This window comes from Streptomyces sp. MH60 (assembly GCF_002939385.1).
Taxonomy (GTDB): domain Bacteria; phylum Actinomycetota; class Actinomycetes; order Streptomycetales; family Streptomycetaceae; genus Streptomyces.
Map to the genome: position 1 here is coordinate 1 of NZ_MULI01000019.1, position 57671 is coordinate 57671.

Consider the following 57671-nt stretch of genomic DNA (forward strand, 5'->3'; position numbering starts at 1 on the left):
CACCGCCAGATGCCGTTCCGCGTCCGCCGTCCAGCCGAGGTCCAGCGCGATCCGGCCCGCGAGCAGCGAAGCCTCCGGCGCGGCGGGCGCACCGAAGGCCGCCAGCCGCTCCGCCACCGCCGCCGCGTCCGCGACCAGCCGGCCCGACCCGCGCCCCGTGGCGACCCGCGCCTCGATCAGCACCAGCCGGGCATGCGTCTCGTACCAGGTACGCCGCTGCCCGGCGAACAGCCGCACCGCGACGGCCGCGCGCGCGAGCGCGGTCTGCGGCTCGTCCGCCAGCCGGGCCGCCCGCGCGGCCACCAGCAGCAACTCCGCCTTGCGGGTGGACTGCCCGCCGATCCCGTCCAGCGCCGCGATCGCCCCGTCCGCCTCCGCCAGCGCCTCGGTGGCCAGCCCCGCCGCCATCAGCACCTCGCAGCGCCGGATGGTCAGCATGAACGTCGGCGTGCCCAGCTTGGCGTACCGCTCCTCCGCCTCGTCCAGCAACCGCAGCGCCGCGGGCACGTCACCGGCGCGGAACGCCGCGAGCCCCCGGCTCTCCACCGCGTCGGCCTTGTCGTGCTCCTGGCCCGTGGTGTCCCACAGCGCCTCCGCAGCCGTGAAGTCGGCGTTGGCCCGCTCCACCGAGCCCTGCGCCAGGTGCACGGTCGCCCGCAGCGTCAGCGCCCGCGCCGTCCAGATCACGTCGTCGGCCTGCCGCAGCACCGGGATCGCCCGCCGTACGTCCTCCAGCGCCTCGCCGTGCCGGCCGAGCACCCACCACACGTACGCCCGTCGGTACAGCACCCGCGCGCGCGTGTGACCGCTCCCGCGCGCCACCCCCCGCTCGAACGCGGCCAGCCCCGCCCGGGTGCGTCCGGCGTGCACCAGCGCGACCCCGAGCGTGGCCAGGACGTCCGCCTCCCGCTCGGCCGACTCCGCGCGGGCGGCGAGGTCGCGGGCGCGCCGCAGATGGGCCAGCGCCCGCCGGGTGTCGCCGAAGTCCCGCTGCCAGATGCCGATCACCTGATGGGCGACCGATGCGTGCAGCGGCGAGGGATCGGCGCCCAGCACCTCCTGAGCCCGCGTCAGCGCTTCGCCCGGGGCGGCGAACACCATCGGCAGCAGTTCCAGAACCGGGTCGTTTCGCGCTGTCACCCCACGGATGGTAGTGCTCCGGAACCACGCCACACAGGTTCGAGTCTGTATCAATCGGCGGCCCGGGGACTCTGATTGACGACCGCCGTCACCACTGTGGTCACGTCCGCAGTCACCGCCCCGCCCCGACCGTCGTCACCGCCGCCGCCGCCTCAGTGGAGGGCATGCCATGGCACCACAGCGATTCCGCGAGCAGTTCGACCAGATCCAGCGCTCGATGCCGGACGTCCCGCTGGCGATGGGACCGGACGACTCCGCCGAGTTCCTCTACGAGAAGGGCGTCGTCCTCGCCCGCGACGGCGAGGAGGCACGCCTCGTCGAGGACACCGTGCGCGACCACTTCACCGCCATGGCCGGGCTGACACCGGACCACGTGCGCCGGGCGAGCCCCGAGACCAACCGCACCGGCATCACCCGCATCCAGGTCGCCGACCCCGGCCAGGGCGACGGCGGCGGCGACCCCACCGTCGCCCACGCCCTGCGCTCCCTCAGGACGGTGGAGGGCCGCGCGGGCCGCCGGCTGATCAGCCGCAACCACGTCGTCTCCATCGCCGTCAACGCCTGCCCCGGCGACGAGCCCGTGCCCGTCCCGCTGAGCGAGCCGCCCAACCCGGCCGCCGACACCACACCGTACGACGCCGCGACCGCCGTCGGCGTCCTCGTCATCGACACCGGCCTCATGCACGACTACCGGTCCTACCCGCTGCTGGCCCACACCGAGGGCGACGCCCAGATCAGGGAGTGCGACGACGACGGCGTCCTGTGCCAGTACGTCGGGCACGGCACGTTCATCGCCGGGCTGGTCGCCGCCGTCGCGCCCAACACCGAGGTGACCGTCCGCAACACCCTCAACGACGCGGGCGCGATCCTGGAGTCCGAGCTGGGCCAGAAGCTCTTCGAAGCCGTCGACCGCAGCGGCTGGCCCGAGGTCCTCAGCCTCTCCGCCGGCACCTCCAACGGCCGCACCGACGGCCTGCTCGGCGTGCACGCCTTCATGGAAGAACTCCGCGACCAGCGCACCCTGCTGGTCGCCGCCGCAGGCAACAACGCCAGCGCCACGCCCTTCTGGCCCGCCGCCTACGCCACCCTGCCCGGCTGGGAGGACTCGGTGCTGTCGATCGGGGCGCTGCGCTCCGACGGCGAGTTCGGCGCCTGCTTCAGCAATCACGGCGGCTGGGTGCGGGCCTACGCCCCCGGCGAGCGCCTCACCAGCGCCCTCACCGGCTTCGGGACACCCGTGCCGTACGTCTACCAGCACTCCACCTACGACGCCTGCCGGTTCGGTTTCGGCTACGCCTGCACCTGCCAGTACCCCCGGCACAACGGCGTGCTGAGCGAGCCGGGCGAGGCGCCCGCCAAGCCGGACCAGGTGATGTTCGAGGGGCACGCCCAGTGGAGCGGCACCTCCTTCGCCACCCCCGTGGTCGCGGGGCTGGTCGCCTCTCACATGACGGCGCACCAGGAGACCGACCCACGCGCGGCGAGCCGGCGACTGCTCGCGGCCAACACCGAGTACGCGGAGGTGCGCGGGGCGCATGTGCCCGCGCTGCTGCCGCCCACCTGGCGCCCGGTCTCCGTCGACCCGTCGGCGGGCGGGTCGTGAACGGCCTGCTGCCGGTCGGAACCCTCCGCTCCACGGCGTACGATGGCAGGTCGTACACGAGGGGTGGGACCGTGGACCGTGCAGATGTCGGGGCGCTCGTCCAGTCGGCGGCCGACGGGGACGCGGCGGCCTGGAAGTCACTGGTGGACGGACTCGGCCCGCTGGTCTGGTCCGTGGCCAGGTCGCACGGGCTGTCCGACGCCGACGCGCACGAGGTGTACCAGACCGCCTGGTTCCGCTTCGCCCAGCATCTGGGCCGGATCCGGGAACCGGAGAAGTCCGGCTCCTGGCTGGCGAGCACGGCACGGCACGAGTGCCTGAAGCTGCTCAAGGCCTCCAGGCGGTGGACGCCGACCGACGACCCGCAGCTGCTCGACCGGCCGAGCGAGGACCGCACGCCGGAGGAGTCGGTGCTCGACTCCGAGGAGGCCGCCGCGCAGACCGAGCGCGTACGGCTGCTGTGGCAGGAGTTCGAGGAACTGGGCGAGCGGTGCCGCCAGTTGCTGCGGGTGCTGATCTCCTCGCCACCGCCCAGTTATCAGGAGGTGTCCGCCGCGCTCGGTATCGCGGTGGGCAGCATCGGGCCGATGCGCCAGCGCTGTCTGCGCCGGCTGCGGGCCCGGCTGGAGGCACGGGGGACGAAATGAGCGATCTGAACGACGGGCGCGACGGGCGCGACGAGTACGACGGGCGCGACGAGTACGACGAGGGCGACGGGGAGCTGTACGACGGTCTCCTGGAGGAGGAGCTGCGCCAGGCCGCCGCGATCCTGGACCCGGTCCCGGCCGAGCTGCGGCGGGTCGCCGTCGACGCCTTCGCCCTGCGCGACCTGGACGTCCGCGTCGCCGAGCTGACCTTCGACTCGCTGGTGGACGGCATTCCCGTCAGGGGGGAGACGGACCCGCCGCGGATGCTGACCTTCCAGTCGGACGGTGTGACCGTCGACGTCGAGGTGACCGCCCAGGGCCTGATCGGCCAGCTGCTGCCGCCGGGCCCGGCCGGGATCGAGGTGCTGAGCGGCCCGCGGGCGCATGCCCGGCTGACGGCCGACGACATGGGCCGGTTCACCGGCGAGGCCCCGCCCGCCGGCCCGTTCGCGCTGCGGCTGCGGACCGGCCGGGAGGTGGTCGTCACGGAGTGGCTGCGGGCCTGACGCGTGCCGGACGCCAGGCGCGGGGTGCGCGGGGCTACCAGGTGCAGGGCAGTGTGCGCGGCCCCCTGATCATGGTCTTGCGGCGCCAGGCCACCTGGTCGGCCGGGACCGCGAGCCGCAGCCCCGGCAGCCGGCCGAGGAGCGTGTCGACCAGCAGCTCGGTCTGCATCCGGGCGAGCACGGCGCCCGTGCAGAAGTGGTGCCCGTTGCCGTACGCCAGGTGCGGGTTGGGGTCGCGGTCCAGGTCGATGCGGTCCGGGTCGGGGAAGACGTCCGGATCGCGGTTGGCGGCCAGGTACGAGACGTACACGGGGTCACCGGCGGCGATGCGCGTCCCGCGCACCTCGACGTCCTCCAGGGCGATGCGGGCCAGGCCCACCGAGGTGCGGTGCGAGATCCAGCGCAGCAGCTCGTCCAGCGCCGTGCCGCGCGCCTCGGGCCGCTCGCGCATCCGCGCCATCAGCTCGGGGCGGGTGAGCAGCAGGTACAGCATCTGGCCGACGTTGTGCGTGACGGCCTCGCCGCCGATCTGCAACGGCCCCGCGAGCCCGACGGCCTCCGTCTCGCCGACCTCGCCGCGGCCCACGGCGGCGCCGAGCATCGAGTACACGTCGGTGCCGTCGCTACCGGCCCGCGCGCGGACGGTCTCGGTGATCCACCCGTACAGGCCCTGTTTCGCCCGCTCGGCGGCCTCGGCGCCGCCGGAGGTGGAGATGATCTGCCGGGTCCAGGAGTGCACGCGCTCCCGGTCCGCGGCCGGCACGCCCATCACCTCGCTGACGACGGCGATCGGGAACGGCTCCAGGACCCGCTCGACCAGGTCGGCCGGCGGTCCCTCGGAGAGGACCCCGTCCACCAGACCGTCGAGGATCTCCTGCGCCCGGGGCCGCAGCCGCTTCGTCGCACCCACGGTGAACGCGCCCGCGACCGCGCGCCGCAGCCGGTTGTGGTCGGGCTGGTCGGCGAAGGCCAGCGAGCCGGGGCGCGGCTTGAAGTGCGGGGCGAGACGCGTGATCTGACGCTTGGTCACCTCGGCCCGTCCGAAGCGCGGATCGTTCGTGATCGCCTTCACGTCGTCGTACCGCGTCGCCAGCCAGGCCCAGCCCTCGCCGTGCGGAAGCCGGACGCGGGTCAGCGGCCCCTCGCGCATCAGCTCGGCGAGGACCGGGTCGAACTCCGGGCCGTCCAGGTCGAGGGCGGGCCAGTCCCGCACCGGGGGCGGCGACTGGCCGGTGAGCGTGGTGGTCTCCTGCGTCATCCCCCCACCCTCGCCGCGCACCCGCCAGGCTGTCGCGCGGGGGTGCTCCAGCCGGTGGTCGGCGGTCCGGCGGGTCGGTGGTCAGGCGGTCAGGCGGTCAGGCGGTCACGGAGGCCACGAGCGCCGCCAGCGACTCGGCGAGCCGGGACAGCCCCGGCCCGGCCGGGCCGCCCGGTTCCGTCATGTAGGTGTCCCGGCGGATCTCCACCATCAGCGCGCCGACCTCGGCCCGCGTCCCGTAGAAGTCCAGCGGCACGTACGTGCCGCCGAAGGGGCTGTCCAGCCCGGTCTCCCCGCACGGGGCGAACGCCGCCCGGGCCGCGGCGAGCAGCCCGGGCGGCGTGTGGAAGGCGTCGGTACCCAGGCAGACGGGCGGGCGCGGACCCGCACCGTGCAGTTCGTAGGGGAGCGGCTCGGTCGGGTAGGAGTGCACGTCGATGACCACGGCCCGGCCGGTGGCCGCGAGCCGGTCGGCGACGGCGTCGGTCATCGCCCGCGCGTACGGCCGGAAATACCGCTCGATCAGCGGCGCGGGGTCCGTGCCCCCGGGGCGCAGCACCTCGCGGTGCGACGTCCGCGTGTACACGGCTCCCATCCCCACTGCGGTCATCTCCTCGCGCTCGTCCGGGAACCGCTCCGGGTCCACGACCAGCCGCGACGCCCGGTTCACGAACCGCCAGGGCGTGAGACCGGCCAGCTCGGCGGCCCGCCCGGCGATCTCCGCGGTGTGGGAGTCGGTCATGTGGTCCAGCTCCCGCTCCAGCTCCGCGTCGGACAAGGCGATGCCGGGACGCACGTCGGCCGGGATCTCGCGGGAGGAGTGCGGCACGTGCAGCAGCACGGGGGAGTGCGGAGCACCCGGCAGCAGTTCGAAGGCGGGCGGGGTGTCGGTCACGGGGCGGCTCCGAGGGCGTTGTCAGTGGGGTGCGGGAGGATCGCGGGGACGGTACCGGGCAGCGAGGACAGAGGGGGCGGCGTGCCGATCACCAACCGGGAAGTGGCCGCACATCGGTTTCTGGAGGGGCTCTACGAGGACGACTACTTCCCGCACCAAGTGGTGGACCGGGGCCGCGCGATCCTGCTCCGGCTGTGCGCCCGCGTGGAGGCGGACCGGCCGGGCGACCTGACGGCGCTCTACGCGCTGACCCACGCGGCCACCGAGGAGTTCAACGAGCTGGAGGCGGCCTTCGAGGAGGCGGGCAGCGAGATCGAGACCACGGCCCGGGAGGAGATCGGCGAGGCCTTCTGGTTCGTGGCCCGGGCCTACGGCTTCGCGGACGCGGACCCGGAGGAGCTGATCGCCCCACGGGAGTGGTGAAGCGGCGGCGCCCCGCCTCCGAGGGGACGGAGACGGGGCGCCGGGGGGTCCTGCGGTCCTGGGAGGATCAGGCGAGGGACGCCAGCGCCTCGTTCCAGGTGGCCGACGGGCGCATGATCTTGGCGGCCTTGGCCGGGTCGGGCTGGTAGTAGCCGCCGATCTCGGCCGGCTTGCCCTGGACGGCGTTCAGCTCCTCGACGATCTTCTGCTCGCTCGCGGCGAGCGTCTCGGCGAGCGGGGCGAAGGCCTTGGCCAGGTCCGCGTCGTCGGTCTGCTTCGCCAGCTCCTGGGCCCAGTACAGGGACAGGTAGAAGTGGCTGCCGCGGTTGTCGATGCCGCCGACGCGGCGGGTCGGGGACTTGTCCTCGTTGAGGAACGTCGCCGTGGCGCGGTCGAGGGTGTCGGCGAGGACCTTGGCCTTGCCGTTGCCCGTGGCCTCGGCGTACTGCTCCAGGGACGGCACCAGGGCGAAGAACTCACCGAGGGAGTCCCAGCGCAGGTAGTCCTCCTTGACCAGCTGCTGCACGTGCTTCGGGGCCGAGCCGCCGGCACCGGTCTCGAAGAGGCCGCCGCCCGCCATCAGCGGGACGACCGACAGCATCTTGGCACTGGTGCCCAGCTCCAGGATCGGGAACAGGTCGGTCAGGTAGTCGCGCAGGACGTTGCCGGTGACCGAGATGGTGTTCTCGCCGCGGCGGATGCGCTCCACCGACAGCTTGGTCGCCTCCACCGGGTCGAGGATCCGGATGTCCAGGCCCTCGGTGTCGTGCTCCGCCAGGTACCGCTTGACCTTGGCGATCAGGTTGGCGTCGTGGGCGCGGCCCTCGTCCAGCCAGAAGACGGCCGGGTCGCCGGTGGCGCGGGCGCGGGTGACGGCCAGCTTCACCCAGTCGCGGATCGGCGCGTCCTTGGTCTGGCAGGCGCGGAAGATGTCACCGGCGGAGACCGTCTGCTCCAGCACAGCGTTGCCGGCGGCGTCGACCAGGCGGACCGTGCCGGTGGTGGGGATCTCGAAGGTCTTGTCGTGGCTGCCGTACTCCTCGGCCTTCTGCGCCATGAGGCCGACGTTCGGGACCGAACCCATGGTGGAGGGGTCGTAGGCGCCGTTGGCGCGGCAGTCCTCGATGACGGCCTGGTACACACCGGCGTAGGAGGAGTCCGGGATCACGGCGAGGGCGTCGTGCTCCTGGCCGTCCGCGCCCCACATGTGACCGGAGGTACGGATCATGGCCGGCATGGAAGCGTCGATGATGACGTCCGAGGGCACGTGCAGGTTGGTGATGCCCTTGTCGGAGTCGACCATGGCCAGCTCCGGGCCCTCGGCCAGCTCGGCGTCGAAGGACGCCTTGATCTCGGCACCCTCGGGCAGGGACTCCAGGCCCTTGTAGATGCCGCCCAGGCCGTCGTTCGGGGTGAGACCGGCCTTGGCGAGCGTCTCGCCGTACTGGGCGAAGGTCTTCGGGAAGAAGGCGCGGAGCACGTGGCCGAAGATGATCGGGTCGGAGACCTTCATCATCGTGGCCTTCAGGTGCACCGAGTACAGGATGCCCTCGGCCTTGGCGCGGGCGACCTGCGCGGTGAGGAACTCGCGCAGCGCGGCGACGCGCATCACGGAGGCGTCGACGACCTCGTCCTTCTTCACCGGCACCGACTCGCGCAGCACCGTGGTGGTGCCGTCGTCGCCGACCAGCTCGATCCGCAGGGTGCCGTCCTCGGCGATCACCGTGGACTTCTCGGTGGAACGGAAGTCGTTCTCGCCCATGGTCGCCACGTTGGTCTTGGACTCGGCGGTCCAGGCGCCCATGCGGTGCGGGTGGGTCTTGGCGTAGTTCTTCACCGAGGCCGGGGCACGGCGGTCGGAGTTGCCCTCGCGCAGGACCGGGTTGACCGCGGAGCCCTTGACCTTGTCGTAGCGGGCGCGGACGTCGCGCTCCTCGTCGGTCTTCGGGTCGTCCGGGTAGGCCGGCAGCGCGTAGCCCTGGCCCTGGAGCTCGGCGATGGCGGCCTTGAGCTGCGGGATGGACGCCGAGATGTTCGGCAGCTTGATGATGTTGGCGGCGGGCGTCTTGGCCAGCTCGCCCAGCTCCGCGAGGGCGTCCGGGATGCGCTGGTCCTCGGTCAGGTACTCCGGGAACAGGGCGATGATGCGGCCGGCCAGCGAGATGTCGCGGGTCTCGACCGCGACACCCGCCTGCGAGGCGTACGCCCGGACCACCGGCAGGAACGAATACGTCGCCAGGGCCGGGGCCTCGTCAGTGTGTGTATAGATGATGGTCGAGTCAGTCACCGGGTGCTCCGCTCCACGTCTGCAACATTGCTCGACATCAAGATATCTCGTGATCGACCCCGGCTCGACAGGGGTCGCGGGGAGATTCCGGCCACGCCGCGCTCAGCCGAACGGGACGACGTCCTCGCCCGCCCGCTGCTGCGGGAGGACCACGGCCCCCTGCTGCAGCGCGACCGTCCGGGCGGGCGACGGGATCCGGATGCCCTCCGCGCGGTAGCGCCGGTGCAGCCGCTTGATGAACTCGTGCTTGATCCGGTACTGGTCGCTGAACTCGCCCACGCCCAGGATCACGGTGAAGCCGATCCGCGAGTCGCCGAAGGTGTGGAAGCGGATCGCCGGCTCGTGGTCCGGCACCGCGCCGCTGACCTCGGTCATCACCTCGGCGATCACCTCGTCCGTCACCCGCTCCACGTGGTCCAGGTCACTGTCGTAGGAGACACCGACCTGGACCAGCACGGTCAGCTGCTGCTCGGGCCGCATGAAGTTGGTCATGTTCGACTTCGCGAGCTGTCCGTTGGGGATCACCACCAGGTTGTTGGACAGCTCGCGCACGGTGGTCTGGCGCCAGTTGATGTCCTCGACGTACCCCTCCTCGCCGCTGCTGAGCTGGATGTAGTCACCCGGCTGCACGGTCTTGGAGGCGAGGATGTGAATGCCCGCGAAGAGGTTGGCCAGCGTGTCCTGGAGGGCCAGCGCCACCGCCAGACCGCCCACGCCCAGGGCGGTCAGCATCGGCGCGATGGAGACGCCCAGCGTCTGCAGCATCACCAGGAAGCCGATGGCCAGCACCAGGATCCGGGTGATGTTGACGAAGATCGTGGCCGACCCGGCGACCCCGGAGCGCGAGTTCGTCACCGTCCGCACCAGACCCGCGATCACCCGGGCCGCCGTCACCGTCGCCACGAAGATCAGCAGCACCGTCAGCACCTGGTTGACACCGTGCTGCACCGTCCGCGTCAGCGGCAGCGCCGCCGCCGCACCGGCCACCCCGGCCGCGACCGCCGCCCACGGCGCCACCGTGCGCAGCGCGGCCACGATCACGTCGTCGCCGCCCCAGCGGGTGCGCCCGGCATGGCCCGCCAGCCAGCGCAGCAGCAGCCGCAGCAGGAACGCTCCCAGCAGGCCCGCGCCCAGCGCGATGCCGGCGGGCAGCAGGTGGTCCATGGTCAGGTCCTCGGTCACCGGCAGTCTCCAAACCCACGGGATGTCGGGGATGCGCGATCCGGCGCGACCGCAAGGCAGTTCGACCGGCGCGAGGGCTCATCCTGCCGCATCCCGAGGTGTGGTCCGTACCGTGGCGAGGGGCGGAACGGGGCGTTTCAGACGATGCCCTCGGCGAGTTCCGCCTGCTCGCGGTCGTCGCCGTACGCCGCGGTCGTCGGAGTGCCGTACGAACGGCGGGCGACGAACCACCACACCGTGGCCAATACCAGGACGACGACCAGGGCGACGACGGCGTAGTTCATCGTGTCGACCGTCACCGGGGACGACTGGGGCAGGCAGAACAGCACGGTGACCAACGCCACCCACACCACCGCGACCCACCCGACCGGCCTGCTCCACCGGCCCAGGTTCCAGGGCCCCGGGGTGAACCGGTCGCCGGCCCGCAGCCGCAGCAGCACCGGGATGGCGTACGCCGGGGTGATGCCGATGACGTTGATGGCGGTCACCGCGCCGTACGCCGTCGCCGAGTACAGGGACGGCAGCGCCAGCAGAGCGGCCACCGCCACCGACAGCCACACCGCGGCGACCGGGGTCTGGGTGCGGGCGGAGACCTTGCGCCACAGCGACGAGCCGGGCAGGGCGCCGTCCCGGCTGAACGCGAACACCATCCGGCTGGCGGCGGCCACCTCTGCGTTGCCGCAGAACAACTGCGCCACGATCACCACCAGGAGCAGCGCGCTCGCGCCGTCCGTGCCCAGCCCGTCGAGGAGGATCTGCGCGGGCGGCACCCCGGTCGCGGTGTCGCGCGTCGCGTCGTAGTCCTGGATGGCGAAGGTCAGCCCGGCCAGCAGCACGAAGCCCGCCAGCCACGACACCCAGATGGACCGCACGATGCCGCGCGCCGCCGACACCGAGGCGTTGGAGGTCTCCTCGGACAGATGGGCGGAGGCGTCGTAGCCGGAGAAGGTGTACTGCGCGAGCAGCAGCCCGATCGCGGCCACGTACAGCGGGTTCTCCCAGCCGGTGTCGTTGACGAACTCGGTGAAGACGAAGGACGGCGACTGGTGGTGGTCGGGGACGATCACCAGCGCGCCGACGATCAGCGCCACACCGGCCAGGTGCCACCACACGCTGACCGAGTTGAGCACGCTGACCAGCCGCACGCCGAAGAGGTTGAGGGTGGCGTGCAGCAGCAGGATCACGAGGAAGATCAGCATCGTCTTCTCCGGCGTCGGCTCGAAGCCCCACTGGAGGTTCAGGAACGCTCCCGTGAACAGCGCCGCCCCGTAGTCGATCCCGGCGATCGCGCCGAGCAGCCCCAGCAGGTTCAGCCAGCCGGTGTACCAGCCCCAGCGGCGGCCGCCGAGCCGGTCGGCCATGTAGTACAGCGCGCCGGACGTCGGATACGCGCTGGTGACCTCGGCCAGCGCCATCCCGACGCACAGCACGAACAGGCCGACGCCCGCCCAGCCCCACAGCATCACGGCGGGGCCGCCGGTGCCCAGGCCGAAGCCGTACAGGGTCATGCAGCCGGAGAGGATCGAGATCACCGAGAAACTGATCGCGAAGTTGCCGAAGCCGCCCATGCGGCGGGCCAGCACCGGCCGGTAGCCGAGTTCACGCAGACGCTGTTCCTCGCTGACGGACGGTTCAGAGGGGCGGGACATGAAAGACCTCCGGGACGGAAGGGTGGGGGGTCAGGGGCGCCGTCGGCCGTGGCCGCGGGCGCGGGCGGCCGAACGGCTGCGCGTGCGGGCCTGGAGGAACACCTCCACCGCCCGCCCGGCCGAACCGTCGCCCGGGGCCCGGCAGGCCCAGGGCAGCGGCGTCCAGTAGGGGCCGAGCGCGTCGAACACCTGGTTCGCCTCCCGGAACCGCAGGGCGCCCCACAGCGCGTGGGCCAGGTGGTTCAGGTCCGGCAGGGACCGCTCGTCGCGCGGGGAGAGCGCGAACCAGGAGTCGAACGCCTGCCGTGCCTCACGGGTGGCGTCCTCCGCCACCCAGTGCAGATCCAGCGCCGCCTCCCGCGCACCCGAGCGGCGGTAGCGCTCCACCCGCACGTACAGCGGCAGCACGTGCAGCGCCGAGCCGGGCGGCGCCGAACCCGCCGCCCAGTGCGCGAACCCGGCCGCCCGGGCGAGGCGTTCGGAGTCACCCCGCGGATACAGGAACTGCAGCATCCGGTGGTGGGCCTCCCGGTTGTACGGGTCGCGCTTGCCGGCCTCGGCGAGCAGGCCCCACGGGCCCGGCGGCAGCATCGGCTCCGGCGGCGCCATCCGGTGCTCCTCCCAGCGCTGCCCCTCGTCCAGCCGGGCCAGCGCCAGCAGACACACCCACGGCACCGGGTCGTGGGGCGCGGCCCGCGTCGCCGCGTCGCAGGCGTGCCAGGCCTGCTGCCACAGTTCGCGGGTGCGGGAATGGCCCTCGCGATGCGCCCGCAGCGTGCGCTCCACGACCACCCGGGCATGCATCACCGCGGCCGCCAGGCTGTGCGGCTCCTCCGCGAGCCAGGCCCGCACCACGTCCGTACCGGCCGCCGAGGCCGCGAGCACCTGGGTGCGCCGCGTCCACTGCGCCCAGGAGCCGGTCTGCTCCAGCAGGATGCGCATCGACATCCAGCGCCCGGCCCGCACCTCCTGGAGGGCGGAGCGCAGCGCGGTGTCGTGCCCGGCGGGGTCGTAGGCGGGCTGTGCACCGTCCCTGGCCATCACACGCCCGCGGCAGGGAGCGGAACGGACCGTACGGCGGCATGGCGTGACAAACAGCCCTCCCCGGGGGCGGTGGTGCGGTGGTCGAGCGGTCGGCGCACACTATAGAGGCGGAGATTCCGCCTCTGTTCGCTTTCACGGCACCGGCGCAAAACCACGGCCACCAGGGCGAACTGACTGGACGTCAGCCACCCTTGACGCCGTGTGTCCACGAGGGCAGGCTGGCGCGCAGTGATCGCCGAGACCGTCGGCGCCGGAGCGGGGAGCCGGGAGGTGCAGGTGCCGGACTCGGTACTCGCCGTCGACCAGGGCACGTCCGGCACCAAGGCGCTGGTGATCTGCCCCGAGCGCGGTGTGGTCGGCACCGGTTTCGCGGAGGTCCGGCCCCGCCACCTGCCCGGCGGCCTGGTGGAGGTGGACCCGGAGGAGCTGTACGGCTCGGTGGTCGACGCCGGGCGCCGGGCGCTCGCCGACGCGGGCGAGCCGGTCACCGCGCTGGGCCTGGCCAACCAGGGCGAGACGGTGCTCGCCTGGGACCCGGACACCGGCCGTCCGCTCACCGACGCGCTGGTCTGGCAGGACCGCCGCGCGGAACCCCTCTGCGCCGAACTGGTCGACCACGCGGACGAATTGCGCCACCTGACCGGCCTGCCCCTGGACCCGTACTTCGCGGCGCCGAAAATGGCCTGGATACGACGGCACCTCACCCGCGCGGGCCATGTCACCACCTCCGACACCTGGCTCGTCCACCGCCTCACCGGCGCCCACGTCACGGACGCCGCGACCGCCTCGCGCACCGGGCTCCTCGACCTGGAACGCGCCGAGTGGTCGCCACGCGCCGTGGAGCTGTACGGGCTGACCGGCGAACGGCTGCCGGACATCGTGGACAACGCCGCCCGCGTCGGCACGACCAGGGCCTTCGGCCCCGAACTCCCGCTCACCGGCCTCGCCGTCGACCAGCAGGCCGCGCTGCTCGCCCAGCGCGTCACCGAGCCCGGCACCGCCAAGTGCACCTACGGCACCGGCGCGTTCCTCCTCGCCCACACCGGCGGCACACCGCGGCGGGGCGCCTCGGGCCTGGCCGCCTGCGTCGCCTGGCGGCTCGGCGGACGCACCGACCACTGCCTGGACGGCCAGGTGTACACGGCCGCCTCCGCCGTACGCTGGCTCACCGACCTCGGCGTCATCACCGGCGCCGCCGACCTCGACCCCGTGGGCGCCGCCGTGCCGGACGCCGGCGGCGTCACCTTCGTCCCGGCGCTGGCCGGGCTCGCCGCTCCCTGGTGGCGCGGCGACCTGCGCGGCTCGCTCACCGGTCTCGGCCTGGACACCACCCCCGGGCATCTGGTGCGCGCCCTGTGCGAGGGCCTCGCCGCCCAGGTCGCCGAACTCGCCGACGCCGCGGCGGCCGACCTCGGTGCGCCGCTGACCGTACTGCGCGTCGACGGCGGCCTCACCCGCTCCGCGCTCCTCATGCAGACCCAGGCCGACCTGCTGCAGCGCCCGGTCGAGGTGTCCGCCCTGCCGGACGCCACCGCGCTCGGCGTCGGCGCCCTGGCCCGGCTCGGCGCGAACCCGTCCCGCACCCTCGCCGAGGCGCTCCCCGACGTGGGGCCCACCACGCTGTACGAGCCCCGCATCACCGCCGACGAGGCCACCGAGCGCCGCACCCGCTTCCGCACGGCGGTCGCCGCACTGCTCGCCGGGGGAGCGACGTGACGGACGGCCACGACACCGTTTGCCGGGGACCCGGCGGTCGCCAGGCCGCTTTCCGGAGGCCCGGCATGACCGGCGGCCACCACGCTGCTCGCCGGGGGCCCGGCGTGGCGCACGGCCGGCACCCCGGCGACGGCCGCCCCGGTACGGCCCTGCACACGCCTGCCCCACCGGGTTCGGACCCGCCGGACGCCGTGTCCTGGCGCGGAAACGCGGAGCGGCCGTCCCGACTCGCCCCGCGGCGACCTGTCGTGTCGTCCCCGGCCCCCGTACCGCGCGGTCCAGGAGACCGGCCCGGACGGCGGACTGGCGAGGCGGCCCCGGGCGCCGGGGGTGTGGTCGGGCGGGGTGCCACCGGGTGGCCGGGTGCCGGTCGGCCGGTGGGTCGGCCGCCCGGGGCGGAGACGCTCCGTGTCCCGGACGGGGCGCCGCCCGAAGGGAGCCCCGGATGACCGTCACCGTGTCCGGGGCCCTGCCCGGCGAGCCGTACGACGTGGCGATCGTCGGGGCCGGGGTCGTCGGATGTGCGATCGCGAGGCGGCTCGCGCACCACCCGGAGCTGCGCGTCGCCCTCGTCGAGGCGCAGGACGACGTGGGGCAGGGCACCTCCAAGGCGAACACCGCCATCCTGCACACCGGGTTCGACGCCGTGCCCGGCTCGCTGGAGGCCCGGCTCGTGCGGGAGGGCGCCCGCGAACTCGCCGCGTACGCCGCCGAGTCGGGCATCCCCCTCGAAAACGTCGGCGCCCTGCTCGTCGCCTGGGACGCGGAGCAGCTCGCGGCGCTGCCCCGCCTCGCCGAGAAGGCCGGGCGCAACGAGTACCACGACGCCCGCATCCTCGCCCCCGCCGACCTCTACGCCCGCGAACCCCACCTCGGCCCCGGCGCGCTCGGCGCCCTGCACGTACCCGGCGAGAGCATCATCTGCCCGTGGACGACCACCCTCGCGTACGCCACCCAGGCGGTCCGCGCCGGAGTCGACCTGCACCTCGAATCACCCGTCACGCACGCCGGTCGCACGGACGGCGTGCACCGACTCGACACCCCGCGCGGCCCGCTGCACGCCCGACGGCTCGTCAACGCCGCCGGACTGCACGCCGACACCCTCGACCGGAGCCTCGGCCACGACGACTTCACGGTCACCCCGCGCCGGGGCCAGCTCCTCGTCCACGACACGTTCGCCCGCGCCCTGGTCCGCCACATCCTCCTGCCCGTCCCCACCGCCCTCGGCAAGGGCGTCCTCGTCGCCCCCACCGTCTACGGCAACGTGCTGCTCGGCCCCACCGCCGAGGACCTGGACGACAAGCGCGACACCGGCTCCACCGCCGAGGGACTGCGCCGCCTGCGCGAACAGGGCCGCCGCATCCTCCCCGCCCTGCTGGAGGAGGAGGTCACCGCCGTCTACGCGGGCCTGCGCGCCGCCACCGAGCACGACGACTACCGGATCGCCGCCCACCCCCACCAGGGCTACGTCACCGTCGGCGGCATCCGCTCCACCGGCCTCACCGCCTCCCTCGCCATCGCCGAGCACGTCACCGGCCTGCTCGCCGGCACCGGCCTCGACCTCGGCCCCCGGCGCCCGCTCGAACCGGTCCGCATGCCCCACCTCGGCGAGGCCGCCCCACGCCCCCACCAGCGGCCCGACCTCGTCGCCGCCGACCCGGAGTACGGCACCCTGGTCTGCCACTGCGAACGCGTCTCCCGCGGTGAGATCCGCGACGCCCTCGCCGGACCGGTCCCGCCCCGCTCCCTGGACGGACTGCGCCGCCGCACCCGGGCCCGGGCGGGCCGCTGCCAGGGCTTCTACTGCGGGGCGGCGGTCAGGGCGTTGTTCGAGGAGGCGCAGGAGTGACAAGTCGACACGTCGATGTCCTGGTGGTGGGCGCCGGCCCCGCCGGACTCGCCGCCGCGTCCCTGCTCGCGACGGCCGGCGCCCGCGTCGAGGTACTGGAGCGCGAGCAGGCACCCGGGGGAGTGCCGAGGCACTGCGCCCACCGGGGCTTCGGGAACCGGCCGCGCACGCTGACCGGCCCGGCCTACGCCCGCCTCCTCGCCGACGCGGCCGTCCACGCCGGAGCCGTCCTGCGCACCGGCGTCACCGCCCTCGACTGGGCGGGCCCGCGCGCCCTCACCACCGTCGGACCCCGGGGCGTACGGACACTCGCCGCCCGCGCGGTCGTCCTGGCCACCGGCGCCCGCGAACGCCCCCGCGCCGCCCGCCTCGTCCCCGGCACCCGGCCGGCCGGCGTCTACACCACCGGCGAACTCCAGCAGGCGGTCCACCTGTACGGGCAGCACATCGGCACCCGCGCGGTGATCGTCGGCGCGGAGGACGTCTCCCACGCCGCCGCCGGCACCGTACGGGCGGCCGGAGCCGAGGTCGTCGCGCTGGTCACGGAGCTGCCCAGGGCCCCCGCCGCCCCCGCGCGGACGCTGACGGCACGCCTGCGGCACCGCACCCCCGTCCTCACCGGCACCACCGTCACCGAACTCCTCGGCCGCGGACGCCTGTCGGGCGTGCGCGTACGGCACCGCGACGGCCGCACGGCCATCCTGCCCTGCGACACCGTCGTGTTCACCGGCGACTTCGTCGCCGACCACGAACTCGCCCGGCGCGGCGGGCTGGCCCTGGACGAGGGAACCCGCGGTCCCGCCGTGGACGGCGCCCTGCGCACCTCACGGCCCGGCGTCTTCGCGGTCGGCAGCGTGCTGCACGCCGTCGAGAGCGCGGCCACGGCCGCCCGCGAGGGCGCGCACGCGGCGAACGCCGTACGCGACTGGCTGACGGACGGCGCGGGCCCGGACCCGTCGGACCGGACGGAGCCGGCCTGGCCCGGCGGCGTCCCCCTGGTCGCCGAACCGCCCCTGCTGCGCATCGCCCCGAACCGCGTCACTCCGGCCGACCGCTTCCCCTACCTCCTGCGCACGGCGGTCCCGCTGCCCCGCCCCGTCCTGTACGTCACCCAGGACGGCCGCCCCCTGCACCGCGAGCGGTTCCGGCTCACCCCGGCCGTCCCGCACCGCCCGCTGACCCTGACGGCACGCTGGACGCACCGGGTCGATCCCGACGGCGGACCGGTGCGCGTCACCGTCGCCTGACCTTCCGGCCGCATGCCCTCAGATCACCCGCATCCGCACCAGCGCGGCCAACGTCAGCGCCCCCGGCAGCAGCGGCAGCCACACCGTCAGCAGCCTGAACGCCAGCACCACCGCCGTGGCCACCGCCGCCGGCCCGCCCGCCGCCACCAGCGCCACGACCAGCGCCGCCTCGACCGAGCCGATGCCGCCCGGCGTCGGCACCAGCGCCACCGCCACCGTCGCCGCCAGGTACGCCACCGCCATGTGCCCGACGGGCAGCGCCAGTCCCAGCGAGCGGCCCACCAGGACCAGCGCCGAGGCCTGCAACGCGGGGAAGGCCAGCGCGCCGCCCCACAGCGCCAGCGCGCGAGCCGGCCGGGCGTGCACCGAGCGGGCCTCGCCCAGTGCCGTCCGCAGGAAGGAGACCAGCGCACCACGCAGCCGCGGCAACAGCGCCAGCGTTCCCGCCGCCACCACCGGGACCGCGCCGGCGGCCACCAGCAGCGGCCCCACGGCGCCTTCGGGCAGCAGCGTGCCGAGCCGCAGCGCGCCGGGGAACGCGATCAGCAGGGCGCCCAGCAGCGCGAGGCGGCCGACGCTCTCCGCCAGCAGGTACAGCGCGAGCGCCGCCGAGGAACGGGCGAGCGGCAGCCCGCACACCGTCATGAACCGCAGGTTCACCGCGCTCGCGCCCAGACCCGTCGGCAGCAGGTGGTTGGCCGCGCCGGCCGCGAACTGCGTGGCCACCAACCGCCGTCGGGGCAGCCGCTCGACCACCGCGCCCTGCCGGGTGCAGGCGGCGGCGACCCAGGTCAGACAGGTCGCGCCGGCCGCGGCCAGCAGCCAGGGCCAGCGGGCCGTGGCGAGATGGCCGAAGCCCTCCGCGAGCACGGACCGGTGCCGGACCGCGACCACGCCCACCAGGAGCAGCGGAAGCACGCACAGGACCCGGCGGACCGGGACGCGGTGCAGGAGTGGCTTCTCGGGGACTCGAACCGCTGTCGTCACAGCACAAGACATTCCCCCACACGCGCCAACTACGGGTGGCCGACGCGCGGACACCGGCTTACGGACCGCGGGCCGCGCCGCCTTGACCTCAAGGTTGGTCGAGGTTCTACGGTCATCGGCATGAGTATGGAGACCACGGCGTGGACGCAGCTGTACAGCGTCATGAACGCCAAAGACGAGCGCCGCCCCTTCGCCCGCGCCACACTGCGCCGGATCGGCGCGTACGCCCGCCCGCACCGCCGCCGCATCGTCCGGTTCCTGCTGCTCGGGGTGGCGACCGCACTGCTCGCCGTCGCCACCCCCGTCCTCGCCGGAAAGGTCGTCGACGCGATCGTGTCGGACGGCGACGAGGGCACGGTGGTGCGCCTCGCCCTGCTCATCGCGCTCATCGCCCTCGCCGAGGCGGTACTCGGCATCGCCTCCCGCAGACTCTCGGCGACGCTCGGGGAGGGACTCATCCTCGATCTGCGGACGGCCGTGTTCGATCATGTGCAGCGCATGCCGGTCGCGTTCTTCACACGTACTCGTACGGGAGCGCTCGTCTCCCGACTCAACAACGACGTCATCGGCGCCCAACGCGCCTTCAGCAACACCCTGTCCGGCGTGGTCAGCAACGTGGTCACCCTGCTGCTCACCCTCGCCGTCATGCTGACCCTGTCCTGGCAGATCACCCTGCTCGCCCTCGTGCTGCTCCCGGTGTTCGTGCTCCCCGCCCGGCGGATGGGCCGCCGCATGGCCCGGATGCAGCGCGAGGCCGCCGCCCTCAACGCCGCCATGGGCACCCGCATGACCGAGCGCTTCTCGGCACCCGGCGCCACCCTGATCAAACTGTTCGGCCGCCCGGAGGAGGAGTCCGCCGAGTTCGCCGAACGGGCCCGCCGCGTCGCCGACATCGGCGTGCGCACCGCCACCGCCCAGGCCGCCTTCATCACCGCGCTCACCCTCGTCTCGGCGCTCGCCCTCGCCCTCGTCTACGGCCTCGGCGGCTTCTTCGCCCTGCGCGGCACCCTGGACCCGGGCGCCGTCGTGGCGCTGGCCCTGCTGCTGACCCGCCTGTACGCGCCGCTCACCGCGCTCGCCGGGGCCCGTGTGGAGGTCATGAGCGCCCTCGTCAGCTTCGAGCGGGTCTTCGAGGTGCTGGACCTGGCCCCGCTCATCGACGAGAAGCCCGACGCCCGCCCGGTCCCCGACGGCCCCGTAGCCGTCGAGTTCGACGACGTCCGCTTCGGCTACCCGTCCGCCGACAAGGTCTCCCTCGCCTCCCTCGAAGAGGTCGCCACCCTGGACACCCGCGGCGGCGAAGAGGTCCTGCACGGCCTCTCCTTCCGCGCGGAACCGGGCCAGACCATCGCACTGGTCGGATCGTCCGGCGCCGGCAAGTCCACCATCGCCCAACTGCTGCCCCGCCTGTACGACACCGACGCCGGCACCGTCCGCGTCGGCGGCGTCGACGTCCGCGACCTGAGCGCGCGGTCGCTGCGCGACACCGTCGGCATGGTCACCCAGGACGGCCACCTCTTCCACGAGACCGTCCGGGCCAACCTGCTCCTCGCCCGGCCCGGCGCCACCGACGACGAGCTGTGGACGGCGCTGCGCCGCGCCCGCCTGGCCGACCTCGTACGGTCGCTGCCGGACGGGCTCGACACCGTGGTCGGTGAGCGCGGCTACCGGCTCTCCGGCGGCGAACGCCAGCGCATGACCATCGCCCGGCTGCTCCTCGCCCGCCAGCGCGTCGTCATCCTCGACGAGGCCACCGCCCACCTCGACAACACCTCCGAGGCGGCCGTCCAGGAAGCCCTCACCGAAGCCCTCCAGGGCAGGACGGCCGTGGTGATCGCGCACCGGCTGTCCACCGTCCGGGCGGCCGACCGCATCCTGGTGGTGGAGGCCGGCCGCATCGTGGAGAGCGGCACCCACGAGGAACTCCTCGCGGCCGACGGCCGCTACGCCCAACTGCACCGCACCCAGTTCGAGCGCCCGGCCCTGGACAAGGCCGCGTAGGGCGGACGGCGCGGCCGCTACGGCGGGCCGGGCGTCCCGGCCCGCAGGGGCAGGTCCTGCTCGGCCCAGACGACCTTCCCGCCGGGCGTGCGGCACGAGCCCCAGCGCCGGCACAGCATGTTGATCAGCTGGAGACCGCGCCCGCTCTCGTCGCTCACGTCCGCGTGCTGGATCTGCGGCAGGTCGGGGCCGGAGTCGGAGACCTCCACGGACAGCCGCTCGTGGCGCAGCAACCGCAGCTCGCCGGGGGCGTTCCCGTACCGCAGGGCATTGCCCACCAGCTCGCTGACCACCAGCTCCGTGGTGTCGACCAGCTCCTGAAGCCCCCACCGCCCCAACTGCTCACGCACCGCCGTACGGGCCTGCCCGGCCGCCTTGCCGTCCGGCGGCAGCGTCCGCACGTACACGTCGCACTCCGGATCGAGCGGCCGGGCGAGGGCCGCCAGCACGATCGCGTCGTCCGACCGGTCGTCGCCGATCCGCTCGGCGACCGTCCGGCACGCGGCGGCGTCCTCGGGCAGGCCGTCGCGGAGCGCCTCGCGCAGCCGCTCCAGCTGGGTGCCCAGGTCGGCCGTGCGGGACCGGACCAGCCCGTCCGTGTACAGCGTCAGCCGGCTCCGCTCGGGCACCGGCCGCTCGACCGGGTCGTACGGGATCACGCCCGTCCCCAGCGGAGCCCCCGCGGGCACCTCCAGGAACGAGACGGTGCCGTCGGGCCCGGTCAGCAGCGGTGGCGGGTGCCCGGCGCTGGCGATGCGGAAGGTGCCGCCGTACGGGTCGTAGACCGCGCACAGACAGGTGGCGACCTGGTCCTCCTCCAGATCGCGGGCGGCCAGGTCGAGCCGGGCCAGCAACCGCTCGGGCGCGATGTCCAGCGCCATCAGGGTCCGGGCCACCGTGCGCAGCCGCCCCATGGTCGCGGCGGCGGCCAGGCCGCGCCCCATCACGTCGCCCACCATCAGCGCCGTACGGCCGCTGGGCAGCGCGACCACGTCGAACCAGTCGCCGCCCACGGCGGCCGGATCGGCGGCCGGGTCGTAGCACGAGGACACGTCCAGGCCCGGGGTGCTCGGGCTGGACCGGGGGAGCAGCGCCCGCTGCAGGGTGACCACCTGGTCGCGCTCGCGCCCGTAGAGCCGGGCGTTGTCGATGTACACGGCGGCCTTGGAGGCCAGCTCCATGGCCAGCGCCACGTCGGTCCGGTTGAACGGCGCCCGGTGGCCGGCCCGGACGAAGTCGGCCAGCCCCAGCAGCACCCCGCGGGCGATCAGCGGCACCGCCAGGTAGGAGTGGACGCCCGCCCGGCGCATGATGTCCGACGACTCCCGCGAGGGGGCGATCACGGCGAAGTCCGCGCGCGTCATCCGGGACACCAGCACCGGTCGGCGGGTGGTGAGACACCGCTGCCCCAGCCGGTCGGCGGTGTGCACCGACAGCTCGCCCACGGGATCGGGCGCGAGGTTCAGCCCCTCGACCTCCGACACCGCCATGGCCCTGAGCCGCGACGCCTCCCCTCCCGTGCCCCGGTCGCCGTCCTGGAACCGCAGCACCGAGTCCAGCAGGTCCACCGCGGCGCCGTCGGCCAGCTCCGGCACGGTGAAGCCGGCCAGCTCCTCCGCCGTCCGCCGCACGTCGAGCGTGGTGCCGATGCTCAGGTCCGCCGCGTTCAACCAGGCCAGCCGCCGTCGTGAGCCCAGCGCCTCCGACACCGACCGCAACGCGCCCCGCGCCGCCCGGTGCCCGCTCACCAGGGGATTCGGAGGGCGGCGCAGCCCGCCCAGCCACGCTCGTTCCCGCACGCGTCGCCTCCTCCCACGGCCTCCTGACCCGATTCTGCCCTGCCGCGGGACGACCGGCGATGGCGGACCCCCCGCCGGCATCCGCGCCGGCGGGGGTGGCCGGGAGTTCCTCAGGCGCGCAGCCACACCGCCGTGTCGCCCGGCAGCCGGCCGGCCTCGTCCAGGGGCCCGCTGACGAGCAGCACGGCGCTGTGCGCGGGCAGCGCCACCGGCGCGGCGGACAGGTTGACGACGCACACCGGGCCGCCCGTCCGCCGGAACGCGAGGACGCCGTCCGGCGCGGGCAGCCACTCCAGACCGCCGTCGCCGAACCCCGGCGTGGACCGCCGCAGGCCCAGCGCCTCGCGGTAGAGCGAGAGCATCGAGCCCGGGTCCGCGCCCTGGCGGTCCGCCGCGTACGCCGACCAGCCCTCCGGCTGCGGCAGCCAGGGCTCGGTCTCCGAGCCGAACCCGCAGTACGGCGCGTCCGCGGCCCACGGCAGCGGCACGCGGCAGCCGTCCCGGCCCGGGTCGACGCCCCCGGAGCGGAAGTGCATCGGGTCCTGGATCCGGTCGCGCGGGATGTCGGCCTCGGGCAGCCCGAGTTCCTCCCCCTGGTACACGTAGACGGACCCGGGCAGGGCCAGCGTCAGCAGCGCGGCGGCCCGGGCGCGCCGGGTGCCCAGGGCCAGGTCGGTCGGGGTGCCGAAGGCCTTCTTCGCGAAGTCGAAGCCGGTGTCCTCACGGCCGTACCGGGTGACCGTGCGGGTCACGTCGTGGTTGCAGAGCACCCAGGTGGCCGGGGCGCCCACCGGCGCGTGCTCGGCCAGCGTGTCGTCGATGGTGCGGCGCAGCCGGTCCGCCTCCCAGGGGCAGGACAGGAAGTTGAAGTTGAAGGCGGTGTGCAGTTCGTCGGGCCGCAGATAGCGCGCGAAGCGCTCGGCGTCCGGCAGCCACACCTCACCGACGAAGACACCCCCGTACTCGTCGGCGACCTTGCGCCAGGAGCGGTAGATGTCGTGCAGCTCGTCCTGGTCGATGTACGGGTGCGGGTCGACGCCCTCCTCGAAGTCCGCGAGCGCGGGATCCTTCGCCAGCAGTGCGGCGGAGTCGATGCGTACGCCCGCCACGCCCCGCTCGAACCAGAACCGCAGCACGTCCTCGTGCTCCCGGCGCACCTCGGGATGGGCCCAGTTGAGGTCGGGCTGCTCCGGGGTGAACAGGTGCAGGTACCACTCGCCGTCCGGGACCCGGGTCCAGGTGCGGCCGGAGAACTGGGAGGGCCAGTCGTTGGGCGGCAGCTCGCCGTGCGCGCCGCGGCCGGGGCGGAAGTGGAACCGCTCCCGCTCCGCGCTGCCCGGGCCCGCCTCCAGTGCCGCCCGGAACCAGGCGTGCTGGTCGGAGACGTGGTTGGGGACGATGTCGACGATGGTGCGGATGCCCAGCTCCCGCGCCTCGGCGATCAGCTTCTCGGCCTCGCCGAGGGTGCCGAAGGCGGGGTCGATGGTGCGGTAGTCGGCGACGTCGTAACCGCCGTCGACGAGCGGTGACACGTACCAGGGGGTGAACCAGACGGCGTCCACACCGAGTTCGGCGAGGTAGGGCAGTCTCGCCCTCACGCCCGCGAGGTCACCGGTGCCGTCGCCGTCGCCGTCGGCGAAACTGCGGGGGTACACCTGGTAGATGACGGCGTCGCGCCACCAGTTGTCGGTGCGGTGCGAGTTGGGGGCTGCCACGTGACGGTCCTTTCGGGCAGGGTGGATCTTCGCCGCCGGCCCGGACAGAGCGGGGCGTCGGACAGGCCGGCGGCGAAGGTTGACGGGACGAGGCGGGAGGGACGGGAGGAAGAGGCAGGGCGGGCGGCAGGCGCCCGGCCCTGGAGCCCTCAGCCCTTGAGCCCTCCGGCGGTGAGTCCGCTCATGATGTTGCGCTGGAAGACCAGGAAGATGAGGAGCGTCGGCAACGAGGCCATGGTGAGCGCGGCGATCAGCACGTTCACGGGCACCCCGTTGGACAGGGAGTAGATCCCGACGTTCAGGGTCTGCTTGGCCGGGTCGGGCAGCGTCAGCATGGGCCAGAGGAAGTCCTTCCAGACGCCCACGATCGCGAAGATGGAGACCACGCCGAGGATCGGCCGCGAGATCGGCAGCACGATCGACCACAGCGTGCGCATCGGCGAGGCACCGTCCATGGAGGCGGCGTCGAGCAGTTCCCGGGGGATCGAGTCGAAGAACCGCTTCAGCAGGAAGATGTTGAAGGCGTTGGTCACCGAGGGCAGCCAGATGGCCCACGGCGTGTTCAGCAGGTTGCGCTCGAAGATCGGCACGTCGAGCACCGTCAGGTACTGCGGCACGACCAGCACGGTCGCCGGGATCATCAGCGTCGCCAGCATCAGGCCGAGGATGGCCTTGCCGAGGACCGGCCGGAGCTTGGACAGCGAGTAGGCCGCCGCCACGTCGAACACCAGCTGGAAGGCGAGCGCGCCGAACGCGTAGAACAGCGTGTTCCCCAGCAGACTCGCCAGGTCCATGACGTTCCAGGCCTGCGCGTAGTTGTCGGGCTCGAAGGACTCGGGCACCAAGGTGGGCGGGGTCTGTACGACCTCCTGGGTGTCCTTGAAGCCGCTGGAGACCATCCAGTACATCGGGCCGAGGAAGACCACGGTGAAGAGCGCGACGACGAGGCCGAACACCACCCAGTAGAGCGCCTTCCCGCGGGGGCGGGCGAGCTGGGCCGGTGAGATGAGTGTGCGTGTGGACATCGGTGGATTCCCCCGGCTCTACTCGTCCTCGGCGCGGCTGAGCTTCACGTACGCCGCCGAGAACCCGGCCAGCAGTACGAGGAGCAGCAGGCCGAGGGCCGCCGCGGCGCCGTAGTTGTTGAAGTTGAAGGCGTACTGGTAGATGAGGTACACGACCGTGGTCGTCGAACCCTCGGGGCCGGCGCCGCCGGTGAGCAGGAAGGGCTCCACGAAGACCTGCATGGTGGCGATCACCTGCATCAGCAGCATCAGCGAGAGGATGAGCCGCGTCTGCGGGATCGTGACGTGCCAGATCTTGCGCAGCAGCCCGGCCCCGTCCAGTTCGGCCGCCTCGTACAGCTCGCCGGGGATGCCCTGGAGCGCGGCCAGGTAGATGAGCGCCGCGCCGCCCATGTTCATCCAGGTCGACGCGATCACCACGGAGAGCATGGAGAGGTCGGGGTCCTGCAGCCACTGCTGCTCGGGCAGTCCGAAGAGCCCGAACACCTCGTTGAGCAGGCCGTAACCGGGGTCGTACAGGTACTTGAACAGCAGCACGGAGGCGACCGGGGGCAGCATCACCGGCAGGTAGACGAGCAGCCGGAGGTAGCCCTTCCCGTGCCGCAGTTCGTTGATGACGAGGGCGACGACGAACGGCACGGCGAAGCCGAGCACCAGGGCCAGCACGGTGAACAGCAGGGTGTTGCGCCAGGCCTGCCAGAAGGCCGGGTCGTTGAAGACCGTCTCCAGGTTCTCCAGGCCGACCCAGGAGACCTCGCCCTGTTCCGTCTTCTGGAAGGCGAGGAAGAACTCCCGGACCATCGGGTACCAGGAGAAGAACGCGAAGCAGAGAACCGCTCCGATCAGGAAGCCGTGCGCGGTGAGGTTGCGCTTCAGGCTCCTGCCGAACGACCCGCCGCGCTGGGGCGGGCCGTCCACCGGCGGCTGGGCGTGGCGGGCGCTCGCCGCCTTGCTCGGGGTCAGGCTGGGGGCCGACATCGTCGCTCCTTGGGACTGATCTCGTGGGCCCCGGGGGGCGGTGCGGCCCGCCCCCCGAGGGAGCCGGTCACTGCGTGGCCAGAACCTGGTCGACCTGCTGCTCCGCGCTGGAGAGCAGCTTGTCGACGTCGGCGTCCTCGTTGGTGAGGAGGCCGGACATCACGTTGTCCAGGACCTTGTAGACCTCCTGGGCCTTCGGCGGCTCGGCCAGGCCCGGGACCGGGTTGTCCATGAACGACTTGAAGTTCTCGACCGGCATGGTGGCGTGCTCCACGCGGGCGGCGTCGTCCTTCTTCTTCGACTCGTTCAGCCAGAAGTTGGGCTGCGGCAGGCCCACCGGCAGCTTGTCGGTCTTCTTGCGGGCCCAGTCGAACTGCCCCTTGCCGACCGTCAGGTTCTCGAAGTTCAGCCAGGCGACGGCCGCCTTGATCTTGTCGGAGGAGATCCCCTTCTTGATCATGTAGCTGTTGCCGCCGGCCAGGGTGTTCTTCTCGCCCGGGATCGGGCCCATGCCGAAGTTCTCGTAGTCGGCGCCGAGTTGCTGGACCATGTACGTGATGTCGTCCGGCGCGGCGAGGAACATGCCCAGCTTGTCCGTGGCGATCTGCTTCTGCAGGTCGCCCCACTTGAGCAGCTGGGTCTTGCCCATGCTCTCGTCCTCCCAGCGCATGGCGTGGAGGTTCTCGGCGACCTCCTTGCCCACCTCGTTGTTGAACGCCGCCTTCTTGCCGCTCTCGTCCACGACCGCGGCGCCGCGGCTGTACATCTGGGCGGTGAAGTGCCAGCCGCCGGTGTTGCCCGCGCTGTACTCGCCGAAGCCGGCGATGCCGTCGCCCAGGCCGGAGATCTTCTTGGCCGCGGTGCGGACCTCGTCCCAGGTGCGCGGCGGGGTGTCCGGGTCGAGACCGGCCTGCTCGAAGAGCTTGCGGTTGACCAGCAGGCCCATCGTGTAGTTGCTCGTGGGCAGGCCGTAGAGCTTGTTCTCGTGCTTGAGCGACCCGAGGACGTTCGGGTCGATGTCCTTCAGCGCCGGGACGGTCTTGTCGTTGACGTAGGCCGTGATGTCCTCGGCGCCGTCGTTGTCGAGCACCTGGGGCAGGTCGGTGAAGTAGGTGTAGAAGACGTCGGGCTGGGACTTGGCCTTGAGCATCGCCGTGAAGCGCGGCGGCTCCAGGCACTGGCCGGGGGTGGAGCGGCCCTCGATGGTGACGTTGGGGTAGGTCTTGTTGAACTCCTCGACGTCCTCCTGCCACTCCTTCAGCTCGGCCGCCTTCGCCTTCGGCGGCATGCAGTCGATGGTGAGCGTCACCTTGGTCTTCGGGTCCAGTGGAGCGGCCGGGTCGGAGGACCCGCTGCCGCCTTCGGAACCGCCGCCGTCGTCACTGCTGCTCGTGCCGCAGGCGGCGAGAGCGGTCAGGGTGAGAGCGGAGACGAGCGTGATGGCGCCGGCACGGCGAGTACGGCGGAACCGAGCACTTCTCATGGGTGGTCCCCTTCGGGCATGAACGTGGAAGGCGCCCCACCGCCGATGCGTTGTGGGGCGCCGCACACTCAACCACCGTGAACAAGTGAACGCAATATCTCGCGCTGATTTCGTAAATGTTTGACAGTGTCTCGCAGGTCGGGGAACCCGCTACCGGCCGGAGACCTGTGCGGTGGAGCCGCGGACGACGAGTTCCGGTTCGAAGAGCAGTTCCCTGTGGGGGACTTCGGTGCCTTGGATCTGGGCGCAGAGGAGGTCGACGGCGGCGCGTCCCATGGCTTCGATGGGTTGGCGGACGGTGGTGAGGGGTGGTTCGGTGCAGGTCATGAAGGCGGAGTCGTCGTAGCCGACGACGGAGACGTCGTGGGGGACGTGGTGTCCGTGGCGGCGGGCGGCGCGGACGGCGCCGAGGGCGAGGGGGTCGCTGGCGCAGATGATGCCGGTGACGCCGCGTTCCAGGAGGCGGGTGGCGGCTGCCTGGCCGCCCTCCAGGGAGAACATGGCCCGTTCCACGTGGGCGTCGGGCAGGACGCCGTTCGCCGCCTCGGCGGCCTGCCGTGCGGCGGCCAGTTTGCGGCGGGAGGGGATGTGGTCGGAGGGGCCGAGCACCAGGCCGATGCGCTCGTGGCCGAGCGATGTCAGGTGCCGCCAGGACTGGCCCACGGCGACGGCGTCGTCGCAGGCGACGCAGGGGAAGCCCAGATCGGGGATGGAGGCGTTGACGAGCACCACGGGGATGTTGCGCTCGGCGAGCAGCCGGTAGTGGTCGTGCGGGGCGTCCGCCTGGGCGAACAGCCCGCCGCCGGCGAAGACGACCCCGGAGACCTGCTGTTGCAGCAGTAGTTCGACGTAGTCGGCCTCCGAGACGCCGCCCTTGGTCTGTGTGCACAGCACCGGAGTCAGCCCCTGTTGGGCGAGCGCGCCGCCGATGACCTCGGCGAACGCGGGGAAGATCGGGTTCTGCAGCTCGGGCAGGACCAGGCCGACCAGCCGGGCGCGCTCACCGCGCAGCTGGGTGGGCCGCTCGTAGCCCAGGACGTCCAGGGCGCTCAGCACGGACTGCCGGGTCGTCTCCGACACCCCCGGCTTGCCGTTGAGGACCCGGCTGACCGTGGCCTCGCTGACCCCAACCTTCTTCGCCACCTGAGCAAGTCGTCGTGTCACGAACGCAAGACTAGCGCAAGTCTCGCAAGAGACTTGCGCCAGTCAGTGGCCTGTCCGACATCAATCGTTGTCGGACCCCGTTGCGGACCGGGCTCTACGGATTACGGATGATCTTGAAGGTGGACGTCGTGTTGCGGATGTCCACGGCGTTGTCGCTGAGCTTCAGTCCGTTGAAGGTGACCTCACCGACCGCCGGTCCCTGCCCGCCCTCGGGCATCTCGTTGGCCCACAGGCCGAAACCGGACTTGGCGTCGAACGCGTCACCGCTCTTGTGCGCGCCCGTGACGGAGACGTCGGTGAAGACGGTGTCCTTGATCGGGTACTGCGGCTGGCCGCTCGCGTAGTTCGTCTGGAACATGATGCCGCTGTAGGTCGGATCGACGATGTCGACGTTGTCGACCCTGATGCCCTGGAACACCTTGGACGCCGAGAACACCCAGATGCCGGGGAAGGTCTGCCCGTTCCAGAAGTGCCCGCCGGCCCGGACGATCGACACGTTCTCGAAGGTCGTCGGATCGGTGCCGAAGCCGTTCATCGGGTAGCCGAAGTCCAGCGAGCTGATCGTGATGCCCGAGTAGACCAGCGTGTCCGCGATGTGGATGTTCCGGAAGGTGTTGTTGTATCCGCCGTAGACGGCCAGACCCGCGGCACGCCAGGTCAGCGTCGTCGTGAGGTTCTCGTACAGGTTGTTCTTCATGTCCGCGCCGCCCGCGTCGATCGCCGAGAAGAGCGCGAAGCTGTCGTCACCGGTCGCCCGGGCGTCGTTGTTGGACACCAGGTTGTCGGTGGAGCCGTTGGTCATGTTGATGCCGTCGGCGAACATGTTCCGGATCCGGGAGTTCTTGATCGTCATCCGGTCGGTGTTGGCGCCCCAGTACAGGCACACCATGTGCTCGTTCCAGATGTTGTCGATCACGATGTCCGAGGTGTTGGAGAAGTCGAACACCTTGCCCGGTCCGTCGATGCGGCTCGTGTAGTTCCCGAAGTAGGCGAAGTTCGCGAACGTCGAACCCTTCGCGGTCGCCTCGGCACGGAAGCCGATGTCGGTGTTGTCCTGCGTGGCGGGCGCGTGGAACTTCGTGAACCAGGGACCGGCGCCGATCACCTGCACCGCCTTGCCGTACACCTGGAACTTGCTCGACGTCTGGTAGTCGCCGGGCGGCAGGTACACACCCACCAGCTTGCCCGAGGTGTCCATGCGGACCTTGTCCAGCGCGTTCTGCACGTCCTGGTGCGTGAACCCGGCCGGCACGGCGTACGCCGCCGGGTCGGGGTTGGGCAGCGCGGAGACCTGCTCCAGGTTGACGAAGTCGATCGCGTAGTCAGACGTGTTGGCCGCGTCCTTCTGCAGCCGGATCCTGCTGCCCGCCGGGACGGTCTCGCCCAGCATGAGGTGCGCCTCGTCGTAGATGTGCCGCGGGGCGCCCGCACCGGGGGAGTTGCCCGGCGAGGCCTCGGCACCGTACAGCCAGGCGTACTTCGACGTCAGCGGCAGCGCCTTCGTCATGACACCGTCGACGTAGACGTCGAGCGTGGCGTCGATGCCGCCGCCGCCCGGCGCGTCCGGGATCGAGAAGCGGGTCACCAGGGTGTTGGTGTCCGCCTTCGTGGTGAACTCGACGTACTCGCCGGTCTTGTCGAGGTGGACGGCCTTGCGGCCGGACGCCTCACCCGCGATGTCGCCGATGGTGCGGTTGGGGCCGACCACGGCGGCACCGCCGCCGACCGTACCGTCCTCCGCCTCGTACATGTCGTACGGCATGTTCGCGCCGCGCCCGACGAACAGCGGCTGCGTGGAGGTGTTGTTCTCCCGCTTGACCGGCAGTTCGTTCGCGTCGTCGGCGACGGTGACCTTCAGGGAGTAGGAGCCGTTGGCCGCCTTCCAGGTGCCGAGGCTCACGGCCGGGGCCGTGGATCCGGCCGCGATGACACCGGAGTGCGCGCCGGTCAGGGTCTTGACGGTGACACCCTTGGCGTCGAGCAGGGCGACGGTCACCGCGTGGCTGCCGCCCGCGGAGTCCCGGGTGCCCTGGTTCTTCAGGGCGACCTTGAAGGTCACGTCGTCACCGGCGGCCGGACTGGACGGTGAGGTGGTGACGGCGGCGGCGACCAGGTCGGAGCTCTGCACCGGCTTGACGACCAGCGGATCGGGCCGCGTGTAGGTGTTGTTGGTCTCGTTCTGCTCGATGATCTCGTTCGCCTCGTCGGCGACCGCGCTCAGTTCGTACGAACCGGCCTCACGTGCCCCGACGGACGCGCTGACCGTGCTCTGCGCACCCGCCTTGAGGGCGGGCACGTCGGCGGCGGCGACCTTGGTGCCGCCCAGCCGGAGAGCGACCTTGCCGGCCGGAGCGTCCGCGGCGCCGCCGTTGCGGACGGTGGCGGACACCGTGATCTCGTCGGACTCGACGGGGGAGTCGGGCGACGTGGTCAGCTTCGTGACCTCCAGGTCCGGGTTGGGCGCCGGGGTGCCGATGACCTGGAACTCGGCGAGCTGCCCGGCGGTCGCACCGGTGTTGGAGGTGAACTTCAGCTGGACGTCCGCGGCCCGTTCGCCGACGGGGATCGTCACGCTGTTGCCGCCGCTCGCCGGGTCGAACACGTAGTCCTTCGCGGCCACCAGCGAGGTGAGGCCGGACGCGTCCTGGGCGCGGCCGAGCACCTGGATGTTCTGGGTGCGCCTCGACCAGCTGGTGTCGGGGTTGAGCTTGAGGACGACGCGGTCGACGTCCGCGTTCGCGCCCAGCTTCAGGGTCAGGGTGTTCGGGTAGCTGCCCGCCGCCCCCTCCCAGTAGGTGGAGGTGCTGTTGTCGTTGGCGTTCTCGGCGGCATACGTGTGGATGACGGACGAGGCGCTGATCGGCTTGCCTACGGCCAGGTTCGAGCCGTCGCCGCCGCTGCCGGTGCGGGTCACGGAGTTGCTGTCGCCCGACTGGTTGCCGGCCGCGTCCTTCGCCCGCACGAAGTAGGTCACGTTCGCCGACGCCGGCTGGGTGTCGGTGTAGGTGGTGACGTCACCGGCGACGCTCTCGCGCAGCTGGTTGTTGGCGTAGACGTCGTAGCCGGCGACGCCCTTGTCGTCGGTGGAGGCGGTCCAGGTCAGCTTGATCTGCCCGGCGGCCGGTTCGGTGAGGACGAGGTTCGCGGGCGCGGTGGGCGCCTGGGTGTCGCCGGTGTCGGCGCGGCGGGTGACCGGGTTGCTGTTGCCCGACTGGTTTCCGGCCGCGTCCTTGGCGCGCACGTAGTAGGTGACCGTCGTGCCGGCCGGCCTGGTATCGGTGTAGGTGGTGACGTCACCGGCGACCGAGGTCAGCAGATCGCCGTTGGCGTAGATGTCGTATCCCGTGACGGCCGTGTCGTCCGAGGACCTGTTCCAGGTCAGCCTGATCTGCCCGGTGGCCGGTTCGGTGAACGCGAGGTTCGCCGGGGCCGTGGGTGCCTGGGTGTCACCCGTCTCGGGACCGTAGACCTCCAGCTCGGCGACCTGGGCGGCGGGCTGGCCGGTGTTGGCCGTCACCCGGACCCGCAGGTAGCGTGCGGTGGCCGCGTCGAAGGTGATCGTGGCCGACTGGCCGCCCGCCGCGTCGAAGGTGTACGCCTTGTCGGCGGTCAGGTCGGTGAAGTCCGAGCCGTTGTCACTGGCCTGGATCTTCAGGGTCTGGCTGCGGGTCGGCCAGCCGTCCGGCAGCCGCAGGACGACGCGGTCGACCCGGCGCGAGGAGCCGAGGTCCGCCTGGAGCCACTGCGGCAGCTGGTTGTTGGCGCTCTCCCAGTAGGTGGCCTTGTTGCCGTCGTTGCCGTTGCCGGGGGTGTAGGCACCCGTGGAACTGCTCGCCGTCAGCCGCCGGCCGGCGGCGAGGTTCACGGACGACTCGCCGGCCGCGTGCACCTCCAGCTCGGAGAGCTGAGCCGCCTGCCATCCGGTGTTCGCCGTGATGTCCACCCGCACGAACCGTGTCTGGGCGGCGGGGAAGGACACGGTGACCGTGTTGCCCGAACCGGGAGCGAAGGCGTAGGTGGCGGACGTCTTCAGCGTGCTGAAGCCGGTGCCGTCGGCGCTGCCCTGGACGGAGAGCGTCTGATCGCGGCGCTCCCAGCCGGCGGGCAGCTTCAGGACCACCTCGTCGATCCGCTCGGTGGCACCGAGGTCGGTCTGCACCCACTGCGGCAGACTGCTGCCGCCGCTCTGCCAGTAGGTGCCCTGGTTGCCGTCGGTGATGTTGGCGGCGCCGTACTCGCCGTGCGAGCTGCTCGCCGCCGTGGCGTCCCCCACGGCGATGTTGGGTCCACCGGCTGCCGTGGCCGACAGCAGCGGTCCTCCCAACGCCAGGAGACTGGTCGCGACCACGGTGCACAGGGCACGTGATCTCCAGTGCCGGTTTCTCATCTGTCCCCACATCAGGTAGACACTCAATGTTCGCTGACATTTACGCTGAGCGCTCGCAGAGTTGCAGAGAAATGTTGAGGCGTCCACAGGGTGAGCAGCGGAAAGTCGGCGCGCGGCAGCGCCCGACGAGGTCGGTGAGAACCGGGCAGTCGTCGGGGCATGCCCCGGATCAGCGACTTTCACGGGCTACGTCGGGCAGCCGCAAGTCACTGTCATTTCCCGCAAGGAACTTGCGGTGCGGAGGGGATGAGTGCCGCTAGCCGGCGGCCGGCTGCGCGGTGGAGCCGCGGACGACGAGTTCCGGTTCGAAGAGCAGTTCGCCGTGGGGGACTTCGGTGCCTTGGATCTGGGCGCAGAGGAGGTCGACGGCGGCGCGTCCCATGGCTTCGATGGGTTGGCGGACGGTGGTGAGGGGTGGTTCGGTGCAGGTCATGAAGGCGGAGTCGTCGTAGCCGACGACGGAGACGTCGTGGGGGACGTGGTGTCCATGGCGGCGGGCGGCGCGGACGGCGCCGAGGGCGAGGGGGTCGCTGGCGCAGATGATGCCGGTGATGCCGCGTTCCAGGAGGCGGGTGGCGGCTGCCTGGCCGCCCTCCAGGGAGAACATGGCCCGCTCGACGAACTCCTCGGGCAGTTCCGAGCCGGCGGCCCGGGCCGCCTCTCGGGCGGCGGCCAGCTTCCGGCGCGAGGGGATGTGGTCGGAGGGGCCGAGCACCAGGCCGATGCGCTCGTGGCCGAGCGATGCCAGGTGCCGCCAGGACTGCTCGACGGCGACGGCGTCGTCGCAGGCGATGCACGGGAAATCGAGGTTCTCGATCGACGCGTTGATCAGCACCACGGGGATGTTGCGCTCGGCGAGCAGCCGGTAGTGGTCGTGCGGGGCGTTCGCCTGCGCGAACAGACCGCCCGCGAACACCACACCGGAGACCTGCTGTTGCAGCAGCAGTTCGACGTAGTCGGCCTCCGAGACGCCGCCCTTGGTCTGCGTGCACAGCACCGGAGTCAGCCCCTGCTGGGCGAGCGCGCCGCCGATGACCTCGGCGAACGCGGGGAAGATCGGGTTCTGCAGCTCGGGCAGGACCAGGCCGACCAGCCGGGCGCGCTCACCGCGCAGCTGGGTGGGCCGCTCGTAGCCCAGGACGTCCAGGGCGCTCAGCACGGACTGCCGGGTCGTCTCCGACACCCCCGGCTTGCCGTTGAGGACCCGGCTGACCGTGGCCTCGCTGACCCCAACCTTCTTCGCCACCTGAGCAAGTCGTCGCGTCACGCCCGAAAGGCTAACGCAAACACCGCAAGCGGTTTGCTTCAGTCCCAGATGACCCGGGCGGCGACCGGAAGGTGATCGCTGCCGGTGGCGGGCAGGGTCCGGACGGCGCCGACGGTCCCGGCGCGGGCCATCACCTGATCGATCCGGGCCAGCGGGAATCCTGCCGGGAAGCTGAAGGCGAGGCCCCGCTCGGCCACGTTCAGCGCGTCGGTCAAGGGACGCAGCGCCCGGTCCTCGACCGTGCCGTTCAGGTCGCCCAGCAGGACCACCCTGCGCAGCTCCTCCCCGGCGAGGGCGTCGCCCAGCAGACCGGCGCTCTCGTCCCGCCGGGACGACGCGAGGCCGCTCGCCCCCGCCCGGACCGACGGCAGGTGCGCGACGTAGACGGCCACGTCACCGCGCGGGGTGTGCGCCACCGTCCGCAGCCCCCGCTCCCACGTCTCCTCGATGCCCCGCGGCTTGATGTCGAGGGAACGGGAGCCGGTGAGCGGATACCTCGACCAGAGTCCGACGGTGCCCCGGACCGCCCGGTGGGGATAGTCGGCGGCCAGGGTCTTCGCGTACACCTCCAGGGCGGGCGGCACCAGTTCCTCCAGTGCGACCAGGTCGGGCTCGGCACGGGCCAGGGCGCGCGCCGTGCCGGCGGGATCGGTGTTCTCGTCGCTGACGTTGTGCTGCACCACGACCAGGTCGTCGGGGCCGGGCTCCGGCGCGGGCAGGAGCAGCCCGCCGAAGAGGTACGTCCAGGCGGCCACCGGCAGGAGCAGGGCCGACAGGGCGAGCGCCGAACGGCGCACCAGCGCCAGGACGAGCAGTACCACGACCACCACGCCGAGCCACGGCAGGAAGGACTCCAGCAGACTCCCCAGCCTCCCGGCGCGGTTGGGTACGGCCCCGTGGAAGGAGAGCAGCAGCGCGGTGACCACCGCCACCCCGGCAAGCACCCGTCCCCGCCCGCGCGTCCAGGCGGCCCAGTCGGTCATCGCGCCCCGTCTCCTCGTCCTCGTGCGAAGGCCCTCACTCCGGAAGGCGAACGGAAAGTTGCAGAAAGCTCTTACGGCCACGCGGACTTACCCGTGCGCAGCGGTGCCGTCAAGGGTTCGAAGCGGCATGTCCAAGGGGTTGACCGTAGTTGAACGCCGCCCTTACGGTCACGACCGCAACCTCTTGCAGTCTTCTTGCTGCAACGCATTGCAAGCGTGTGCCGACTCCCCAGGCACCCCCGGCACCGCGCTTCGGGACACCCGCATCCTCACACGGGAGGCTCCATGCACGGGAACACCAGCACAGCGCGAAGAGTCACCGCCACGGCCCTCGCCCTCACCGCGGGCGTGGCGGGCAGCCTCCTCGCCACCGCGGCACCGGCCCAGGCGGCCCCGCCCGGGGACAAGGACGTCACCGCGGTGATGTTCGAGTGGAAGTTCGCCTCCGTCGCCCGGGCGTGCACCGACACCCTCGGACCGGCCGGCTACGGCTTCGTCCAGGTCTCGCCGCCCCAGGAGCACATCCAGGGCGGACAGTGGTGGACCTCGTACCAGCCGGTGAGCTACCGGATCGCGGGCCGGCTCGGTGACCGCGCCCAGTTCAAGAGCATGGTCGACACCTGCCACGCGGCCGGGGTGAAGGTCGTCGCCGACTCGGTCGTCAACCACATGTCGGCCGGCAGCGGCACGGGCACCGGCGGCTCGTCGTACACCAAGTACGGCTATCCCGGCGTCTACTCCTCGAACGACCTCGACAACTGCACCTCGCAGATCAGCAACTACGGCGACCGCTTCAACGTCCAGGAGTGCGAGCTGGTCGGCCTCGCCGACCTGGACACCGGCGAGGACTACGTACGGGGCAGGATCGCCGGTTACCTCAACGACCTGCTGTCCCTCGGCGTCGACGGCTTCCGCATCGACGCGGCCAAGCACATGGCCGCCGCCGACCTCGCCAACATCAAGTCCCGGCTGACCAACCCCGACGTGTACTGGAAGCACGAGGCGATCTACGGCGCCGGCGAGGCGGTCTCCCCGACCGAGTACCTCGGCAGCGGCGACGTACAGGAGTTCCGCTACGCCCGCGACCTCAAGCGGGTCTTCAACGGCGAGAACCTCGCGTACCTCAAGGACTTCGGCGAGTCCTGGGGTTACCTGCCCTCGGACAAGGCAGCCGTCTTCGTCACCAACCACGACACCGAGCGCAACGGCGAGACGCTCACCTACAAGGACGGCGCCGCCTACACGCTGGCGCACGTGTTCATGCTGGCCTGGCCGTACGGCAGCCCCGACGTCCACTCCGGCTACGAGTTCACCGACCACGACGCGGGACCGCCGAACGGCGGGCAGGTGAACGCCTGCTACAGCGACGGCTGGAAGTGCCAGCACGCCTGGCGCGAGATCTCCTCGATGGTCGGCCTCCGCAACGCCGCCCGCGGCCAGGCCGTGACCGACTGGTGGGACAACGGCGGCGACCGGATCGCCTTCGGCCGCGGCTCCAAGGCGTACGTCGCCATCAACCACGAGGGCTCCTCGCTGACCCGTACGTTCCAGACGTCGCTGCCCGCCGGTGCCTACTGCGATGTCCAGTCGGGCAAGGGCGTCACGGTCGACGGGGCAGGCCGGTTCACCGCCACCCTGGCCGCCGACACGGCCGTGGCCCTGCACACGGGCGCCCGCACCTGTGACGGCGGAAGCCAACCCGGCGACCCCGACCCGGTCACCTCCGGCGCCTCCTTCGCGGTCGACGCCACCACCAGCTGGGGCCAGCACATCTACGTGACCGGCAACCGGCCCGAACTCGGCAACTGGAACCCGGACAGCGCCCTCGAACTCGACCCGGCCGCCTACCCGTTGTGGAAGCGGGACGTGGAACTCCCGGCGGGCACGAGCTTCGCGTACAAGTACCTCCGCAAGGACGCGGCGGGCAACGTGACCTGGGAGAGCGGCGCCAACCGCACCGCGACGGTGAACACCACGAAGACCAGCCTGAACGACACCTGGCGCAACTGAGTACCGCTCGATGAACAGGGGCGTGTGAGCAAGCTGACACGTGTGGGGAGACCGTGGTGGGCCGTTCGGGGGAAGGTAGTGTGTTCAAGGCTCGAACGGCCCACCGCGTGACCCGCGGTGGCGGACCGCGGCGGCAGCCGTCCGTCTGAGCCGCCCGCACGCGACCTCTGAAAGTGGAGCTCATGAACGTGTCGACCGGCGGCAGACGGTTACTGAGCCGGGGCGCCACCACAGCCCTCGTCTGCGCGATCCTCCTGTCGCCCGGCCCCGGTCACGCGGCGCCGCGCGAACCCGACCCGCACGCCGGCAAGTCGATCGAGGGCATCCGCGCCGAACTGGACGGCCTCTACCGCGAGGCGGAGGTGGCCACCGAGGCGTACAACGCCGCCAACGAGAAGGCGGCCAAACAGGAGAAGCGGCTGACGACCCTCCGCAAGGACCTGACCCGTGCCGAGCAGCGGGTGAAGGATCTGCGCGAGCTCGCCGGCGCGGCCGCCCGCACCCAGTACCGCGGGGGCGACCTCGCCGCCACCGGCATCCAGCTGCTGCTCGGCGACCACCCGGACCAGGCCCTCGACGAGGCGTCCCAGGCCCGCCAGGCCATGCGCGGCCTGGTCAACGTCTCCGAGAACCAGAAGACCGCCCGCGAGGAGCTGAGCGAGCAGACCGAGGCCGCCACGAAGGAACTGCGGGAGCTGAAGAGCAGCCGCGCGGACAAGGCCGCGGCGAAGCAGAAGATCGAGAAGAAGATCGCCACGGCCGAGCGGATCGAGGCGGGCCTCGAAGAGGAGCAGACCCGCAGGCTGGCCGCGCTGGAACGGGAGCGTGCCCGGCAGGCCGAGGCCCGCTGGACCGGCCCCGGCGGTTCCCCCGCGGGCTCCGGGAAGGGGAAGAGGAAGGGCAACGGATCGGCGCCGGGCGGCGGGACGCAGGCGAGCGGAGCGGCCGCGAAGGCCGTCGGCTTCGCGATGGCGCAGATCGGCAAACCGTACGTGTGGGGCGCCGTGGGACCGTCGTCGTACGACTGCTCCGGACTCACCTCCGCGGCCTGGGCGGCGGCCGGGCACCCGATACCCCGCACCTCGCAGGCGCAGTGGCGCGGCCTGACCCGCGTCAGCCTGTCCTCGGCCCGTCCCGGAGACCTGATCATCTACTACAACGACGCCACCCACGTGGGCATGTACATCGGAGGCGGACAGATCGTCCACGCACCACGGCCCGGCCGCAACATCACGACCGCGCCGGCCGCCTCCATGCCCGTCCTCGGCGTCGTACGCCCCGGAGCCTGAGCGGATGACCCACTCGCTGACCCCCCGTGACAAGGGGAACCTGCCCGCACTCGGCGCCCCGCCGCTGATCCGTCTGGACGCCTACGTGGCCGAGGACGGGTCGACGGTGGTCAACGGCCACCTGCTGGACATGGGCGGCACACGGCCGCCCAACGAGGCCATCCTCGACGCCGTCGCCATGTTCGCCCGCACCCTCGGGGCGCCGGTCGCGGCCACCGTCATCGACCGCACCGCGCAGCAGGTGGCGCGGCTGCGGGTGCACCCCGACGGCTCCAGCCGGACCATCGGCGAGGAGGAGGACCTGCCGCCCGGGCGCGAGCGCACCGCCGCCGAGGAGGAGGCGTTCCCGCCGCTCGCCCGCGTCGAGCGGATCATTCAGCACGCGCAGCGCGAGGAACTGCACGCCGCGTTCGTCCTCGCCAGCGCGCTGCGGGAGCACCTCACACTGCGCCGGGGCGCCGAGGACGAACTGTCCCTGGAGGCACGGGCGATCGAGGCGTACCTGGCGTATCTGCGCGGCGACTACATGCTCTCCACCGTCCTCGCGCTGACCGTCGCCCGCATCCGCTGCCGCACCGACCTGAACCGGGCCGCCCCCGACGTGGCCCGCGCCACCGCGGCCTGGCAGCGGCTGTGGGACGAGGGCCAGGTGGCCACCCGCGGACAGGAACTGCTGCGCATGTGGGAGCGGTTGTCCGCGGCGGGCCTGCTGCAAGAGCCGTCCCACCATGCCATGGCCCAGGCCGTGCGGAGCCGGCTCGACCAAGGCGGCCGTTCCGTACCGCAGGGGTCCGCGCCCGCGGCGGCGGCCCTGAGCGCGGGCCCCGGCTCGGCCCCGGCGCCCGTCGCCCCCGAGGACAAGCCCCTCAAGCCCACCCGGCGCGGCCTGCGCCGTTTCACCCGGCGGGCCGGCCGGTCCCCGGGGCAACCCTCCTGAGGGGCCCGGCGCAGCCCCCTTCAAGCGGCCCTTCGGCGTGCCTTCGACCAGGTGCTCGGCGGGGGCGCGACATCCCTCGGCGAGGACGGCGTCCTGGAGATCGCGGACCGCGGCGGAGGCCGGACCGAGCGTGGTCCGGCGCCACGACGGTGCCTGACTCACCCCCTCGACCGGGCATAGCACTCCATGGAGGAGGCGCCCGGTGGCAGGCGTCTCGTACGGCTGAAGGGATGTGCTGTGAACGAAGCGGATTGCGCGAGCTCACCGGACGAGGCCGAGGCCGACCGGCGGGCGAGGACGTCGCCGGTCTCCCGCCGCGGGCTCCTGGCGGCCGCCGGCGCCGCGATGGCGCTGCCGTCGCTGACCGGGCCGGGTGCCCGCGCGGCCGACCGACGGACCGACGGCGCCAACACCCTGCGACTGAGCGCGGGCACCACGTTCGGGGCGCGGGTCTCGCCCGACGGCCGGTGGATCGCCCTCGACCTGCTGGGCGTCCTGTGGGTGATGCCGGCGTCGGGCGGGCACGCGCGGCGGCTGACCAGCGACCTGTTCGACATCGCTCAGCCCGACTGGTCCCCGGACAGCGGCCGGTTGGTCTTCCAGTCCTACCGTGACGGCGTCTTCCACCTCTGGACCGTACGGCCCGACGGCAGTGGACTGCGGCGGTTGACCGAGGGCCGCTTCGACCACCGGGAGCCCCGCTGGTCGCCGGACGGGCGCACGATCGTCTTCTCGGGCGACGCGTCGGGCAGTTACGCGATCCAGACCTACGACGTCGACGGCGGACGGGTCCGCGTACTCGCCGACGGCCCCGGTGAGGAGTACGAGCCGGCCTGGTCGCCGGACGGCGACCGGGTGGCCTTCGTGGTGGACAACACCCGGATCGAGGTCGTGGACCGCACCACCGGCCGACGAAGCACTCACGTCACCGTGCCCGCCGGCCAGGTGATCCACCAACCGGAATGGACTCCGGACGGCACCGGCCTGATCCACCACCTCACCCACGACGGGCGCTGCCGGCTGATGACCGGCGACACACCCCTGGTGGACGACCAGGAGACCTTCCCGTTCCGGGTGTCCTGGCTCGACCGCGAACGCTTCGTCTACACCGCGGACGGCCGGATCCACGTACGGTCGCTCCACGGTTCGGCCACCCGGACCATCGGCTTCTCCGCCGCGGTCACCACCCGCAGGCCGAGGTACACCAGGCGCCGCTGCGACTTCGAGAGCACCGGTCCGCGACCCGTGCGCGGGATCGGAAGCCCGGTGCTGGCCCCCGACGGAGAGCACATCGCCTTCCGCGCGCTCAACGACATCTACGTCATGAGGATCGGGCGTGCGCCGCGGCCGTTGACCCGCGACCACTGGTGGAAGTGCGACCCCGCCTGGTCGCCCGACGGGAAGCGGCTGGCGTACTCGACGGACCGGGGCGGGACGCTCGACCTCTGGATCAGGGACCTCGGCACGGGCCGGGACCGGCAACTGACCGACCTCGGCACCAGGGCCGCGGTGTCGGCGGCGTGGTCGCCCAGCGGCAAGGAGATCGCCTTCCTGGACCAGGACGGCGCCCTGTGGACCGCCGACGTGGCGAGCGGCGACGTGCGCCGCGTCTTCACCGCGACGTTCGAGCCCGGCAGACCCACCTGGTCACCCGACGGCGAAACCATCGCCCTGGCGGCCGTGAAACCGTACTCGGCCAGATTCCGGGAGGGGCTGAGCCAGATCCTGCTCGTCGACCGGACCACCGGGCAGGGCCGATACGTCGAGGCCGTGGCAGGCCGCTCGATCCAGACCCGGGGGGACGACGGACCCGTCTGGTCCCCCGACGGCAGGCGCATGGCGTTCGCGGTCGCCAGCGTCCTGTACACCGTGGACGTCGCCACGGACGGGACGCCGGTCGGTGAACCCCGGCAGATCACCCGCGAAGTGACCGACGCGCCGTCATGGAGCGGCGACTCGAAGCACCTCCTGTACCTCAACAACGGCAGGCTCCGCCTCGTACCGGCGGACGGCGGGCGTCCGCGCACCGTCGCCGTGCCGCTGACCTGGACCGCCGTCCGGCCGCCGGCGCGCACCGTGGTCCACGCGGGCCGGATGTGGGACGGCGTGCGCCGGGAGATCCGGCGCGATGTCGACATCGTCGTCGAAGGGCACCGGATCAGGTCCGTGGAGCCCCACGCCGAGGGCCGGACGGGCAAGCACATCGACGCGCGCGACCGGCTGGTGATGCCCGGACTCATCGACATGCACCACCACCGGGAGATGCAGGGCTTCGCCTACGGCGACCGGCAGGGACGGCTCTGGCTCTCCCTGGGCGTGACCACCACGAGGTCCCCGGGGAGCCCCGCCTACCACATGGTCGAGGAGCGCGAGGCCACCCGCTCCGGCGCCCGGATCGCACCCAGGTACTTCGCCACGGGCGAGGCGGTCGACGGGCCGCGCATCTACTACAACTTCATGCGCCCCACGTTCACCGACGCCCAGCTGAAGCTGGAACTGGAGCGCGCGAAGAGCCTGGAGTACGACCTCATGAAGTGCTACGTCCGCCTCCCGGCCGGGTGGCACAAGCGCGTGATCGCCTTCGCGCACGGCGTCGGAATCCCCGCCACCTCGCACTACCACTACCCGGCCATGGCGTTCGGCGGTGACGCGATGGAGCACACGGGGGCGACGAACCGGTTCGGCTACTCGCGCACCGTGACACCGCTCGGGACGGGCTACTCCGACGTCACCGATCTCTTCGTGGCCTCGGACATGGCCCGCACACCCACCCTCTTCGGTTCGACCACCCTGTACCGGGAGGACAGGTCCCTGGTCGAGGACCACCGGGTGCGGACACTCAATCCGCCGTGGCGGATGGCCGCCCTCCGGGAGAGCGCCGACGCGGCGAGCCGGACCGACCAGACCGCGCGGCGCGCGAACCTCCGGGCGCAGGTCCGCCAGGCCCTCGGCATCTACCGCAGAGGAGGCCGGATCGTCGCGGGCACCGACGCCCCGATCGACCACGCGGCAGTCAGCCTGCACATGAACCTGCGGGCCATGGTCGCCTACGGGTTCACCCCGTACGAGGCACTGACGACCGCGACGAGCCTGGCGGGCGAGACCCTGCACGAGGACCTCGGCCGGATCGCACCCGGCATGTACGCCGACCTCGCCGTCGTCGACGGTGATCCACTCACCGACATCAAGGACGCCGCGAACGTCGGGCAGGTGCTCGTCTCGGGCATCGCCCACACCGTCGACTCCCTGCTGCGGCCCTTCACCGAACCCCCGGCGTCCGGAACCCGGAACCCGGACGGGAGCAGCACCGTGCTGCCTCCCGTACCCGCCCACCCGGCCAACGACGGGTTCTGGTGGCACGGGCCCGAGTACGTCGAAGAGGCCCGGCACGCCTGCTGCAGCGGGTGAAGCACGCCGAGCGCGTCGGGTCGTGCCCCGCGCGGCCCGACGCGCTCGGTCCGGACCGAGGACCGGCCTTCGCGGCCGGGCGGTGGTCCCGGGCCCAGACGGTGACGCGCGACCCGGCCGCGCGGACCGCGACGATCCGGTCGAACTGCAGCATGCGGGCCGCGATCTTTTGGGCAGGAAGCTCGACACCTGCCCAGTGTGTCCGACGGAACTCCGACGAAACTCCGACGAAACGGGGTCCCGTACCAGGGCCGGATCCGTCAGGGAACGGGCGTCCTCAGCCGTCTCGCCCGAGCGGAGCGACGTTCCTCACAATCCTCGACCGGCGTGTCCCGGTGTACAGTCGAGACCGCCCTTGACCTGCACAAAGCAGGCAGGGAGCCGTCTTTCGGGAGTCCGACATGCTACGCACCATGTTCAAGTCCAAGATCTAGCATTTGGGTGTTTTCGCAGGTCAGAGCCCTGATCGCCGCCTCCAGGTCAGCAAAAGGTCAGCATCGGGCCGGACGGTGTCCGGCTTGCTGACCTGCGCCTACGGCAGGGGCTTGCTGCGCCGCCCGGCGCCCTGCTCGGCAGGCTTGATACGTGGCTCGACAGCTCGCTCGTGGGATGGGGTCCTTCTTCAAGGAGTGCGGTTGTTCCAGGCCGACCCGCTGCCCGCACCCGTACACGATTCGGTTTCGGGACGCTCTCGGCAAGCAGCGTGAAGAGGCTGGTTTCGGCACGCAGGACGACTCGGTCGAGCCGCCTTACGCAGATCTATGCGGAGAAAAAGAAGACGGCGCCGTCCGTTGCCGAAGCCCGCCGGGAACTCGGTCAGCAGACGGTCGCGGAGTACGCGAAGCAGTGGCGGCCGCGGCAGCGGAGGATGACGGAGTACTCCATGGGCTGGCACGTCGACAGCTCCATCAACGTGCACATCGTCCCCCGTCTCGGATCAAGGAAGCTGAACTCTGTCACGCCGATCGTGGTCGAGCGTTTCCTGTTGGAGGCCGATGGGGTGGGCCGCGGAAACCAGGTGAACATCTTCCGCACTCTGAAGGCGATCTTGCGGGACGCCTATGGCAAGGGGGCCATGGCGGACGATCCTGTGAAGGGGGTCCAGGAGCCGGAGTACGTCCGCCAGAAGGTGGTCATCCCGCCCCTCGCCTATGTGAAGTAGGCACTGACTGCCGTTGACGAGCTCCTTGCGCTTGAGATCGTCATGATGGTGGGCTGCGGCTTGCGAAACGGGGAAGCCAGGGCAGTGAACATTAACAACGTTGTGGCGGATGACGTCTACCGAGTGCATGAGCAGATCCACTCCAACACGGACAAGCTGGCGAAGCTCAAGCACCGTAGGGCGGGGTGAGTTCCGGGAGGTCCCTCTACCGCGCTCGGTGCGGGAAGCGATGGAGCGGTACCTGGAGAAGCACGGCACCACGAAGGATGGGTACCTGCTGCGCGGCCCGAGCGGCTACTACACGGAGCCGATGGAACGCAGGCGCGTCCGGAAGCTCTTCAAGGAGCTCCCCGCAGCGGACGGTGTGGGGATGTTAGCTTCCGGCACTACTTCGCCTCGAACGCCCTCGGGAACAGGATACCGATCACCGACGTGGCGGAATGGATGGGGCACAAGTCCATTGAGGAGACGTGCCGTACCTACCGGCATCTGATGCCTGGGAGCATCACCAAGGCGGCCCGCATTCTGGACGCCAGTTTGTGGGAAGCAGCCTGATTCGACATTGATGCGAAGAAATTTGTCTCCTTCTTCATCGCCTCCAGCGGGAGCCGATCGCGCAACGGTGCTGCCGCAGGCGGGCGGACAGGAAGCGCAGGGCAGAGCTGGACAAGTCGATGCGAGGAGGTCTCCCCTGCTCGAGTGAAGCCGAGAGCTTGGGGAAGGGTGGACAAGCACGCGAAGCCTCTGGTGGAGACGGTTCTCTTGGTCGAAAACCCATCTACGAGTGGCTTCAGCATGTTGTCAGCCCAACCGGCTCGCTACTGCTGCAAGTTGGAAAGAGCTCACTCCGAACATACACCCCGAAGAACGACCGCCGCTCCGTACATGTTGTCAGCCTGCTCGTCGACTGGGGCGTTGCGATCCTCGGCCGCCCGAAAGAGGAGCCACCGCAGGCTTTGACGATTTCCTTATCTGTCACGGTCTCGACGTTACGATCCTCGGTTGCCCCGGAGCACAACCGTACCCAGCTGCCGGAACTTCGTAGAGTACTCGTTGTTGCGATGCTCGGCTGCCCCGCAGGGCAGCCGCCACCGCGTACTTGACGCCTTCGACCAGCCGGGTGTTGATGTTGCGATCCTCGGTCGCCCAGCAGGGCGACCGCCATCGGGCTTGTGGCCGGTGTGGAAGTCCTGCTCGATGTTGCGGCCCTCGGCCGCCCCGAAGGGCGACTGCCAGTGCGCCACCTGGATGGTAACCCGAATGGCATCGTGTGGTTGTGATTCTCGGTCATCCCCGAGGGCGACGCTAGCCGGTCTCAACACGCTGACTACCCGCGAGTCTGGGTGGTTGCGATCCTCGGCCGCCCCAGAGGCGACCGCCAACTGACCACGGAGACGGGTCTGGTTAAGCGGGTGGAGGAGTTGCGACCCTGGCGGTCCTACCGGAAGGCGACCTCCAGGGTCGGTGGGACCGGGACAACGATCAACGCGCAGAGGTTTCGATCCTTGATCGCCTCGAAGGGTGACCATGACATGACGCCGGGCGAGCAGGGCGGCGGCACCAACGAGTTGCGATCCTCGGCCGCTCCGAAGGGCGGCCGCCATCAGAACCTCGGATTCTAGGGTCCGAGTGCCGGTGACGTTGCGATTCTCGGCCTCCCCGAAGGGCGACCGCCAGATCTGGAATTCGACCCGCGTGCCGAGCGGGTCCTCGGGGTTGCGATCCTCGGCCGCCCCGAAGGGTGACTGCCGGGTGACAAACGAGGCGGCGGAACGGGTCGACAGTGACGTTGTGATCCTCGGTCACCCGCATCGGCACCCGCCAGCACAAAAAGCGCTCCTCCCAGTTCTTCAGCTTTGGTGCCGTTGCGACCCTTGGCCGCTCCGGAAAGCGACCAGCAGGTGATGCGGATTGGAGCTGTGTAGCCCCACGGCATGTTGCGATTCTCGACCGCCCCGAAGGGCGACCGCCATTAGTCAGCACGTCATGACTATCTGTGCGTTCATGATGTTGCAATCCCCGGCTGCTCTGGAGGGAAACCGCCGGAGGGCGAGAACGGCAAGGTCATGTCAGAAGCCGTGTTGTTGTGACCCTTGGCCGGCCCGGAGGGCTACCGCCAGGACAATGTTGCCGTTGCCCTTCCAAACGTCGTCCCAGTTGCGATCCTCTGCTGCCCCAGGGCAGCCGCCGCGTCAAGCCGGCCGTGTTGAGCACAGCCCCCTTCATCTTGTTGCGGTCCTCGATCATCCTAGAGGGCGGCTGCCATAGGTACAGGGCTCGACCGACAGTCGTGACTCGAAGAGATCGCAATTTCGGCCGCCCCGGAGGGCGAGCGCAGTGGCAGGAAGTAGATGCGGGTGGCGCCCTTGCGGTTGTTGCGATCCGCGGTCGCTCCAGAGAGCAACCGCCAGCAGGGCCATCGTGCAGAGCATCTGGTAACCGGCTTACTTGTGATGCTCGATCTTTTCGAAGGACGACCGCCAGGTCAACGAACACCCGCCCCATCGTGCAGTCGCCCGGGTTATTGTGATCCTCGATTGTCCAAGAGGGTGACCGTCACATGGCCTCTTCGCATAGATTGATCGCCAACTCGTCGTTGCAATCCTCGGGCGCTCGGAGGGCAACCGCCAAGCCCGGCGAGAAGCTGAGCATTCCAAATTTCGGGAATCTTGCGATCCTCAGCCCTCAAGGGGCTATCCCCAGTTGACCGCGTTGGCCGTCTGGCCGAGATCCAAGTCGTTGCGACCCTCGGCTCGAGGTGGGCGTCAAGCGTCTGGTTACAATCCTCGGCCGCCCCGGAGGGCGACCGCCAGTGTAGATCCCGGACGCCTTCGGGCCCCGTTGTAGACGTGGTGGTCCTCGGCCGACCGGGGGGACGACCGCCAGACCGGCCGATTCAGGACCAGGTACGCACCGGTGGGGTTGCGATCCTCGGCCACCTTGGAGGGCGACCGTAACCGGCTGCCGCCATCGCTTACGCCGACAGGCGTGTGGAGTTGCAATCCTCTAGCGCTCTGGAAGGGCGACCGCCACCCCGACCTCTACTTCGCGATCCGCAAGGAGACGAAGGAGTTGCGACCCCCGGCCGCCTTGGAGGGCGACCCGCAACTTCCAGCAGAATGGGAACCGCGCGCCGTACTTGTTAACGTTGCGATCCTCGGTCGCTGCGGAGGGCGACCGCCAGGCTGTTCTCGTCCTTCATCATGTAAACGCCATCCACGTTGCGATTCTTGCTCGCCCCGAAGGACGACCGCCAGGTCGCGTTGTCTTGGAAGACCTGTGTGGTCTCGATGTTGCGATCCTCGGTCGCCCAGGCGCGACCGCTACAAGGCTGCAATGGTGACCTGCTTGGGATCAAGATTGTTGCGATCCTCGGCCGCCCGCATCAGCAACCGCCAGCGCGAACAACGCGTCTCCCATTTCTTCAGCTTTGGTGCCGTTACGATCCTCGGTCGCCCGGAGGGCGACCGCCAACGCCAGTCTGACCCTGCGGAATGACGATCCAGCGCTGGATTTGGTTGCGATCCTCGGTCGTCCCGGAGGGCGGCCGTTACGAGACGGTGCGTAGCCCTGCGCCGGGTTCCGTGTCCCTGGGTCGGCTCAGTCGATGAGGCGGGTGAGGGTGACTCCCTCGGGCATACGGTCTTCGTCGATGGAGATGTGGTCGGCGTAGTCGTCCCAGGAGCGTGCCTCGCTGTTGCCCAGTGGCTTGATACGGATGAGGTCGAAGAGCTTGTGGGCTGGGGCCCGTCCGTAGGCGTCGTCGTGGGAGAAGACGTACAGACCGCGGATGGCCATTTCGCCGCGGGAGGATGCCCGGTCGTGGTCGAACATCATGGTCAGGGCCCGCCAGTAGGCGGCGAGGTCTTCCGGGGTGACTTTAGCCTTGGCGCCGAGGGCGCCGGAGTAGAAGCCGTGGCCGCGGTAGAGCCCGTAGGGGACGTAGTGCTTGTTGCCCATCTCGGTGACCTTGCCCTTGGCCAGGTCCTCGGGCTTGTTCGGGGTGACACGGGTGATGCCGGCCTCGAGCGGGGTGACGGGGTCGATGGAGCGGGAGAAGGTGAGCTGCATGGGCCCGCGGGCCCTTCCGGCGTGCTTCTTTTGATCGCCCACGGACATGACGGCTCCGAACAGGCGCACGTCCCAGAAGTTGCGGATCATCCACTCCTGCGCGGTGGCGGTCTCGCCTTCCTTGGCGCCCCCTTCGATGTAGGCGCGCTGGATCTGCGGGTTGAGGGCGACGCCCTGTTCGACGTACATCTCGAAGCCGGGCTGGCCCTGGTGGACGAGAGTGATGGTGTTGCGGATCTTGCGTTTGAGGGCGACGTCGGTGATGAGGCCCTGGCCGGTGATGGGGTCGGTCCGGGGCATGCCGCCGGCGTCGGGGTCACCGTTGGGGTTGCCGTCCTTGACGTCGATGAGGAAGACGTAGTCGTGCTTGCGGGTGGGGTCCAGGTGCGCGTTGGTCATGGTTGCTCGGTGTCCTTCCGGGGCTGTGGCGTCGTGGTGAGCTGGCGGCGGGGCGTTACCAGAGGGTGTTGTCCGAGGAGTCGGCGTCCTCGGCAGAGGCTTCGGGAAGGGCGTCCGCTTGCTGTCCGGCTGCGAGTTCCTTGCCGGCTTCCCGTGCCTTGATGGCTTCTGCCGCAGCGCGTGCAGAGTGGGCTCGCTGGTGGTCGTAGCCGAGGATGAACAGTGCCTGCTGTTCGGTGCTCAGGTGGGCGGGGATGGTATCGAGCAGGTCGAAGGCGTCCCGCAGCCGACCGTCCATGGCCTTGGCCGCGGGTCCACTGGTGCGGGCGATGGTGCGCAGGTGCGGTCGTGCTCCGATACGCAGGCGGGTGAGCACGGCTCGGGGGGAGACGACCGCGGTGCTCAGGTACTTGTCGGTGATGGTGGTGTTGACCTTGGGCATGGCCTTGCGCTGGATCGCTTCGAGCATGGCCATGATCCGGCCGCATACGTAGCCGGGCTCGGTCGACTGGGGGTTCAGCTGGGGCACACAAAGCTCCTTGTGGCGAGTGGTCGTACGGATCAGGGCGAGGCGCAGCAGGGCGAGGCGGGGCCGGTCGAGGTGGTGGTCGGCGCGGATGCGCTGCAGGAGGACCGGCAGAAGGTGGGCCGGTGGCGCGGCGCCGTGGAGTGCGGCTTTGGTGAGGTCGGCCTGCAGGTGTTTGGGGACGGTGGTGTCGACGTACTTGTTCTTGCGCTTGTCCCAGCGGGCGCAGGAGAGGGCAAGTCGCCAGACCGACCAGTAGGTGTAGGTGTTGTTCCAGCCGTCCCAGGTCTGCTGGTCGGCGAACCAGGTCCCGAGTCTGCGTTTCAGTTCGGGGACGGGGATGGTGATCCAGTCGGCGACGATGACCCTGTTGGTGTTCACCCGCAGGGTGAGGGAGTGGAAGGCCTCCTCGTCGAGGACTGCCAGTGCGTCTCGTCCCCGCCGGGGGTGGCGGACTCCGGCAATGAGCTGGGCCACCTCCTCGGGCTGGGGGTCGTGCAGGGTCCACATGGCTGTGTCGGTGTCGGTGTCGGGGTCACGGGTCCACCAGACGATGGCGGAGTCGTCGGCGGAGGCGCGATGTTCGGGGTCGGCGAGCAGGGTGTTCAGGGCGGTGGCGGACTTGGTGCCGCAGTCGACGCAGATGGGGGTGGCACCGAGCTGCTTGGTGCCGGCCCGGAAGTGGGCGGGTTGGTTGAGGCAGACCAGCTGGGTGTTCATCCCGGAGTTGGGGATGCCCTTGATGGGAACCGGGAGCGTGGACAGCAAGGGCATGACGTGTCCGCACACGAGGCAGAGTCCCCGGTTCGCCTTGCCCGTCTTCGCGCTCTTCGCCTTCTTGACCTTGTCGGCCCACCAGCACTTGGCTTCCGGCAGGTCGTGGACCCACTCGCCGTCCACGCTGATGGCGACGAGGTGGTCCTTGTCCATCTCCAGCGGCCACACGGTTGGCGCCGGGTTGTTCAGCCATGCGGCTACCGCCTGCGCCTGGGGAAGGTGGGGGTGGTCGTTGCACCAGGAAGTGACCAGGTCACGGTAGGCGGCGTGCCGGGTCCTGGCCTTGGTGACGTCGGCAGAGTTGGTCGAGAGGACTTTCTCTCCGTCCGGCCCTTTCACCAGGCCGGGGTGGGCGAGCGCGAACTGTGCGGTGTCAGCAAACAGGATCGGTGCTGGCTTGGACCCGGAGCGTCCGGTGTACGGGGCGGTGATCTTCCGCTGTTCCTGACGGAGATCGATGACCAGCGGTTCGGCGTTCCCTACACCCGTGCTGGAGAGATCGATCTGCCACATGACCCGGCGCGCGAGGTAGTACTCGGGGGTGTCGCCCTGGCGGCTGTCGGCTTGCTGGACAAGGCTCTGCAGCAGCACGTCAGACCACCTCCTCCGCGGAGGCTCGTCCTTCGGCTCCGGGCATGCCACTGACCTCGGCGGGGGCGAGCGGGCGGTCAGGCACGTGGAGAACGCCGTGTTCGAGGCTGGCCCGGAACCAGTGGTAGCGCTCCTTGCCCTTCGGGAGGTACTCGATGTGGTGGAGCATCAGCCCGAGCTCGTCGATGGGCGGAATGCCTGCCTGGTCGGCGGCGGTGACCACGCCGGCCTCCTCCGCCGACCCGCGAGGCCCGAAGAAGGATGCGAACTCCCGGCAGCCGAAATGGGGTTGCTCGTAGCAGGCACCGCGTGCGAGCCGGCGGTCGAACTGGTCGCGGTACTTCGGCAGGGGCGCGGTGCACCGGTCGGTGGCGTGGATGGTCGCGTGGATGCGGTAGGCGACGTCGCTCAGGGCGACGGTGACCCGCTGGCCGCGGTCTTCGGCGACGTCGTAGCGGTAGCAGTTGTTGGCCCGCAGGCTCTCGTAGGCGTTCTTGGTGATGATCGAGTTGTTGACCTCGTTGCGCCGGAAGCGGGTCCACCTCACCGGCTTGAGCTGTTCGATCCGTTCGACCCGGTAGGTCATCTCCGGTTTCCAGAAGATGGCTTCCAGCAGTCCCCTCGCCGCGGAGGGGGTCATGGTCGGATACGAGACCCGCTCGACCTTGAGCTCCGGACGCGTGAAGCAGGCCAACGGCCCCCACGCCTCCACCTCCACGTGGAGCGGCCGGTCCACGCGCTCACCGCGCCGCCGGGTCTGCTCTCTGGTCATACAAACCTCCCCCTCCATGTGCGGATCGGCCGGTTGTCAGTGCTGCCCGTTACCGTCACGACACTGGTGATCGACCCGGATTTCCTGCGGCCACCCAAACGTCGCTGTGGCCCCGGGACGGCAGCTGGCCGATCCGCGACTCACGTGTCCCAGGGGGACTGGTAACGAAATGTGGTGGTCTGATGGATTCTCGGCGCATAAATGATGAAGTGTCAAATCGATTTGCGAGTAGGGCAGTTGATCCAGTAGGCGGGTCAATGTCAGTCCCGGAAGGCAGACTCGTGGCCCACTCGCCGGGTCACCAAGGGGCCTGGCACTGGTACGAAGACCACGCCCGCGGTACGGGCGAGCTGGCCCGTCGGTTCGCAGAGCCATGGGGAGGCGGTGACCTCGCCTACCGGCTCGGACGCGACCACGACACGGGCAAAGGAGCCTGCGCGTGGCAGAAGGGGCTGATCGAGGAGGCCACCACCGGCCGCAAGACCAGACGGCCCTCGCACAGCGACGCCGGAGCCCTCCTGTTCGCCCGGGCGGCCGAACCATTCCCCGCTCTGCTGCCCTGCGCCGGTGTGATCGAGGGACACCACACCGGTCTGTCCGCGTGGTCGGAAGTCCGGCTCCGGCTGAAGGCCCTGATGGCCGACTCCAGCGAGGTGGACGAAGCCATCCACCGAGTCGCCGCGGTCATGCCGGAAGTTTTGGACGGGTCATGCCCGGCCGCCCCGGGCTGGCTTGACCCACGTGACAAGATCGCTGTGGAGATGTTGGTCCGCATGACCTACTCGGCCGTCGTCGACGCTGACCGGCTCGACACCGCCGCCCACTTCAGACCCGGCACGCACATCCGGCCGCACGTCGGGATGCCAGAACTGTGGGAGAGGTACGAGGCCCGCCGTCAGGAGGCCCTCGCCGGACGTCAGCGTTCCAAGGGCGCCTCCTGGCTGGACAAGCTCCGTGAGAATGTCTACCAGGAGGCACTCGAAGCCGCCGCCGGCAAGCCGGGCGTGTACCGGCTGCACCTTCCGACCGGCGCCGGAAAGACGTTCACCGGTGGAGGCTTCGCCCTCCGCCACGCCTCCCTGCACGGACTGCGGCGCGTCATTGTCGCGGTCCCGTTCATCTCGATCACCGAGCAGAACGCAGCGGAGTACCGAAGCCTCCTGGACCCGGAGCAAGGACCGCCGGTGGTTCTGGAACACCACTCAGCCGTGAACGTCGAAGCTCCGCAGCAACGCGCGCCGCAGTCCGCCGGCCCCTCGACGAACGTGCGCCACGGTCAGAAAGGGGGTCAGCCCAACCGGTGGGCGAAACTGGCCACCGAGAACTGGGACGCCCCCTTCATTGTCACCACCACCGTCCGCCTGATCGAAACGATCTTCGGAAGCACCCCCTGGGCCACCCGCCGACTCCACCGGCTCGCCAACTCCGTGATCGTCCTCGACGAGGTCCAGGCTCTCCCCGACAGGCTCCTGACCCCGATCCTCTCGGGCCTACGGAAACTCGTGGAGCACTACGGCGTGACCCTCGTACTCTCATCGGCGACCCAGCCGGAACTCGCCGCACTGAACCCCTGGCGCTCCGGCCTCTCGCAACGTGACGTCGTCGCCGACCCCGCACCCCTCTTCAAGCAGCTGCGTCGCGTCAGATACGAGTGGCGGACCGACCCGGAGGTGACCCTCGCAAGCATCGCCGCCGAGGCGGCCGAGCATGACCAGGCCCTCGTCGTGGTCAACGGGACCAAGGACGCCAGTCAGGTGCATCGCATCTGGCTCAGCACGAACCACGACGATGACCCAGGCGTCCTGCACCTGTCGACCCGCATGACCGGCGGGCACCGCCGAGAAACCATCCAAGCGACGAAGCAACGCCTAGAGAAGGGCCTGAACACCCTCCTCGTGTCGACCTCGCTCATCGAAGCCGGCGTCAACCTCGACTTCCCCCGCGGATATCGCGCCAGATCAACACCAGAGTCCGAACAGCAGGCTGCCGGACGGGTCAACCGCGAGGGCAAACGCCCCGCGAAGGACAGCGTCATGACCATCTTCGATCCCCAGGACGGCCTCAACCCGGAGGTGATCTACAACACGTGCGCTATCGCGGCAGCGTCCCGCCGTTTCGGCGACGGGCTGGCCGATCCCGACGATCTGGACGTCCTCCGCTCGTACTACCAGCACCGCTACCGCCTCCAGGCAGGACAACATTCCAAGGACCCCAACGGAGCCACCGGAGAAGTCGTCGAAGCGCTGCGAGCAAAGCTGCACTATCCAGAGGTCGCGCGCAGAATGCGGATCGTCGACAACGAATACTCCGTGGCCGTGGTCGTCATCCGCCCCCGGCTTGAAGAAGAAACCCGACAGGCCGCCCAGAAGGCAGTCGACCAGCTCCGCCGCGGCCTGCCGACGCCCGTGACCTACCGTGCCCTGCAGGAACACATGGCATCGATCCCCGAGCGCGAACTGGAACTGGCGATCAACGCCGGCCATGCCATCAAAATCGCCGGTGACCTGCACCAGTGGGTCGGCCCCTACCACCCCCGACGAGGCATCGAACCTCATGTATGAGCATTGAGGCCACCAAACAACGGCTCTCCGCTACACTGGCCGAGCCGAAACCGCCAGCTGATTGCCGCGGTGGTGGTTACCTTGCAGAAACGAGAGTCCAAACGTTTGGAAGTCGAACCAGGCGCGGCAGTCGTCCTCTGGGCGGTCAAGGACCACAACGATCACTGATACGCCAACTCTGGCGGCACAGCAGTAATATGCGGCCACCCCGCAAAATGGCCGAGGATCGCAACTTTGTAGCCAGCGTCTCTACCGCATCGTTCACCAGAGCTTGGGGTCGTCCTTCGGGGCGACCGAGGGTCGCAACGACGGCTCCGGTCTGGTCCAGTACGCGTACTGGCCCCTGGTGGTTGCCTTCTACGGCAACCGAGGATCGAAACATCGAGATCACGACTGGTAACCCAGTAGTCTTCGGCCTGGCGGACCGCCCTCCGGGCGGCCGAGGATCGCAACAGCGTGGTCGTGATCGTGTCGAACAGAAACGGTCCGGATGGCGGTAGGCCCGCGAGGTAGCCGAGGATCGCAACCAAAAGGGCCACAAGTACGCGGTCTGCTGACAGTGGGCATCCCCTAGGGTGACCGAGGGTCGCAACACCACGGCACCGATCAGGTAGTGAGGCGGCGTGCGCTGGCGGCCGCTCGGAGCGGCCCAAGATCACAACCAAGAGAACCCGGTGCTCCTCCTAGCGGAGGCGTACTAACGGCGCTTATCCGTTGGGGTGGCCGAGCATCGTAATTTCAATGTGCCCGAGCTGATGGCCGCGTACCGCACGACGATGGCTCCTGATTGGGGCGGCCGAGGATCGCAACCATGTGGTGGCCGGCCCCATCGTGGACCAGCTCAGCTCGGCGGTCGTCCTTCGGGACGGCCGAGGATTGTAACCTCATGTACCCGGTCGGCTCCCTTCGCATCGGTCGTGGATGGCGGTCGCCCCGCCGGGACGACCGAGGATCGCAACGGCGATACCGAGTCCCTCGCCGGCTTTCCACTCGGATCGCAGTCTTCCTTCGGGTCGACTGAGGATCGCAACATCCTGGCCGCGGTGATGACCTCACCCACGGCCCAGGATGGCGATCGCCCCCCAGGGCTGCCGAGGACCGCAACTGGACGTAGCTCCTCGCCCGACTGTCCGTCACCAAGGGTGGCGGTCGCCCTGCGGGGCGATCGAGGATCGCAACGACTCCGTCATCACCAAGAGCAAGTTGGGCATTCTGCTGGCGGTTGCCTTCCGGGGTGACCGCAGGTAGCTGGGACCGGACATTGAGCTGCCCAACCTGGGCGGCAGCCTGGCGGTCGGCCTTTGGACAGGGGTGGCCTTTGCGTGAGTGAGGTGTCAGGGCCTCTCACCGGGCCGGCACTTCGTCAGAGTCGGTGTGATGTGCATCATGGTCTGATGGAGAACGAAGTCGATCTTTCCGTTGTGCTGATCACAATCGACCGGGGTTCCGACACCTTCGTACTGGTTCGATCTGATGGAAAGGAGGCGCGTTTGCCGCTGCGTAGCCCCCTATTTGAACCTACAAGTCTGCTGAGGCGGGTCTCCTATCCGCCGAGCTTTGAAGGCTTGGTTGTGGAGACACTCAAGGGGGACAGTATTGTGTTCGATCTTCCCTGTTTTGGCCGCAGCGACGAGCTGGCCGGTCGGCTGGTCATCTATCTGGATCAGAACAAATGGCGCCTTGTGAGTGACGCGATGAGTGGGCAGCAGAGCGGTACATCTGATGACCGAGCCGCGGCTCTTCAACTTGTGCAGTGGTCGGCAGAACGAAAGATCATCCTTCCTGCTTCATCGGGTCACTATTACGAGACAACCAAATGGTCGAATGCGGAGGGGCGCTACCGACTTGGCTTGTCCATACTACAGTTCAGCAGGGGGTGGCAGCTGCGAGACCCCCTGCAGGTGTGGAGGGACGAACTCCGTCTGATGTTCCGTGCTGAGATCGGACAATCCGAGATCGTGGCGCCGGTCGTCACGCTGGAGCCGAATACACTCCATTCCGCCTCGAGAGGCGTTGTCGCGCCTCCGGCTCCGGCAGACTTTCCACCTCAGGCAGCATTCCAACACGAGGCGCTTGTTTCCGCCTTGAGTCTGATCGACACGATGCTGGACTCTGGAGGAGGGGAACGTGGTCCTGAGGTCGGTTGGATAGAGGTGAACCAGAAGTTCAGTGACTGGCTGGACTCTCACGGCGGCGATGCTCAGCAGAAGCGCAAGGCGATCGACGCATGGCTTCTCAGTGACCTGCAGAAAAAGGTGGCGGAGGAATCCTTTGCCATAGGGATGACGCCGGAGCAGCTGAAGGCATGGGGCACGGGCTCTCAGCCCGTTCAAAAAATGAGCTCGCTTCCGGCCTTGGGTCTCTTCCGAGAAATGCTCCATGAGCGCCACCTCAACCGTGGCACTACATGGAAACCCAACGATGTGATCGATATGGTCTATCTCTCCTGTGCCGCAGGCTACTCGGACTTCGTCGTATGCGAGCGGCAGATGCGTGAACCGCTGGCGTGTGGGGCCAAGCGGCTTGAGCGAAGCGCCCAGGTATTCCGAAGTCTGACCGAAGCGGTATCGGCCATTGAAGTAGCACTTGAGACGCGTGCGAGGGATGGGAGTGGCAGCGCGGTGTGAGGTGATTGGCCGCCGTCCCGCATTGGAGTCCACTGACAACTACATGAACCGGTAGCCCTGTCGAGGCTCCTCGGCCTCTCCTGCGTTGGGGCGTGGGTGAGGCCGTCGGTGAGGTGTGGGCATTACATCCGCACCCCACACGGAGACTCCGCTGTCGGTGAGCGATGCCTTCTGCGCTCCTTCTCACGGCCGGATCCGCTACCTGTCGTGCTCGTTGTGCCTGGCCAAGCAGAGATCCTGCCCATTGATGAACAGGTGCTTACGGAAGGCGGTACGCCTTTGCGTCCGGTTGTGCAGGGCCTCCCTCGTCCTCGATGGGGAACTGGTGGCCGTGCAGCCGGTAGACCATTTCGTCTGGCGCAGCCAGCATCCGTGCCTGCCGCCAGGCTGCATCGAATGACAATTGGCTGTCCGCTTCGCGTCGCAGACGAAGTGCACGCCAGGAAGAGAGGGGGTCCAGGACGATCCGCCACAGCGCGGGGCTCATTCCTTGCGCCGCCCTTCCGCAGCACTAGAAGCGACGGAGGAGTCGTCCGGCGAGTCATCGCCCTTCAGCTTCTGGAGCGCGTCGCAGAGCGCGAGCATGGCCCGGTTCTGTAGCTCAATGTCGTTGAAGCCTTGGCCGACCCTTTCCCACTGGTCGAGCATGGGCTGCCACCATTCGCCAGCCGCGACCATCCACCGTGCCAGGCGCTGCCATTCGGCAACCTGCTGAGCGCCCGGCCAATCACCTTGCTTTTCGATCCGGTCCAGCACGAAGAGGTCGGGCTGCTCGTACAGGTTCGTGCGGAGGAAGCGCAGCCGCCGTACCCGTGCCTCGTCTGCCTGCTGTTGAGCAAGGTCTTCCTGTGCGTTCTCCGAGAGCGCCAGTTCCACACGGGCAGCCAGGCACCGGTACCCGGTGGCGCGGGTGTGTTCTGGGGCGCCGAGCTCGGCGTTGATGGTGTCCTGCGCGGTGCGCACCTCGACGGCTGGGAAGAGCTGCGCAACCTCGCTGGCCCGCGCTAGGGTCTGGCTGAGTACGAGGTCTTCGAGATTGAGCCGGGCCCGCAACGCGGGGCGCCACTCGATCGTGAACGTGGCCTCGAAGTGGATACCGGGGGTCGCGCAGCGGAGCATCCGTGGCTGGGTGCAGTGGATCGTACGGGCCCGGCGCTGCCAGAACCACCTCACGCCGAATCCCTGTTGAGCTGAAACACCGTGCGGACGCGTGGGTCTACGAGGCGGTCCCAGAAGTCGTTCGCCGCGTTCGTCTCCCCGTCGACCGATACGTGCTCCAGTGCCTGCATCAGGCTCACGGAAGCCT

Annotated in this window: 38 protein-coding genes and 1 pseudogene (1 of these 39 running past the window's edge); 16 read left to right on the top strand and 23 right to left on the bottom strand. The window is 70.5% G+C overall.

The annotated features are described in order from the left end of the window. Positions 1 to 1140 (bottom strand): tetratricopeptide repeat protein (locus tag BZZ08_RS14815; protein WP_342211009.1); only part of this gene is annotated, 1140 nt, incomplete at its 3' end. A 169-nt stretch (positions 1141 to 1309) separates the two neighbouring features. Here BZZ08_RS14815 and BZZ08_RS14820 point away from each other — a divergent pair. The 3 genes from BZZ08_RS14820 to BZZ08_RS14830 all read left to right on the top strand — a co-directional run bounded on the left by BZZ08_RS14820 (position 1310) and on the right by BZZ08_RS14830 (position 3896). After that, positions 1310 to 2743, top strand: a complete 1434-nt coding sequence (locus tag BZZ08_RS14820) for a S8/S53 family peptidase (RefSeq protein ID WP_104632676.1) — start codon at positions 1310 to 1312, stop codon at positions 2741 to 2743. 71 nt (positions 2744 to 2814) lie between these two features. Beyond that, positions 2815 to 3390: an RNA polymerase sigma factor gene (locus tag BZZ08_RS14825; RefSeq protein ID WP_104632677.1), complete on the top strand. Its 576-nt coding sequence runs from the start codon at positions 2815 to 2817 to the stop codon at positions 3388 to 3390. Further along, positions 3387 to 3896, top strand: coding sequence for a hypothetical protein (locus tag BZZ08_RS14830; RefSeq protein ID WP_104632678.1), 510 nt, complete (start codon positions 3387 to 3389; stop codon positions 3894 to 3896). Before BZZ08_RS14825 ends, BZZ08_RS14830 begins: the two co-directional genes overlap by 4 nt. A 34-nt stretch (positions 3897 to 3930) precedes the next feature. On the opposite strand, the gene BZZ08_RS14835 is transcribed toward BZZ08_RS14830, so the two are convergent. Both BZZ08_RS14835 and BZZ08_RS14840 read right to left on the bottom strand, forming a co-directional pair. Then, positions 3931 to 5154 (bottom strand): cytochrome P450, encoded by a 1224-nt coding sequence (locus BZZ08_RS14835; RefSeq protein ID WP_104632679.1) that lies wholly within the window; start codon positions 5152 to 5154, stop codon positions 3931 to 3933. Between the two features lie 97 nt (positions 5155 to 5251). Next, positions 5252 to 6049: an N-formylglutamate amidohydrolase gene (locus BZZ08_RS14840; protein WP_104632680.1), complete on the bottom strand. Its 798-nt coding sequence runs from the start codon at positions 6047 to 6049 to the stop codon at positions 5252 to 5254. An 81-nt stretch (positions 6050 to 6130) separates the two neighbouring features. On the opposite strand from BZZ08_RS14840, the gene BZZ08_RS14845 reads away from it, so the two are divergent. After that, entirely contained in the window at positions 6131 to 6472 is a 342-nt protein-coding gene (locus BZZ08_RS14845; protein ID WP_104632681.1) for a DUF5713 family protein, read from the top strand. Positions 6473 to 6539: 67 nt separating this feature from the next. On the opposite strand, the gene BZZ08_RS14850 is transcribed toward BZZ08_RS14845, so the two are convergent. From BZZ08_RS14850 to BZZ08_RS14865, 4 genes are all read right to left on the bottom strand, one after another. Continuing rightward, positions 6540 to 8759 (bottom strand): NADP-dependent isocitrate dehydrogenase, encoded by a 2220-nt coding sequence (locus BZZ08_RS14850; protein ID WP_104632682.1) that lies wholly within the window; start codon positions 8757 to 8759, stop codon positions 6540 to 6542. Between the two features lie 102 nt (positions 8760 to 8861). Then, positions 8862 to 9923, bottom strand: a complete 1062-nt coding sequence (locus tag BZZ08_RS14855) for a mechanosensitive ion channel family protein (protein ID WP_104632748.1) — start codon at positions 9921 to 9923, stop codon at positions 8862 to 8864. A gap of 155 nt (positions 9924 to 10078) precedes the next feature. Then, positions 10079 to 11590, bottom strand: a complete 1512-nt coding sequence (locus BZZ08_RS14860) for an amino acid permease (RefSeq protein ID WP_104632683.1) — start codon at positions 11588 to 11590, stop codon at positions 10079 to 10081. Between the two features lie 30 nt (positions 11591 to 11620). Further along, complete coding sequence (locus BZZ08_RS14865; RefSeq protein WP_104632684.1) at positions 11621 to 12631, bottom strand: hypothetical protein; 1011 nt, start codon at positions 12629 to 12631, stop codon at positions 11621 to 11623. Positions 12632 to 12910: 279 nt separating this feature from the next. On the opposite strand from BZZ08_RS14865, the gene BZZ08_RS14870 reads away from it, so the two are divergent. From BZZ08_RS14870 to BZZ08_RS14880, 3 genes are all read left to right on the top strand, one after another. Then, complete coding sequence (locus tag BZZ08_RS14870) at positions 12911 to 14350, top strand: FGGY family carbohydrate kinase (RefSeq protein ID WP_104632749.1); 1440 nt, start codon at positions 12911 to 12913, stop codon at positions 14348 to 14350. A gap of 445 nt (positions 14351 to 14795) precedes the next feature. Continuing rightward, complete coding sequence (locus tag BZZ08_RS14875; RefSeq protein ID WP_104632685.1) at positions 14796 to 16199, top strand: NAD(P)/FAD-dependent oxidoreductase; 1404 nt, start codon at positions 14796 to 14798, stop codon at positions 16197 to 16199. Then, a complete protein-coding gene (locus BZZ08_RS14880) occupies positions 16196 to 17446 on the top strand; it encodes an NAD(P)/FAD-dependent oxidoreductase (RefSeq protein WP_104632686.1) in 1251 nt (416 codons plus the stop codon). Before BZZ08_RS14875 ends, BZZ08_RS14880 begins: the two co-directional genes overlap by 4 nt. A gap of 18 nt (positions 17447 to 17464) precedes the next feature. Here the strand turns inward: BZZ08_RS14880 and BZZ08_RS14885 are convergent, their stop codons facing one another. Continuing rightward, positions 17465 to 18364 carry a lysylphosphatidylglycerol synthase transmembrane domain-containing protein gene (locus BZZ08_RS14885; RefSeq protein WP_104632687.1) on the bottom strand — a complete coding sequence of 300 codons (900 nt, stop codon included), beginning with the start codon at positions 18362 to 18364 and terminating at the stop codon, positions 17465 to 17467. A 195-nt stretch (positions 18365 to 18559) separates the two neighbouring features. On the opposite strand from BZZ08_RS14885, the gene BZZ08_RS14890 reads away from it, so the two are divergent. Next, positions 18560 to 20434, top strand: coding sequence for an ABC transporter ATP-binding protein (locus tag BZZ08_RS14890; protein ID WP_104632688.1), 1875 nt, complete (start codon positions 18560 to 18562; stop codon positions 20432 to 20434). A 17-nt stretch (positions 20435 to 20451) separates the two neighbouring features. On the opposite strand, the gene BZZ08_RS14895 is transcribed toward BZZ08_RS14890, so the two are convergent. The 9 genes from BZZ08_RS14895 to BZZ08_RS14935 all read right to left on the bottom strand — a co-directional run bounded on the left by BZZ08_RS14895 (position 20452) and on the right by BZZ08_RS14935 (position 35235). Then, positions 20452 to 22233 (bottom strand): ATP-binding SpoIIE family protein phosphatase, encoded by a 1782-nt coding sequence (locus tag BZZ08_RS14895; RefSeq protein ID WP_104632689.1) that lies wholly within the window; start codon positions 22231 to 22233, stop codon positions 20452 to 20454. 110 nt (positions 22234 to 22343) lie between these two features. Further along, the gene (locus BZZ08_RS14900; RefSeq protein ID WP_104632690.1) at positions 22344 to 23948 is read right to left on the bottom strand and encodes a glycoside hydrolase family 13 protein; all 1605 of its coding nucleotides are present in this window, start codon (positions 23946 to 23948) and stop codon (positions 22344 to 22346) included. 149 nt (positions 23949 to 24097) lie between these two features. After that, positions 24098 to 24973 (bottom strand): carbohydrate ABC transporter permease, encoded by an 876-nt coding sequence (locus tag BZZ08_RS14905; protein WP_104632691.1) that lies wholly within the window; start codon positions 24971 to 24973, stop codon positions 24098 to 24100. Between the two features lie 18 nt (positions 24974 to 24991). Then, positions 24992 to 25951: a carbohydrate ABC transporter permease gene (locus BZZ08_RS14910; protein WP_104632692.1), complete on the bottom strand. Its 960-nt coding sequence runs from the start codon at positions 25949 to 25951 to the stop codon at positions 24992 to 24994. Positions 25952 to 26018: 67 nt separating this feature from the next. Continuing rightward, on the bottom strand, positions 26019 to 27434 hold the full coding sequence (locus BZZ08_RS14915; protein WP_104632693.1) for an extracellular solute-binding protein: 1416 nt from the start codon (positions 27432 to 27434) through the stop codon (positions 26019 to 26021). A 150-nt stretch (positions 27435 to 27584) separates the two neighbouring features. Continuing rightward, complete coding sequence (locus BZZ08_RS14920) at positions 27585 to 28598, bottom strand: LacI family DNA-binding transcriptional regulator (protein WP_104632694.1); 1014 nt, start codon at positions 28596 to 28598, stop codon at positions 27585 to 27587. 94 nt (positions 28599 to 28692) lie between these two features. Beyond that, complete coding sequence (locus tag BZZ08_RS14925) at positions 28693 to 32985, bottom strand: discoidin domain-containing protein (protein ID WP_198601482.1); 4293 nt, start codon at positions 32983 to 32985, stop codon at positions 28693 to 28695. Positions 32986 to 33241: 256 nt separating this feature from the next. After that, positions 33242 to 34252, bottom strand: coding sequence for a LacI family DNA-binding transcriptional regulator (locus BZZ08_RS14930; protein ID WP_104632696.1), 1011 nt, complete (start codon positions 34250 to 34252; stop codon positions 33242 to 33244). A 38-nt stretch (positions 34253 to 34290) separates the two neighbouring features. After that, positions 34291 to 35235: an endonuclease/exonuclease/phosphatase family protein gene (locus BZZ08_RS14935; protein ID WP_241965477.1), complete on the bottom strand. Its 945-nt coding sequence runs from the start codon at positions 35233 to 35235 to the stop codon at positions 34291 to 34293. 285 nt (positions 35236 to 35520) lie between these two features. On the opposite strand from BZZ08_RS14935, the gene BZZ08_RS14940 reads away from it, so the two are divergent. From BZZ08_RS14940 to BZZ08_RS39550, 6 genes are all read left to right on the top strand, one after another. After that, positions 35521 to 37245: a carbohydrate-binding module family 20 domain-containing protein gene (locus BZZ08_RS14940; protein ID WP_104632697.1), complete on the top strand. Its 1725-nt coding sequence runs from the start codon at positions 35521 to 35523 to the stop codon at positions 37243 to 37245. A 182-nt stretch (positions 37246 to 37427) separates the two neighbouring features. Next, a complete protein-coding gene (locus BZZ08_RS14945) occupies positions 37428 to 38534 on the top strand; it encodes a C40 family peptidase (RefSeq protein WP_104632698.1) in 1107 nt (368 codons plus the stop codon). A 4-nt stretch (positions 38535 to 38538) separates the two neighbouring features. Further along, positions 38539 to 39471 carry a hypothetical protein gene (locus BZZ08_RS14950; protein ID WP_104632699.1) on the top strand — a complete coding sequence of 311 codons (933 nt, stop codon included), beginning with the start codon at positions 38539 to 38541 and terminating at the stop codon, positions 39469 to 39471. A gap of 237 nt (positions 39472 to 39708) precedes the next feature. Then, a complete protein-coding gene (locus tag BZZ08_RS14955; protein WP_198601483.1) occupies positions 39709 to 42879 on the top strand; it encodes an amidohydrolase family protein in 3171 nt (1056 codons plus the stop codon). A gap of 703 nt (positions 42880 to 43582) precedes the next feature. Then, a complete protein-coding gene (locus BZZ08_RS39545; RefSeq protein ID WP_241965478.1) occupies positions 43583 to 44041 on the top strand; it encodes a hypothetical protein in 459 nt (152 codons plus the stop codon). A gap of 423 nt (positions 44042 to 44464) precedes the next feature. Next, positions 44465 to 44596 (top strand): hypothetical protein, encoded by a 132-nt coding sequence (locus BZZ08_RS39550; protein WP_241965482.1) that lies wholly within the window; start codon positions 44465 to 44467, stop codon positions 44594 to 44596. A gap of 37 nt (positions 44597 to 44633) precedes the next feature. On the opposite strand, the pseudogene BZZ08_RS14970 reads toward BZZ08_RS39550, so the two are convergent. The 4 genes and pseudogenes from BZZ08_RS14970 to cas5c all read right to left on the bottom strand — a co-directional run. Next, positions 44634 to 44717: pseudogene (locus tag BZZ08_RS14970) on the bottom strand (IS5/IS1182 family transposase); the annotation flags it as partial. Positions 44718 to 47641: 2924 nt separating this feature from the next. Next, on the bottom strand, positions 47642 to 48511 hold the full coding sequence (gene cas7c / locus BZZ08_RS14980) for a type I-C CRISPR-associated protein Cas7/Csd2 (RefSeq protein WP_104632701.1): 870 nt from the start codon (positions 48509 to 48511) through the stop codon (positions 47642 to 47644). Positions 48512 to 48566: 55 nt separating this feature from the next. Continuing rightward, positions 48567 to 50405 carry a type I-C CRISPR-associated protein Cas8c/Csd1 gene (gene cas8c / locus BZZ08_RS14985; protein WP_157953339.1) on the bottom strand — a complete coding sequence of 613 codons (1839 nt, stop codon included), beginning with the start codon at positions 50403 to 50405 and terminating at the stop codon, positions 48567 to 48569. A 1-nt stretch (position 50406) separates the two neighbouring features. Next, a complete protein-coding gene (gene cas5c / locus BZZ08_RS14990; RefSeq protein WP_241965479.1) occupies positions 50407 to 51177 on the bottom strand; it encodes a type I-C CRISPR-associated protein Cas5c in 771 nt (256 codons plus the stop codon). Positions 51178 to 51458: 281 nt separating this feature from the next. On the opposite strand from cas5c, the gene BZZ08_RS14995 reads away from it, so the two are divergent. Together BZZ08_RS14995 and BZZ08_RS15000 are read left to right on the top strand one after the other, a co-directional pair. After that, positions 51459 to 53738, top strand: a complete 2280-nt coding sequence (locus BZZ08_RS14995; protein WP_198601484.1) for a CRISPR-associated endonuclease Cas3'' — start codon at positions 51459 to 51461, stop codon at positions 53736 to 53738. 1394 nt (positions 53739 to 55132) lie between these two features. After that, positions 55133 to 56365, top strand: coding sequence for a hypothetical protein (locus BZZ08_RS15000; protein WP_104632704.1), 1233 nt, complete (start codon positions 55133 to 55135; stop codon positions 56363 to 56365). A gap of 483 nt (positions 56366 to 56848) precedes the next feature. Here BZZ08_RS15000 and BZZ08_RS15010 read toward each other — a convergent pair whose 3' ends face one another. Both BZZ08_RS15010 and BZZ08_RS15015 read right to left on the bottom strand, forming a co-directional pair. Next, the gene (locus BZZ08_RS15010) at positions 56849 to 57538 is read right to left on the bottom strand and encodes a hypothetical protein (RefSeq protein WP_241965480.1); all 690 of its coding nucleotides are present in this window, start codon (positions 57536 to 57538) and stop codon (positions 56849 to 56851) included. Continuing rightward, positions 57535 to 57671, bottom strand: partial view of a hypothetical protein gene (locus BZZ08_RS15015; protein ID WP_104632706.1) — the final stretch only. It continues 1873 nt past the right edge of the window; the window shows 137 of its 2010 coding nt (coding positions 1874-2010); the start codon falls outside the window, past its right edge; it ends in the stop codon at positions 57535 to 57537. The genes BZZ08_RS15010 and BZZ08_RS15015 overlap by 4 nt, the downstream gene beginning before the upstream one ends.

Bases quoted from the DNA above. Each gene is read 5' to 3' on its own strand.
- BZZ08_RS14890 (WP_104632688.1), top strand. From the start codon at position 18,560: ATGGAGACCACGGCGTGGACGCAGCTGTACAGCGTCATGAACGCCAAA.
- BZZ08_RS14905 (WP_104632691.1), bottom strand. From the start codon at position 24,973: ATGTCCACACGCACACTCATCTCACCGGCCCAGCTCGCCCGCCCCCGC.
- BZZ08_RS14950 (WP_104632699.1), top strand. From the start codon at position 38,539: ATGACCCACTCGCTGACCCCCCGTGACAAGGGGAACCTGCCCGCACTC.
- BZZ08_RS15000 (WP_104632704.1), top strand. From the start codon at position 55,133: ATGGAGAACGAAGTCGATCTTTCCGTTGTGCTGATCACAATCGACCGG.
- cas5c (WP_241965479.1), bottom strand. From the start codon at position 51,177: ATGACCAGAGAGCAGACCCGGCGGCGCGGTGAGCGCGTGGACCGGCCG.
- BZZ08_RS14860 (WP_104632683.1), bottom strand. From the start codon at position 11,590: ATGTCCCGCCCCTCTGAACCGTCCGTCAGCGAGGAACAGCGTCTGCGT.
- BZZ08_RS14835 (WP_104632679.1), bottom strand. From the start codon at position 5,154: ATGACGCAGGAGACCACCACGCTCACCGGCCAGTCGCCGCCCCCGGTG.
- BZZ08_RS14855 (WP_104632748.1), bottom strand. From the start codon at position 9,923: ATGGACCACCTGCTGCCCGCCGGCATCGCGCTGGGCGCGGGCCTGCTG.
- BZZ08_RS14820 (WP_104632676.1), top strand. From the start codon at position 1,310: ATGGCACCACAGCGATTCCGCGAGCAGTTCGACCAGATCCAGCGCTCG.
- BZZ08_RS14915 (WP_104632693.1), bottom strand. From the start codon at position 27,434: ATGAGAAGTGCTCGGTTCCGCCGTACTCGCCGTGCCGGCGCCATCACG.
- BZZ08_RS14875 (WP_104632685.1), top strand. From the start codon at position 14,796: ATGACCGTCACCGTGTCCGGGGCCCTGCCCGGCGAGCCGTACGACGTG.
- BZZ08_RS14865 (WP_104632684.1), bottom strand. From the start codon at position 12,631: ATGGCCAGGGACGGTGCACAGCCCGCCTACGACCCCGCCGGGCACGAC.
- BZZ08_RS14935 (WP_241965477.1), bottom strand. From the start codon at position 35,235: ATGACCGACTGGGCCGCCTGGACGCGCGGGCGGGGACGGGTGCTTGCC.
- BZZ08_RS14925 (WP_198601482.1), bottom strand. From the start codon at position 32,985: ATGAGAAACCGGCACTGGAGATCACGTGCCCTGTGCACCGTGGTCGCG.
- BZZ08_RS14910 (WP_104632692.1), bottom strand. From the start codon at position 25,951: ATGTCGGCCCCCAGCCTGACCCCGAGCAAGGCGGCGAGCGCCCGCCAC.
- BZZ08_RS14945 (WP_104632698.1), top strand. From the start codon at position 37,428: ATGAACGTGTCGACCGGCGGCAGACGGTTACTGAGCCGGGGCGCCACC.
- cas7c (WP_104632701.1), bottom strand. From the start codon at position 48,511: ATGACCAACGCGCACCTGGACCCCACCCGCAAGCACGACTACGTCTTC.
- BZZ08_RS14830 (WP_104632678.1), top strand. From the start codon at position 3,387: ATGAGCGATCTGAACGACGGGCGCGACGGGCGCGACGAGTACGACGGG.
- BZZ08_RS14940 (WP_104632697.1), top strand. From the start codon at position 35,521: ATGCACGGGAACACCAGCACAGCGCGAAGAGTCACCGCCACGGCCCTC.